The 55856-nt window shown below is 70.4% G+C and carries 56 protein-coding genes and 1 riboswitch (1 of these 57 running past the window's edge); of the genes, 21 read left to right on the top strand and 35 right to left on the bottom strand.

Features of this window, described 5'->3' with window-relative positions; genetic code table 11:
* Window positions 1-652: the 5' portion of an apolipoprotein N-acyltransferase gene (lnt, locus tag ACLZOT_RS33185; RefSeq protein ID WP_416972829.1), read on the bottom strand. The gene continues 920 nt to the left of window position 1, outside the view; the window shows 652 of its 1572 coding nt (coding positions 1-652); the start codon lies at window positions 650-652; the stop codon falls past the left edge of the window.
* Window positions 653-700: 48 nt separating this feature from the next.
* Window positions 701-1174 carry a nuclear transport factor 2 family protein gene (locus ACLZOT_RS33180; RefSeq protein ID WP_416972828.1) on the bottom strand — a complete coding sequence of 158 codons (474 nt, stop codon included), beginning with the start codon at window positions 1172-1174 and terminating at the stop codon, window positions 701-703.
* Window positions 1175-1282: 108 nt separating this feature from the next.
* On the opposite strand from ACLZOT_RS33180, the gene ACLZOT_RS33175 reads away from it, so the two are divergent.
* On the top strand, window positions 1283-1879 hold the full coding sequence (locus ACLZOT_RS33175; RefSeq protein WP_416972827.1) for a DUF4291 domain-containing protein: 597 nt from the start codon (window positions 1283-1285) through the stop codon (window positions 1877-1879).
* Between the two features lie 125 nt (window positions 1880-2004).
* Window positions 2005-2742 carry an SDR family oxidoreductase gene (locus ACLZOT_RS33170; RefSeq protein WP_416972826.1) on the top strand — a complete coding sequence of 246 codons (738 nt, stop codon included), beginning with the start codon at window positions 2005-2007 and terminating at the stop codon, window positions 2740-2742.
* Between the two features lie 108 nt (window positions 2743-2850).
* Here the strand turns inward: ACLZOT_RS33170 and ACLZOT_RS33165 are convergent, their stop codons facing one another.
* From ACLZOT_RS33165 to ACLZOT_RS33130, 8 genes are all read right to left on the bottom strand, one after another.
* Window positions 2851-3030, bottom strand: coding sequence for a hypothetical protein (locus ACLZOT_RS33165; RefSeq protein WP_416972825.1), 180 nt, complete (start codon window positions 3028-3030; stop codon window positions 2851-2853).
* Between the two features lie 226 nt (window positions 3031-3256).
* On the bottom strand, window positions 3257-3742 hold the full coding sequence (locus ACLZOT_RS33160; RefSeq protein ID WP_416972824.1) for a hypothetical protein: 486 nt from the start codon (window positions 3740-3742) through the stop codon (window positions 3257-3259).
* A 310-nt stretch (window positions 3743-4052) separates the two neighbouring features.
* Window positions 4053-4739 (bottom strand): uracil-DNA glycosylase, encoded by a 687-nt coding sequence (gene ung / locus ACLZOT_RS33155; RefSeq protein ID WP_416972823.1) that lies wholly within the window; start codon window positions 4737-4739, stop codon window positions 4053-4055.
* Window positions 4740-4820: 81 nt separating this feature from the next.
* Entirely contained in the window at window positions 4821-6347 is a 1527-nt protein-coding gene (locus ACLZOT_RS33150; RefSeq protein ID WP_416972964.1) for an ABC transporter substrate-binding protein, read from the bottom strand.
* A 229-nt stretch (window positions 6348-6576) separates the two neighbouring features.
* Window positions 6577-7332, bottom strand: a complete 756-nt coding sequence (locus ACLZOT_RS33145; protein ID WP_416972822.1) for an SDR family oxidoreductase — start codon at window positions 7330-7332, stop codon at window positions 6577-6579.
* Between the two features lie 13 nt (window positions 7333-7345).
* On the bottom strand, window positions 7346-8107 hold the full coding sequence (gene fabG, locus ACLZOT_RS33140; RefSeq protein WP_416972821.1) for a 3-oxoacyl-ACP reductase FabG: 762 nt from the start codon (window positions 8105-8107) through the stop codon (window positions 7346-7348).
* 148 nt (window positions 8108-8255) lie between these two features.
* On the bottom strand, window positions 8256-8696 hold the full coding sequence (locus tag ACLZOT_RS33135) for a DUF3037 domain-containing protein (protein ID WP_416972820.1): 441 nt from the start codon (window positions 8694-8696) through the stop codon (window positions 8256-8258).
* Complete coding sequence (locus tag ACLZOT_RS33130) at window positions 8693-9451, bottom strand: HipA family kinase (RefSeq protein WP_416972819.1); 759 nt, start codon at window positions 9449-9451, stop codon at window positions 8693-8695. The genes ACLZOT_RS33135 and ACLZOT_RS33130 overlap by 4 nt, the downstream gene beginning before the upstream one ends.
* A 182-nt stretch (window positions 9452-9633) precedes the next feature.
* Between ACLZOT_RS33130 and ACLZOT_RS33125 the strand changes: the two genes are divergently transcribed.
* Window positions 9634-10137 (top strand): Rieske (2Fe-2S) protein, encoded by a 504-nt coding sequence (locus ACLZOT_RS33125; RefSeq protein ID WP_416972818.1) that lies wholly within the window; start codon window positions 9634-9636, stop codon window positions 10135-10137.
* Here the strand turns inward: ACLZOT_RS33125 and ACLZOT_RS33120 are convergent.
* The gene (locus ACLZOT_RS33120; RefSeq protein ID WP_416972817.1) at window positions 10124-10744 is read right to left on the bottom strand and encodes a cysteine hydrolase; all 621 of its coding nucleotides are present in this window, start codon (window positions 10742-10744) and stop codon (window positions 10124-10126) included. The genes ACLZOT_RS33125 and ACLZOT_RS33120 overlap by 14 nt on opposite strands.
* A gap of 173 nt (window positions 10745-10917) precedes the next feature.
* On the opposite strand from ACLZOT_RS33120, the gene ACLZOT_RS33115 reads away from it, so the two are divergent.
* On the top strand, window positions 10918-11382 hold the full coding sequence (locus tag ACLZOT_RS33115) for a pyridoxamine 5'-phosphate oxidase family protein (protein ID WP_416972816.1): 465 nt from the start codon (window positions 10918-10920) through the stop codon (window positions 11380-11382).
* A 36-nt stretch (window positions 11383-11418) separates the two neighbouring features.
* Here the strand turns inward: ACLZOT_RS33115 and ACLZOT_RS33110 are convergent, their stop codons facing one another.
* Window positions 11419-12321: a LysR family transcriptional regulator gene (locus tag ACLZOT_RS33110; protein WP_416972815.1), complete on the bottom strand. Its 903-nt coding sequence runs from the start codon at window positions 12319-12321 to the stop codon at window positions 11419-11421.
* Window positions 12322-12395: 74 nt separating this feature from the next.
* Between ACLZOT_RS33110 and ACLZOT_RS33105 the strand changes: the two genes are divergently transcribed.
* Window positions 12396-13319 (top strand): DMT family transporter, encoded by a 924-nt coding sequence (locus ACLZOT_RS33105; RefSeq protein ID WP_416972814.1) that lies wholly within the window; start codon window positions 12396-12398, stop codon window positions 13317-13319.
* Here the strand turns inward: ACLZOT_RS33105 and ACLZOT_RS33100 are convergent.
* Window positions 13264-14589 (bottom strand): aminotransferase class I/II-fold pyridoxal phosphate-dependent enzyme, encoded by a 1326-nt coding sequence (locus ACLZOT_RS33100; protein WP_416972813.1) that lies wholly within the window; start codon window positions 14587-14589, stop codon window positions 13264-13266. The genes ACLZOT_RS33105 and ACLZOT_RS33100 overlap by 56 nt on opposite strands.
* Before the next feature lie 35 nt (window positions 14590-14624).
* Here ACLZOT_RS33100 and ACLZOT_RS33095 point away from each other — a divergent pair, with 35 nt between their 5' ends.
* Complete coding sequence (locus ACLZOT_RS33095) at window positions 14625-15305, top strand: pyridoxamine 5'-phosphate oxidase family protein (RefSeq protein WP_416972812.1); 681 nt, start codon at window positions 14625-14627, stop codon at window positions 15303-15305.
* Window positions 15306-15425: 120 nt separating this feature from the next.
* Here the strand turns inward: ACLZOT_RS33095 and ACLZOT_RS33090 are convergent, their stop codons facing one another.
* The 3 genes from ACLZOT_RS33090 to ACLZOT_RS33080 all read right to left on the bottom strand — a co-directional run bounded on the left by ACLZOT_RS33090 (window position 15426) and on the right by ACLZOT_RS33080 (window position 18777).
* Window positions 15426-16322 (bottom strand): DMT family transporter, encoded by an 897-nt coding sequence (locus ACLZOT_RS33090; protein WP_416972963.1) that lies wholly within the window; start codon window positions 16320-16322, stop codon window positions 15426-15428.
* Between the two features lie 193 nt (window positions 16323-16515).
* A complete protein-coding gene (locus ACLZOT_RS33085; RefSeq protein WP_416972811.1) occupies window positions 16516-17487 on the bottom strand; it encodes an EamA family transporter in 972 nt (323 codons plus the stop codon).
* Between the two features lie 750 nt (window positions 17488-18237).
* A complete protein-coding gene (locus tag ACLZOT_RS33080; protein WP_416972810.1) occupies window positions 18238-18777 on the bottom strand; it encodes a Clp protease N-terminal domain-containing protein in 540 nt (179 codons plus the stop codon).
* Window positions 18778-19003: 226 nt separating this feature from the next.
* Here ACLZOT_RS33080 and ACLZOT_RS33075 point away from each other — a divergent pair, with 226 nt between their 5' ends.
* Together ACLZOT_RS33075 and ACLZOT_RS33070 are read left to right on the top strand one after the other, a co-directional pair.
* Entirely contained in the window at window positions 19004-19183 is a 180-nt protein-coding gene (locus ACLZOT_RS33075; protein ID WP_416972962.1) for a hypothetical protein, read from the top strand.
* Between the two features lie 78 nt (window positions 19184-19261).
* Window positions 19262-19693 carry an SRPBCC family protein gene (locus tag ACLZOT_RS33070; RefSeq protein WP_416972809.1) on the top strand — a complete coding sequence of 144 codons (432 nt, stop codon included), beginning with the start codon at window positions 19262-19264 and terminating at the stop codon, window positions 19691-19693.
* Between the two features lie 169 nt (window positions 19694-19862).
* Here ACLZOT_RS33070 and ACLZOT_RS33065 read toward each other — a convergent pair whose 3' ends face one another.
* A complete protein-coding gene (locus ACLZOT_RS33065) occupies window positions 19863-20477 on the bottom strand; it encodes a PadR family transcriptional regulator (RefSeq protein WP_416972808.1) in 615 nt (204 codons plus the stop codon).
* A 159-nt stretch (window positions 20478-20636) separates the two neighbouring features.
* Here ACLZOT_RS33065 and ACLZOT_RS33060 point away from each other — a divergent pair, with 159 nt between their 5' ends.
* The 3 genes from ACLZOT_RS33060 to ACLZOT_RS33050 all read left to right on the top strand — a co-directional run bounded on the left by ACLZOT_RS33060 (window position 20637) and on the right by ACLZOT_RS33050 (window position 24350).
* Entirely contained in the window at window positions 20637-21587 is a 951-nt protein-coding gene (locus ACLZOT_RS33060; protein ID WP_416972807.1) for a class I SAM-dependent methyltransferase, read from the top strand.
* Window positions 21554-21883: a hypothetical protein gene (locus tag ACLZOT_RS33055; RefSeq protein ID WP_416972806.1), complete on the top strand. Its 330-nt coding sequence runs from the start codon at window positions 21554-21556 to the stop codon at window positions 21881-21883. The genes ACLZOT_RS33060 and ACLZOT_RS33055 overlap by 34 nt, the downstream gene beginning before the upstream one ends.
* A 106-nt stretch (window positions 21884-21989) precedes the next feature.
* Entirely contained in the window at window positions 21990-24350 is a 2361-nt protein-coding gene (locus ACLZOT_RS33050; protein ID WP_416972805.1) for an ATP-binding cassette domain-containing protein, read from the top strand.
* A gap of 52 nt (window positions 24351-24402) precedes the next feature.
* Here ACLZOT_RS33050 and ACLZOT_RS33045 read toward each other — a convergent pair whose 3' ends face one another.
* Entirely contained in the window at window positions 24403-25272 is an 870-nt protein-coding gene (locus ACLZOT_RS33045; protein ID WP_416972804.1) for an NAD-dependent epimerase/dehydratase family protein, read from the bottom strand.
* Between the two features lie 98 nt (window positions 25273-25370).
* Here ACLZOT_RS33045 and ACLZOT_RS33040 point away from each other — a divergent pair, with 98 nt between their 5' ends.
* Window positions 25371-26180: a PhzF family phenazine biosynthesis protein gene (locus ACLZOT_RS33040; RefSeq protein WP_416972803.1), complete on the top strand. Its 810-nt coding sequence runs from the start codon at window positions 25371-25373 to the stop codon at window positions 26178-26180.
* A gap of 1 nt (window position 26181) precedes the next feature.
* Here ACLZOT_RS33040 and ACLZOT_RS33035 read toward each other — a convergent pair whose 3' ends face one another.
* Window positions 26182-26949, bottom strand: a complete 768-nt coding sequence (locus ACLZOT_RS33035) for a CPBP family intramembrane glutamic endopeptidase (protein ID WP_416972802.1) — start codon at window positions 26947-26949, stop codon at window positions 26182-26184.
* Window positions 26950-27173: 224 nt separating this feature from the next.
* The gene (locus ACLZOT_RS33030; protein ID WP_416972801.1) at window positions 27174-28691 is read right to left on the bottom strand and encodes a glutamate--cysteine ligase; all 1518 of its coding nucleotides are present in this window, start codon (window positions 28689-28691) and stop codon (window positions 27174-27176) included.
* Window positions 28692-29280: 589 nt separating this feature from the next.
* On the opposite strand from ACLZOT_RS33030, the gene ACLZOT_RS33025 reads away from it, so the two are divergent.
* From ACLZOT_RS33025 to ACLZOT_RS33015, 3 genes are all read left to right on the top strand, one after another.
* A complete protein-coding gene (locus tag ACLZOT_RS33025) occupies window positions 29281-29865 on the top strand; it encodes a hypothetical protein (protein ID WP_416972800.1) in 585 nt (194 codons plus the stop codon).
* A gap of 291 nt (window positions 29866-30156) precedes the next feature.
* Window positions 30157-30363, top strand: coding sequence for a DUF5999 family protein (locus ACLZOT_RS33020; RefSeq protein ID WP_416972799.1), 207 nt, complete (start codon window positions 30157-30159; stop codon window positions 30361-30363).
* Window positions 30364-30553: 190 nt separating this feature from the next.
* Window positions 30554-31633 carry a LacI family DNA-binding transcriptional regulator gene (locus tag ACLZOT_RS33015; RefSeq protein WP_416972798.1) on the top strand — a complete coding sequence of 360 codons (1080 nt, stop codon included), beginning with the start codon at window positions 30554-30556 and terminating at the stop codon, window positions 31631-31633.
* Window positions 31634-31640: 7 nt separating this feature from the next.
* Here the strand turns inward: ACLZOT_RS33015 and ACLZOT_RS33010 are convergent, their stop codons facing one another.
* Genes ACLZOT_RS33010 through ACLZOT_RS32995 form a run of 4 tightly spaced genes read right to left on the bottom strand, consistent with a single transcriptional unit; the run spans window position 31641 to window position 35834 of the window.
* Window positions 31641-32693, bottom strand: a complete 1053-nt coding sequence (locus tag ACLZOT_RS33010) for an endo-1,4-beta-xylanase (RefSeq protein WP_416972797.1) — start codon at window positions 32691-32693, stop codon at window positions 31641-31643.
* 44 nt (window positions 32694-32737) lie between these two features.
* Entirely contained in the window at window positions 32738-33505 is a 768-nt protein-coding gene (locus tag ACLZOT_RS33005) for a carbohydrate ABC transporter permease (RefSeq protein WP_416972961.1), read from the bottom strand.
* Window positions 33506-33558: 53 nt separating this feature from the next.
* The gene (locus tag ACLZOT_RS33000) at window positions 33559-34545 is read right to left on the bottom strand and encodes a carbohydrate ABC transporter permease (RefSeq protein WP_416972796.1); all 987 of its coding nucleotides are present in this window, start codon (window positions 34543-34545) and stop codon (window positions 33559-33561) included.
* Window positions 34542-35834, bottom strand: coding sequence for an extracellular solute-binding protein (locus ACLZOT_RS32995; protein ID WP_416972795.1), 1293 nt, complete (start codon window positions 35832-35834; stop codon window positions 34542-34544). Before ACLZOT_RS32995 ends, ACLZOT_RS33000 begins: the two co-directional genes overlap by 4 nt.
* Window positions 35835-36270: 436 nt before the next feature.
* On the opposite strand from ACLZOT_RS32995, the gene ACLZOT_RS32990 reads away from it, so the two are divergent.
* The 5 genes from ACLZOT_RS32990 (at window position 36271) to ACLZOT_RS32970 (ending at window position 41988) form a co-directional block, all read left to right on the top strand.
* A complete protein-coding gene (locus ACLZOT_RS32990) occupies window positions 36271-38226 on the top strand; it encodes an amino acid transporter (RefSeq protein WP_416972794.1) in 1956 nt (651 codons plus the stop codon).
* 36 nt (window positions 38227-38262) lie between these two features.
* The gene (locus ACLZOT_RS32985) at window positions 38263-38655 is read left to right on the top strand and encodes a TOBE domain-containing protein (protein ID WP_059048226.1); all 393 of its coding nucleotides are present in this window, start codon (window positions 38263-38265) and stop codon (window positions 38653-38655) included.
* 139 nt (window positions 38656-38794) lie between these two features.
* Window positions 38795-39616, top strand: a complete 822-nt coding sequence (gene modA, locus ACLZOT_RS32980; RefSeq protein ID WP_416972793.1) for a molybdate ABC transporter substrate-binding protein — start codon at window positions 38795-38797, stop codon at window positions 39614-39616.
* Between the two features lie 32 nt (window positions 39617-39648).
* Window positions 39649-40461, top strand: a complete 813-nt coding sequence (modB, locus tag ACLZOT_RS32975; protein WP_416972960.1) for a molybdate ABC transporter permease subunit — start codon at window positions 39649-39651, stop codon at window positions 40459-40461.
* Window positions 40462-40938: 477 nt separating this feature from the next.
* Window positions 40939-41988, top strand: coding sequence for an ABC transporter ATP-binding protein (locus tag ACLZOT_RS32970; protein ID WP_416972792.1), 1050 nt, complete (start codon window positions 40939-40941; stop codon window positions 41986-41988).
* 9 nt (window positions 41989-41997) lie between these two features.
* Here ACLZOT_RS32970 and gcvP read toward each other — a convergent pair whose 3' ends face one another.
* A complete protein-coding gene (gene gcvP / locus ACLZOT_RS32965) occupies window positions 41998-44883 on the bottom strand; it encodes an aminomethyl-transferring glycine dehydrogenase (protein WP_416972791.1) in 2886 nt (961 codons plus the stop codon).
* A gap of 174 nt (window positions 44884-45057) precedes the next feature.
* Window positions 45058-45152, bottom strand: a riboswitch (glycine riboswitch).
* A gap of 187 nt (window positions 45153-45339) precedes the next feature.
* Here gcvP and ACLZOT_RS32960 point away from each other — a divergent pair.
* Window positions 45340-45714, top strand: coding sequence for a PRC-barrel domain-containing protein (locus tag ACLZOT_RS32960; RefSeq protein WP_416972790.1), 375 nt, complete (start codon window positions 45340-45342; stop codon window positions 45712-45714).
* Here ACLZOT_RS32960 and ACLZOT_RS32955 read toward each other — a convergent pair.
* The 10 genes from ACLZOT_RS32955 to ACLZOT_RS32910 all read right to left on the bottom strand — a co-directional run bounded on the left by ACLZOT_RS32955 (window position 45711) and on the right by ACLZOT_RS32910 (window position 55681).
* Window positions 45711-47048, bottom strand: a complete 1338-nt coding sequence (locus tag ACLZOT_RS32955) for a DNA polymerase IV (RefSeq protein ID WP_416972789.1) — start codon at window positions 47046-47048, stop codon at window positions 45711-45713. The genes ACLZOT_RS32960 and ACLZOT_RS32955 overlap by 4 nt on opposite strands.
* Before the next feature lie 58 nt (window positions 47049-47106).
* On the bottom strand, window positions 47107-47754 hold the full coding sequence (locus ACLZOT_RS32950; protein WP_416972788.1) for a MerR family transcriptional regulator: 648 nt from the start codon (window positions 47752-47754) through the stop codon (window positions 47107-47109).
* A 234-nt stretch (window positions 47755-47988) separates the two neighbouring features.
* Window positions 47989-48462, bottom strand: a complete 474-nt coding sequence (locus ACLZOT_RS32945) for a bifunctional nuclease family protein (RefSeq protein ID WP_004934251.1) — start codon at window positions 48460-48462, stop codon at window positions 47989-47991.
* Window positions 48463-48545: 83 nt separating this feature from the next.
* Complete coding sequence (locus ACLZOT_RS32940; protein ID WP_416972787.1) at window positions 48546-49289, bottom strand: MerR family transcriptional regulator; 744 nt, start codon at window positions 49287-49289, stop codon at window positions 48546-48548.
* Between the two features lie 40 nt (window positions 49290-49329).
* Complete coding sequence (locus ACLZOT_RS32935) at window positions 49330-50211, bottom strand: FHA domain-containing protein (protein WP_416972959.1); 882 nt, start codon at window positions 50209-50211, stop codon at window positions 49330-49332.
* 82 nt (window positions 50212-50293) lie between these two features.
* Window positions 50294-51124 carry a DUF881 domain-containing protein gene (locus tag ACLZOT_RS32930; RefSeq protein WP_416972786.1) on the bottom strand — a complete coding sequence of 277 codons (831 nt, stop codon included), beginning with the start codon at window positions 51122-51124 and terminating at the stop codon, window positions 50294-50296.
* Window positions 51125-51129: 5 nt separating this feature from the next.
* Window positions 51130-51462 (bottom strand): small basic family protein, encoded by a 333-nt coding sequence (locus tag ACLZOT_RS32925; RefSeq protein WP_003977440.1) that lies wholly within the window; start codon window positions 51460-51462, stop codon window positions 51130-51132.
* Window positions 51459-52295 carry a DUF881 domain-containing protein gene (locus tag ACLZOT_RS32920; protein WP_416972958.1) on the bottom strand — a complete coding sequence of 279 codons (837 nt, stop codon included), beginning with the start codon at window positions 52293-52295 and terminating at the stop codon, window positions 51459-51461. Before ACLZOT_RS32920 ends, ACLZOT_RS32925 begins: the two co-directional genes overlap by 4 nt.
* A gap of 168 nt (window positions 52296-52463) precedes the next feature.
* Window positions 52464-54959 carry a sugar phosphate nucleotidyltransferase gene (locus ACLZOT_RS32915; RefSeq protein WP_416972785.1) on the bottom strand — a complete coding sequence of 832 codons (2496 nt, stop codon included), beginning with the start codon at window positions 54957-54959 and terminating at the stop codon, window positions 52464-52466.
* 113 nt (window positions 54960-55072) lie between these two features.
* The gene (locus ACLZOT_RS32910; RefSeq protein ID WP_416972784.1) at window positions 55073-55681 is read right to left on the bottom strand and encodes a CDP-alcohol phosphatidyltransferase family protein; all 609 of its coding nucleotides are present in this window, start codon (window positions 55679-55681) and stop codon (window positions 55073-55075) included.
* Between the last annotated feature and the right edge of the window lie 175 nt (window positions 55682-55856).

Raw genomic sequence — 55856 nt, 5'->3', positions numbered from 1 at the left:
CGGCGGAGGCCGTCGCGGTGGCGGCGAGCAGCGCGGCGAGGGCGGGCGTACGGGCCGCGGGTACGGCGATCAGGATCGCGAGGGCCGTGTTCACGGCGACGACGAGGAAGCTGACCAGCCAGACGCCGCCGACGGACGCGAGCCGCAACGCCGGTTCGACCTGCCACTGGCTGGCGCCCAGCATGCCCCAGGGGCCGCCGAGTCCCTGCCAGGAACGGACGAGTTCGACGAGGAGCCAGGCGGAGGGGAGGACGAGGAGGGCGGTGGCGGTCTGTTTCCGGGTGGGCCGGTTCCCATCGGTACGATCATCCGACTCGGCGCTTTCGGGGCCCGCCCCCAGCAGCCTCCGTACGAGCCACCCCCACGGCCCCCACAACGCCCCCAGCAGCCCGGCGATCACGAACGTGAACACGTTCAGGCTCGGCAGCAGCCAGTGGTGCATCGCCAGCATGAAGCCGAAGCCCCCGGCCCACCCCTCGTACACCGCCCGCCGCCCCGTCGGCGCGGTCCGCACGAGCAGCAGCCACGGCACGAGCGCCGCCCACGCCCACCACCACAGCCCCGGCGCGGGGAACGCGAGCACCGGCAGGGCGCCGGCGAGCGCGGCGAGCGCCGTACGGGCACGGGAGGAGGCCAACCAGCGGCTTGTCATACGGCGCCTCCCTGTCGATGTGCGTCCAGTGTGCGCGGGCCCGGCGATCTACGACAGGGGAGGCTCGGCCAGTCGGCGCCATTTCTCCTCGACGACGACCTCCGCGAACCGCCACCCCTCGTACGTCCGCACCAGCGCGAACGCGTACCGCCCCCCGGCGACGAAGTCCGGCACCGTCCCGGGCGCGTCACCGTTCGCGAACCGCATCGGGTTGACGAAGTCGGCCTGCACCCGGGCCGTGTCGCCCACGTCCTGCTCCAACTGCCCGAACCGCACCCGCCGGTTGACGATCAGATGCTGGCGCATCGCGAACAGCGGCATGCTCCGCGCCAGCCACCCCACGACCTCCCCCACACCCCCCTCGATCCCCCCGGCCGACCGGTAGTCGGCCCGCCCCTCCCCCGCGAACAACGCCTCGTACGCCGCCCAATCGGCGTCGTCGACGGCCCTCGCGTAGTCTGTGATCAGCTCGTCGACGGCCAACCGGTCCATCACGGTGGCAAGCTCCACACGCTGGGTCATACGACCGAGTGTTGGGGATCACCCCGACCCAGCCAAGGGCCCGTGTCAAACCGTCCTTGAGTTGATATTCGGTGGCCCCGCCCGCGCCCGAGCGGCGACGCTGGTGGCGTGAACCATCCGAAGTACCAGATCCGCGCCCGCCACACCGACACCACCCTCACCGTCTACCAGGCGTACCGCCCCGAGATCGGCGTCCCGGCGGCCCGCGACGGCCGGTTCCCGGCGGCGTGGAGCCGACAGCGGATGACATGGATCAAGCCCAGTTTCCTGTGGATGATGTACCGCTGCGGGTGGGCCGAGAAGGAGGGCCAGGAGACCGTTCTCGCCGTCGAGATCCGGCGGGAGGGGTTCGAGTGGGCGCTGCGCAACGCCTGTCTCTCGCATCACGTGCCGGAACTGCACGGTGAACTGGCCGACTGGAAGCGGCAGTTGAAGCGGGCTCCGGCGCGGGTGCAGTGGGATCCGGAGCGGAGTCTGCGGCTGGGGGCGCTGCCGCATCGGTCACTGCAACTGGGGCTGGCCCGGGAGGCGACGGAGCGGTACGCGGACGACTGGATCGTGGGGATCGAGGACGTCACGGGGCTCGCGCAGGAGGTCCACGCGCGGGTGCGGGCGGGCCAACTCGACGCGGCGAACGCGCTGTTGCCGCAGGAGCGGCCGTACGAGGTGGACGAGGCGTCGCTCGCGCATCTGCGCAGGGGGTGAGCCGCCCGAACAGCCCCCGTCCGCCTCGCCGTTGCCGAACGAACGACCGTATGCCGCGAGCGGCACGGCGCTCACGGCCCGGGATCTATCGTGAAGTTCGCCGTCGCACACCCCGGAGGTCCCCCATGTCCCCTGTCACTGTGGTCACCGGCGGGAGCCGGGGTATCGGCGCGGCGATCTCCCGGCGGCTGGCGGCCGACGGCCACGACGTGGCGATCGGGTACGTCCGGGATGCCAGCGCCGCCGAGGCCGTGGCCGGCGCGGTCCGGGACGCCGGTGCGCGTGCCGTCGCCGTACGCGTCGACACGTCCGTCGAGGCGGACGTGGAGCGGCTGTTCGAGGTCGCCGAGGGGGAACTCGGGGCGGTGACGGGGCTCGTGAACAACGCGGGGGTGACCGGGCCGCCGGGGCGCCTCGCGGACGCCGACCCCGCGGACCTGCGGCGCGTCGTGGACGTCAACTTCCTCGGTGTGCTGCTGTGTTCACGCCGGGCCGCGCGGCTGATGGCCTCTCGGGGCGCCGGGTCGATCGTCAACATCTCGTCCGCCGCGGCGACGCTGGGGAGCCCCGGGGACTATGTGCACTACGCCGCGAGCAAGGCGGCCGTCGACGCGCTGACCGTCGGCCTGTCGAAGGAGCTCGGCACCGACGGGATCCGTGTCAACGCGGTCGCGCCCGGGATGATCGACACGGAGATGCACGCGGCGATGGGGGACCCGGACCGGGCACACCGGGCGGCGTCGGCGATCCCGCTGGGGAGACCCGGGCGGGCCGAGGAGATCGCGGGGGCGGTGGCGTGGCTGCTGTCGGGGGAGGCGGCGTACACGACGGGGGCGGTGCTGCGGGTGGCGGGCGGGAGGTGAGGGGCCGGGCGGATCCGGGGTGCGTCGGAGTGCCGTAGCACCTCAAAGGCGCCGGGGGGCCTCGACTCAAGGTGCCTCGCAGCGTCGGCGCGTCCTGACAGCGAAGCCCTACGCCGCCTCGACGACCCCGCCCCTGATCGCCTCGGCCCACTCCACGACCAGCGCCTCGTACTCCGCGCGCTCGTGCGCCGACAGCGACCCTCCCGCGCGCAGCCACAACGACCTGATCCGCTCGTTCAATTCGGCAGCGGACCGCGCGGAACCAGGGGCATGAGGATGGGGGGACATGCGGACAAGCGTAGGGGCAAGCGCTGACAGTCCGCTACCGCCCGGCTACCCGAACCGTATGGGGTTGGTCACGGCCTTGTGGATCAACACCCGTACGGCTCCGCCGGGTTGACGCCACACGCCCTACGCCACACACCACGCGCCCTACGCCGCATGCCCCACGCACACCCCGCACACCAGGCCCCGTACACGTACGCCGGACGCCGGGCACCACCCGTACGCCCCCTCACCGCACAGCCGGCCCCCAGAACCCCCACCCTTCCCCGTCCCCCTCCCCCAACCGCCCCGCAAGCCGCTCGATCGCCTCCCGCACCCCCGAGCTGTACCCGTCCTCCCCCAGCCCCCGCGCCGCCACCCGAGCCGCCCGCAGATGGGTGCGTGCCGCGTCGGGCCGCCCGAGCTTCTCGTAGTCGGCGGCGAGGTTGAGGTGGAGGGAGGGATAGAGCGAGCGGACGGCGGACGGCGTCTCCTCGGCGGCGGTCAGCGCCCGCAGGTCCCAGGCCAGCTCGTCGGAGGGGTCGTCCTGCGTGTCGGCGAGGTAGTGGGCGAGGGTGCACCGGTGGACCGCCGCCCCGTCCTCCCCCACCTCGCCCCACATCTCCAGGAGCCGGTCGCGCGCCTCTTCCCGGTCGCCCCCGTGATGCAACATCACGACCTGCCCGATCCGCGTCAACAACGCGTCCACGGCCTCCTGCTCCCGCTGCTCCGCCACCGCGTCCTCCGTGCCAGATCGTTCCTGCGTCCCCCCGACGCTAACCGCACGGACCGACGATCCCGGTCGGCGACACCAGACACCAGGCACCGGACACCGGCACCCGGCACCCGGCACCCGGCACCCGGCACCCGGCACCCGGCACCCGGCACCCGGCACCCGGCACCCGGCAGCGGACACCAGCCCCGGACACCACACCCGACAGCCCCCGCCCTCCTGGCCACCCCCGGCGCGGCCGGCCGACGCGTGCCCCCACACAACGCCGGCCGACCAAAGCCAAAGCCGCAGCCGAACCCGAAGCCCCCCGGCCTCACTTCAGATTCGGCACCGTCCAGTCGATCGCCTCGTGCCCCTGCGCAGCCACCGCGTCATTGATCTGCGTGAACGGCCGGGACCCGAAGAACCCCCCCTTCGCGGACAGCGGCGAGGGATGCACCCCCTGCACCACCACGTGCCGCGACTCGTCGATGAGCCGGGCCTTCTTCTGCGCGTAGGCCCCCCACAGCACGAACACGGCGGGATCCGGCCGCGAGGCCACCGCCTTGATGACCGCGTCCGTGAACTTCTCCCACCCCTTGTTCTTGTGGGAGTTGGCCTCACCGCCGCGGACGGTCAGCACGGCGTTGAGCAGCAGCACCCCCTGCTGGGCCCACGGCATCAGGTAGCCGTTGTCCGGGATCGGCGCCCCCAGCTCGGAGTTCATCTCCTTGTAGATGTTCCGCAGGGACGGCGGGATCCGCACCCCGGGCCGGACGGAGAAGCACAGCCCGTGCCCCTGCCCCTCCCCGTGGTACGGGTCCTGACCGAGGATCAGCACCTTCACCTGCTCGTACGGCGTGGCCTCCAGCGCGGCGAAGACCTCCTCGCGCGGCGGATAGACGGGACCCTTCGCCCGCTCCTCCTCCACGAACTCGGTCAGCTCCTTGAAGTAGGGCTGCTGAAGTTCGTCCCCCAGGACCCCGCGCCAGGACTCGGGCAGCATGGCGGTGTCGGTCACGTCATCGTCCTTCGGTCGTGCGATGTCTTCCAGTCCTCAGAACTTACCGCCGCCCACTGACAATCGGCCCCGGAACCCCTCTCACCAGCTCGTCTTCCGGGACAGCTCCCACACCATCATGATGGTCGCCGGGTCCAGCGAGCGTTCCCCGCCCGCGATGTCCTCGTCCGCGGCGAGGTACTGCTTGCCCTGCCACAGCGGCAGCAGCCGTACGTCGTCGACGAGGAGCCGTTGGGCCTCCTGGAAGTCCTTGACGACGTCGGCCCGGTCGCTCTGCTGGCGTGAGCGCGGCAGCAGCACGTCGGTGATCTTTCTGGCGTCGTACGGCGTCCCGAGCGCGTTCTGCTGCCCCACGAACGGCGCGATGAAGTTGTCGGGGTCGGGGAAGTCGGGTTGCCACCCACGCCCGAACACCGGGTACTCGCCCTTCTGGTAGCCGAGGACGTACGCGTTCCACGGCCGGCTCTTGAGCGTGACCGTGAACAGCCCGGAGGCGTCCAACTGGGCCTTGATCTCCTTGAATTCGAGCCCGGTGTCGGAGCCGTACCGGTCGGTGGTGTACCAGAGGGTGAGCGGTACGGGCGTGCTGACGTCGGCCTCGGCGAGGATCTTGCGCGCCTTGCCGACGTCGGGTTCGCCGAAGACGTCGAAGTAGGGCGTCGTGTGTCCGGTGAGGCCCTGCGGGACCATGGAGTACAGCGGTTCGACGGTGTCCTGGTAGACCTTGTGGGCGATGGCGGCCCGGTCGACGGTCTGGGCGACGGCCTTGCGGACGGCGACGTTGTTCGCGGCCGGGTCCTTGGGGTTGAAGACGAGGTAGTTGATGGCGCTCCCGGCGCCCTCGTGCAGTTCGAGCCCCTTGTTGTCGTCGGTCTTGTTCTCCAGGGCGACGACGTCGTCGGCGGCGAGCCCCTGGTAGGTGATGTCGATCCGGCCGTCGCGCAGGGCCTTGACCATGGTGGCCGAGTCCTGGAAGTAGCGGATGGTGACGGCGTCGTTCTTGCGCTTGGCGAGCCCCTTGTACGACGGGTTGCGCACCAGGACGGCTTCGCCGCCCTGGTCGTAGGCGTCGAGCCGGTAGGGGCCGGAGCCGATGATCCGGGAGTCCTTGCGCAGCGAGTTGTCGGGGTAGGAGACGGCCGGTACGAGGGAGAGCGCGGGGGTGGCGAGGACGAACGGGAAGGTCGCGTCGGGCTTGTTGAGCCGGAAGACGACCTCGCGCTCGCCCCGGGTCTCGACCTTGTCGAGGGAGCCGAGGAGACCCGCGGGGCCGGTCTGCGCGTTGATCGCGCGGATGCGGTCGACGGAGTGCTTGACGGCGGCGGCGTCGAGCTTGTCGCCGTTGGAGAACTTCAGGCCCTGTCTCAACTCGCAGGTGTAGGTGCGGTGATCGGTGCTGAAGGCGCAGCTCTGGGCGGCGTCGGGCTCGGGCGCGGTCGCCCCGTTCGGGTAGGCGAGCAGCGTCTGGTAGACGTTGCGGAACAGCTCCCAGGAGCCGTCCCAGGCGCCGGCCGGGTCGAGGGTGCTGGGCGCGCTGGTGGTGCCCACGACGATGGGCCCCTTCTCCCCGGAGCCGCTGTCGGAGAGGTACCCGCAGCTCACCACCATCCCGAGCGAGGCGAACGCCGCCGCACCCCGCAGGCTTCGCTTCTTGAACACGCGCACGCTCCTCGATCAGCCGTACCAAGGGGGGTTGGCGCGAGACCCTACCGCAGTGCGGGGCGGCGTGAACCGGTTCCTCGTACACGTATTCGTACGGCGGCTACGTACGCCGAAGGCGCCGCCCCAGGTCAGGAGCGACGCCTTCACAAAGAGGCCCGGAGAGGCCCGACTGGGCTTATCCCACAGCGGCGTTGAGGAAGATCCCGCCGTCGACCACGAGCGTCTGGCCGGTGATCCAGTCGGACTGGTCGGACGTCAGGAACGCGGCCGTGCCCCCGATGTCGGAGGGGACGCCGAGCCGGCCGAGGGGGTAGGCGGCAGCGGCCTCCGCCTCGCGGCCCTCGTACAGCGCCTCGGCGAACTTGGTCTTGACGACGGCCGGGGCGATGGCGTTGACCCGGACCTTCGGCGCGAACTCGTGCGCGAGCTGCTGGGTGAGGTTGATCATCGCGGCCTTGCTCATGCCGTAGGCGGCGATGAACGGCGAGGGCGCGATGCCGGACACGGAGGCGATGTTGACGATCGCGCCGCCGTTGTCCTTCTGCCAGGCGTGCCAGGTCTTCTGGGCGAAGCCGAGCGCGGAGATGACGTTGGTCTCGTAGACCTTGCGGGCGACGTTCAGGTCGAGGTCGGCGAGCGGCCCGAACACCGGGTTGGTACCGGCGTTGTTGACCAGGAAGTCGACGCGTCCGAAGGCTTCCATCACGCGGTCGACGGCCTCGGCCTGGTGGTCGAGGTCGTGCGCCTTGCCGGCGACGCCGATGACCCGGTCGGCGCCGAGCTTCTCGACGGCTTCCTTGAGGGCGTCCTCGTTGCGGCCGGTGATGCACACGCGGTCGCCGCGGGCGACGAGGGCCTCGGCGACGCCGTACCCGATGCCTCGGCTGGCGCCGGTGACCAGCGCGACCTTGCCGGAGAGTTCCACAGTCATGGCTTCGTGCTTCCTAGTTGAGCGGGCCGCCGGCGACGTACAGGACCTGGCCGGAGACGAATCCGGCCGCCTCGCCGGTGAAGAAGGCGATGGCGTTCGCGATGTCCTCGGGCTCGCCGACGCGCTGGACGGGGATCTGGGTGGCGGCGGCCTTCTTGAAGTCCTCGAAGTCCATGCTGACCCGGTCGGCGGTGGCCTTGGTCATCTCGGTGGCGATGAAGCCGGGCGCGACGGAGTTGGCGGTGATGCCGAACTTGCCGAGTTCGATGGCGAGGGTCTTGGTGAAGCCCTGCAACCCGGCCTTGGCGGCGGAGTAGTTGACCTGGCCGCGGTTGCCGAGCGCCGAGGAGGAGGAGAGGTTGACGACCCGGCCGAACCCGGCGTCGACCATGTGCTTCTGCACGGCGCGGGTCATCAGGAACGAGCCGCGCAGGTGGACGTTGAGGACGGTGTCCCAGTCGGAGGCGCTCATCTTGAACAGCAGGTTGTCGCGCAGGACGCCCGCGTTGTTGACGAGGATCGTCGGGGCGCCCAGCTCGGCGGCGACCCGTGCGACGGCGGCCTCGACCTGCGCCTCGTCGGAGACGTCCGCGCCGACGGCGATGGCCTTGCCGCCGGCCGCGGTGATCTTCTCGACGGTGTCCTTGCAGGCGGCCTCGTCCAGGTCGATCACGGCGACCGCGCGGCCCTCGGCGGCCAGCCGTACGGCGGTGGCGGCGCCGATGCCGCGTGCCGCGCCGGTGACGATCGCGACGCGCTGTTCTGTGGTGGACATGTGCTGCTTCTCCTCGCCCTTGAGAAAACCATCTGGAGAAAATCCGCGGCCCCGAAACTCGGTGAGCAACCGCTTAGTACCTTCGCCACCCGTGACGCTAGAAGCCCCGGCACTCCGTGTCAACGGGCCACCCGGCCACTGTGATCCATTACCTCACCAGCAGATCCAGCAGCCGCTCGGCCTCCGCCTCCGGGTCCCCGGTCAGCCCCGTGTGCACGGGCCCCGGCTGCACGACGGCCGACCTCGGCGCCACGAGCCACCGGAACCGCTTCCCCGGATCGTCCCCGGCGCTCTGCCCGCCGGCCCCGCAGACCCGCTCCACGGCCCCCAGAGCCGCCCGCACGCCCTCGACGTCCGCCCGGGGGTCGAGAGCCAGCAACCGCGCCTCGTCGAGGTGCGTACGGGCCCCCACGTACCCCTTGGCGCGGCAGTACACCAGCACGCCCGCGTTGACGCACTCGCCGCGCTCCACGCGCGGGACGATGCGCAGCAGCGCGTACTCGTAGACGTCCCCGGCGGTGCCGCGCCCGTCGCGGGTGATGTGCCGCTCGGTGAGCTGGCCGGCCATGTGGGTGAGGTGCTCGGTCATGCGCTGATCCCCTTCACGCGGGTGTGGATGTCGGCCGCCCGCGCCAGCAGCGGTGCCGCGTACGCCCGCCGCAGCGCGTCGGGGTCGTCGAAGCCGGCCTCGCCGGTCAGCCACTCGTCCGGGATCTCGGCGGTGACCTCGGCGAGGAGGTCCTCGGTGACCTGGGGGGCGAGGTCGGCGGCGGCGCCCGCCACATCGGGGCCGAAGGAGATCAGCGCGTGGTCGGCGGCGTCGTAGGGACGCGCGGCGGAGGCTTCGGCGGCGGGCCAGTTGTGGTGCCAGATCATCGTCGCGCCGTGGTCGATGAGCCAGAGTTCGTCGCGGTGCATGAGCAGGTTGGGGTTGCGCCAGGACCGGTCGACGTTGTTGACCAGCGCGTCGAACCAGACGATCCGCCCGGCGTCCTCGGCGCTCACCTCGAAGGCGAGCGGGTCGAAGCCGAGCGCCCCGGAGAGGAAGTCCATGCCGAGGTTGGTGCCGCCGCTGGAGCGGATCAGGTCCTGCACCTGCTGGTCGGGTTCGGCGAGTCCGAGGACCGGGTCGAGCTGGACGGTGACCAGGCGCGGCATGCGGAATCCGAGCCGCCGGGCGAGTTCCCCGCAGACGACCTCGGCGACCAGTGTCTTGCGGCCCTGGCCCGCGCCGGTGAACTTCAGGACGTAGGTCCCGAAGTCGTCGGCCTCGACAAGACCCGGCAGCGAACCGCCCTCCCGCAGGGGCGTGATGTAGCGGGTGGCGGTGACGTCCTTGAGCATTCGCCCAGGTTACCGAGGGCGCGTCGACAGCTCGACGACAGCTCTGGCTTACGCCCGCCCGACCGCGGACCCGCGAGTATCGCGGCACGTCCGGATCGGGGCCGCGCTGAACGGCTCGCGGCCAGGACCCGTACCCCTGTACGTATCCCGAGAATCCCACCCCCACGAAGGGAATCGTCAGCATGACCAGCGGACCGCTCAAACCCCTCGCAGGACCCGCCCGTCGTACCGTCGTGACGGCGGCCGGAGCGGCGGGGCTCGCCGTGGCGCTGACCGCGTGCGGAAGTTCCGACGACGACTCGTCGGCGGCGACCGGTTCGAACGACAACGGCACCACCGGCTCGACCGGTTCGACGGGCACGTCCGAGTCCCCGGCGGCCACCGGCGGCGCGGCGGGCGGCACCGCCCTGACCACGACCGCCGACATCCCCGAGGGCGGCGGCAAGGTCTTCGCCTCGGAGAAGGTCGTCGTCACCCAGCCGACGGCCGGCACCTTCAAGGCGTTCTCGGCCGTCTGCACCCACCAGGGCTGTGCGGTCAAGAGCGTGGCGGACGGCGTCATCAACTGCCCCTGCCACCAGAGCAACTTCTCCATCGAGGACGGCAGCGTGAAGAGCGGCCCGGCCCAGAAGCCGCTTCCCTCGGTGAACATCGCGGTCAGCGGCACCGACATCACCCTGGCGTAGCCCGGGAGTTCAGCCCTGCCACCACCTCGTCCGTGGTCGCGACCGTAGCGACCAATCCGAGGGTGTGGCGGACCATCGCGGGGGTGTACTCCGACGGCACCCCCGCGACGGCGTCCGACGCGACGACGACCGTGTAGCCCAAGTTCACCGCGTCGAAAACGGAGTTGGGGATCGCGACATTCGCCGACACCCCGACGACGATCAGCGTCCGGCACCCCAGGTTCCGCAGCAGCGCGTCCACTTCGGTCCCGTGCAGCGGAGACAGCCCGTGCAGTCTCCGTACGACGATGTCGCGCCCGTCCACCTCGATCGGCGCCGCGACCCGCACCGCGCGCGAACCGGCGAGCTGCTGGACGGGCAGCCGCTCGGCGGCCCGGAAGAGCCGCGCGTTACGGCTGGCGCCCTTCCCGTCGGCCCGGCGTTCCGCGACCGCGTGGACGACCTGTACGCCCGCCCCGTGCGCGGCGGCGACCAGTCGGGCGACGTTGTCGAGGGCGCCCGACTTCCTTGCCTCGGCGGCGAGTTGAGGCAGGGCGGCGTCCTCGCCGACGACCCCTTCCTGGCACTCCACCGTGAGCAGAACCGTATTCTCGGTGTCGAGAATCACATCTCCCCCTGGCTTCCGGGACGCCCGAGAGGGTAGCCACCATTGCGTCGGCCCGGAAGGGCACCCATCCTGTTTCCTGACGGGCCGTCAGAGGATCTTTCGGTGTCCTGTGAGGAAACCGGGCGGGGCCGGACGCAAGGAAAGACGAAAGAACCAACAGAAAAGGGGGCCGCATGACTGTCACTCAGCGTCGGGGCCGCAAGATCATGATGACGCCGGGGGAGCTGGACGAGTTCCTCGACACCCAGCGCACCTGCCGGGTGGCCACGGTGTCGACGGACGGCACTCCGCACGTCAGCGCCCTGTGGTTCCTGTGGGACGGCAGCTCACTGTGGCTGTACTCGGTCGTGCGCAGCAAGCGCTGGACCCATCTGCGCCGCGACCCGCGCGTCGCGGTCGTCGTCGACACCGGCGAGGAGTACGACCAGCTCCGGGGCGTCGAGCTGTCCGGGACCGTCGAGTTCGTCGGCGAGATCCCGCGCACGGGCGAGCTGTGCGCCGAACTCGACGCCGTGGAGACCCGGTTCGCCCGCAAGAACTTCCGGGTGGACGCGATGCCGCACGACGGACGGCACGCGTGGATCCGGCTGACGCCTCAGAAGGTGGTGTCGTGGGACTTCCGGAAGCTGGGGGCGTGAGCGGGGAGTTGGCGAGGCCCGGAACCTGACGTCCAGTCACCGCACCTTCTCCGACGCCGACTTGAGCGCCTCCACCGCCGCCCTGATCGACGGGCGGCGGTCGGCGTCGGCCCGCCAGACGACGTACACATGACGGCGCACGTCCTGCTTCAGCGGTACGGTCACCACGCCCTCCGGCACCGGGTTGCGGCCCAGCAGGGGCGCGATGCAGACGCCCAACCCGGCCTGGACGAGCCCGAGTTGGGTGTGCGTCTCGTTGGCCTGGTGGGCCATCAGCGGTTCGACGCCCCGCGCCCGCAGCGTGAACTTGAGCCACTCGTGGCAGAACTCGCCCTCCGCCCACATCACCCAGCCGTCCTCGGCGAACTCCCCGAGGTCGGCCTCCGCGCGTCCGGCGAGCGGATGGTCCGCCGGCAGCGCGACGGCGACCGGGTCGTCGAGGAGGTGCGCCTTGGCGAGCCCGTCCGGCAGCGGCATCGGCTTGTTGTACCAGTCGAGGACGACGGCCAGGTCCAGGTCCCCGCTCACCACCCCGGCGACCCCGCGCTCGGGCTCCAGCTCCCGCGAGCGCACCCGCAGCGCCGGATAGTCCCGCCGCAGGGCGCCGAGCGCGGCCGGGAACAGCCCCCGCGCGGCCGTCGGGAACGCCGAGATCCGCAGCTCCCCGGCGACCTCGCCGCGCTGCGCCTCAAGGTCGGCCTCGGCGATCTCGACCTGCGACAGGATGCGCCGCGCGTGCTCGGCGAGCAGCACCCCGGCGTCCGTCAGCCGCACCCCGCGCCCGTGCTTGGCGAGCAGCTGCCGCCCGGTCTCGCGCTCCAGCTTGGCCAGCTGCTGGGAGACCGCCGAGGTCGTGATGTGCAGGGCCAGGGCCGCGGCGCTCACGGAGCCGTGCCGGGCGAGGGCGTCGAGGGTGCGCAGGCGCTCCAGGTTCAACATATAAGCAATGCTACGAGATACCTCGCTCGAATTCTCGATTGTGCTACGAGATCGGCTCCCCCAGAGTGGACCCCATGAGTCACCTGGACTGGCGCCTTCGCTTCGCCGCCCTCTCCCTGATCTGGGGTTTCAGCTTCCTGTTCATCAAGGTCGGCACAGACGGCTTCGCCCCGCTCCAGGTCACCCTGGGCCGCCTGCTCTTCGGTACGGCGGTCCTGGCGGTCGCCCTCGCGGTGAAGCGGGAACGCCTCCCCCGGGGCGCCCGCGTCTGGGCCCATCTGACGGTCGCCGCGTTCCTCCTCAACGCCCTGCCGTTCTCCCTCTTCGCCTACGCCGAGCTGACCATCCCCTCCAGCCTCGCCGGGATCTGCAACGCGACGACCCCGCTGTGGGGCATGGCCCTCTCCCTGGTCGCCCTCTCCGAGGACCGCCCCACCCGCGTCCGCTTCGCGGGCCTCGCGCTCGGCTTCCTCGGCGTCCTCACGGTCCTCGGCGCCTGGCAGGGCTTCACCGGCCTGGAGCCCCGGGGCACCGCCCTCGCCCTCGCGGCCTCCTTCAGCTACGCCGTCGGCTGGATCTACGTACGCCGCACGCTGTCCACCCGGACGGAGTCGGCACTCTCCCTGACCGGCGGGCAACTCCTCGTCGCAACCGTCCAGTTGGCGGTGATCACCCCGTTCCCGCACAGCTTCCCGACGCCGTCGCTCCTGTCGGTGGCGGCGCTGGGAGCGCTGGGCACGGGGCTGGCGTTCCTGATGCAGTACGGGCTGGTGGCGGAGGTGGGTCCGACGACCGCGCAGATGGTCACGTACTTCACGCCGGTGATCGCGACGGTGGCGGGGACGGCGTTCCTGGGGGAAACGCTGACGTGGTCGACGCCGGTGGGGGCGGTGATCGTGCTGGCGGGGGCGGCCCTGACCCAGGTCAGATCCTCCAGCTCGGCTACACCACCCCCCAGGCGGAAGAGCCCTTCACAGCCTCAGCCACAGCATCGGTGAATTCCTCCACCTCCTCCTCCCGCACAGTGGAGACCGTCACCCGGATTCCCGGCCCGGAATTCACCCGGAACCGCCCGCCGGCGGCCACCGCCCACCCCTCTCTCAACAGTCGGGCCACCACCCCCGTCTCGTCCTGAACGGGAATCCACACCGCCAGTCCGCTCCTTCCCCGAGCCTCGATCCCCCGTTCCCGCAAGGCGTCGATCAGCATTTCCCGCCGTGCCCGATAAACCCCGCCCACGACCGCCGGATCCACTCCTCCCTGCTCCCACAGCCACACCACGGCCCGCTGCACCAGCAGACTCACCCACCCCGCCCCCAGCCGCTGCCGCCCCCGGACCCGGTCCACGGTCACCGCGTCCCCGGTCATCACGGCGACCCTGAGATCGGGCCCATAAGCCTTGGCGACCGACCGCACAAAAGCCCAGTGGCGGGTGACCCCGGCCAGGGAATGAAGCGGCAGATCCACGATCCCGTGCCCGTGGTCGTCCTCGATCACCAGAATTTCGGGAAACTCCTTCAGAAGCCTGCGCATTTCCCGGGCACGCTCAAAACTCACGGCGGCCCCCGTAGGGTTCTGCGCCCGGTCGGTGACCACGACGGCCCGCACCCCGGATTCCAGGGCGGCCTTCACCGACGGGACGACAGGCCCTTCGTCATCGACGGCGAAGGGCACCACCCGGAGCCCGAGCGCCGGCACGAGATCGAGCATCCGGTTCCACCCGGGATCCTCGACGGCGACAGCGTCCCCGGGCTTCAGATGCACCCCCAGCACCCGCTCGACCGCGTCCAACGCCCCTGACGCGACGACCAGTTCCCCCGCCGGCACCCCGTCCGCGTCGAACGCGGCCCGCGCCAGCCTCCCCAACTCCGCGTCGACGGGCGCCTGCCCGTACAGCACCGGCGCCCGGGCGGCCGTCGCCGCCGCGAACGCGGGCCCGAGCGGCGGCAGCAGCACCGGATCAGGGTTCCCGTCGGCAAGGTTGCGCACCCCCGCCGGCACGGAGACGACCGGCCGCTCCCTCCCGGTCGTAGCGGGCCGCGCCCGCACCCGGGAGCCCCGCCGTCCCTGCGTCTCGATGACCCCGCGCTCCCGCAGGAGGCGGTACGCGGCGGCGACGGTGTTGGGATTCACGCCGAGCGACACGGCCAACTCCCGCATGGGCGGCAGCAGTTGACCGGGCTCCAGCGCCCCCGTCCCCACCGCGCGCTCGATGCTCGCGGAAATGTCGGCCGCACGCCGACCTTCGATCGGATATTCTCCTAGCACAAACACAATTATGCACTAGTGCAATGGAGAACGCCATGCAGGAAACCGCCGTCGGCACCACCCCCCTGCCCTACCCCCGCACCGACCTCACGACCCCCACCCGCTCCCCCCACCGGGCCTCGTACGACCAGGACGTGGTCCACGCGATACTCGACGAGGCGTACGTCTGCCACCTCGGCTTCGTGCGCGACGGCGCCCCCGTGGTCCTCCCCACCCTCTTCGGCCGCGTCGGCGACCGCCTCTACGTCCACGGCTCCACCGGCTCCCGCCCCCTGCGCATGACGGGCCAGGCCCCCGAGGGCCTCCCGGTCTGCGTGACCGTGACCCACGTCGACGGCCTGGTCCTCGCCCGCTCCGCGTTCCACCACTCGATCAACTACCGCTCGGTGGTGATCCACGGCCTCGCGTACGACGTCACCGACCCGGCCGAGAAGCGCGCGGCCCTCGACGCCCTGGTCGACCACGTCGTCCCCGGCCGCGCCGCCGACTCCCGCCCCGCGAACAAGAAGGAACTGGCGGCGACGGCCGTGATCCGCCTCGACCTCACCCAGGTCTCCGCGAAGATGCGCACGGGCGGCGTGAACGACGAGCCCGAGGACCTGACACTCCCGCACTGGGCGGGTGTACTCCCCGTCCACCGCACCTACGGCACGCCGATCCCGGACCCGGCCCTCGCACCCGGGACCGAAATCCCGGCCTATCTCGGGGAGTTGTGAGGCCGGGGCACGGCCCGCGCACGATGCCAGGGCGCGGCCCCCACGCGAGAGACGCGATCCGTACGCGATGCCGGGGCGCCGGCCCCTGACGCCCCGGTCCCGGATCCGCCCGGCCCAGCCCTACGCGCCCCCTCCCCGCGCCTCCGCCACGGCCAGCCCCGCCACCGACCCCAGCATCAGGACCGTACCGAGCACCGTCGCCGTCGTGACCCGCTCCCCCAGCACCGCCACCGCCAGCACGGCAGCGCTCACCGGTTCGAGGAGCATCACCACGGACACGGTCGCCGCGCGGACGACGGCCGCGCCCGCGAAGTACAGGGCGTAGGCGAGAGCCGTGGGGACGGCGGCGATGTACAGGACGAGCCACACCACCTGCCCCAGGTCGGCGGTGTGCGGCAGCAGCCCCTCGCGCACCGCGAACGGCAGCAGGCACAGCGCGGTCACCGCGAACGCCCCGACGGTCGTGCCGGAGGCGTCCCCGGCACTCCCCCACCGCCGGGTGACCAGCGTCATCGCGCAGTACCCGGCGGCGGAGACCAGCCCGAGCAGCACACCCCAGGGCCGTACGGCCCCGCCCCCGCCGCCCGCGAACAGCACCGCGAGCCCGGCGAGCGCCCCGGCGACGGCGAGCACCCCGGCCCGCCCGAGCCGCTCGCCCAGCGTGAGCCGCGCGCCGAGGGCGATGAACACGGGCCCGGCGCCGAGCGTGACGACGGTCCCGACGGCGAGGCCGGTCGCGGAGACCGCCGCGAAGTACGCCGTCTGGAACACGGCCAGCGCGACGCCGCTCGCCAGCGTCAGCGCCCACCACCGGGCACCGCGCACACGCCGGGCGGGCCGGCGCCGTACCGTACGCACCGCCAGCAGCAGCGCGAGTCCGACGGCACAGCGCCAGAAGGACAGGGACACCGCGCCCAGGTCACTGACCTCGAAGACCAGCGAGGCGGCGGCCCCGGCGGTGCCCCAGGCGACCCCGGCGACGATCAGGTAGAAGAGCCCACGGCCGACCGGCGACATGGGCAGGGAAGAAGAAGACACGCGTTCTCTCCGCAGAAGCGCACGAGGCGCAAGAGTTCCGAAGCAGGGACTTCGTCTGCGGGCAGCACCACGGCACCCGGTGGCGTCACAGCCACGCCGGGCGGATCACTCCGGAGGCCCGCCTCAGGCGGCCGGAGGCGGAAGAACGAGCGTCGACGGCATGGTCCGGACCCTATACGGCGCTCTCGCGCGCGGCCAGACCGGGCTCCGGCTGCCCGCCCGCCACCGGCTCCCCGGGCGCCTTCGCGGGCGTCGCCGACTGCGCGACGAACGCGCCCAGCAGCACGGCCACACCACCCGCCAGCTGCGCCGCGCCCAGGTGCTCCCCGAGCAGCACCCACGCGAGCACCGTCGCGACGACCGCCTCCGAACACGCCACGACCGTCGCGACCTGCGGCGACAGCCGCCGCACCGAGACGACGCCGGTCGTGTACGCGAGGACGGTCGCCACCAGCACGACCCACCCGAGCAGCAGCCAGGCGGGTACGTCCGTGCCGTTCAGGTCGGCGGCGTTCCCCAGCACCGCCCAGTCGAGTTCCCAGGGCCGGGCGACGACGGTGAGGACGGCGGCGGCGACCAGGAGCCCGTACGCGATCACCCCGAACGGGTCGGGCGCGTCCGTGCCGGAGCCCCCTCGGTCCGACAGCACGAAGTAGGCGACCTGGCAGCAGGCGGCGCCCAGCGCCAGCAGCACCCCGATCGCGTCGAACCGCATCCCGGCCCACACCTCGACCACGCAGGCCAGCCCGCCGACGGCCAGCACGACCCCGACCACGGCCCGCCTGCTCACCGGCCGCCGCTGCACGAACCGCACCCAGCCCAGCACCAGCGCGGGCGCCAGGTACTCAAGGAGCAGCGCGACGCCGACGGGCAGGCGGGAGATCGACCCGAAGTAGAACGCCTGCACACCGGCGACCCCGAGCAGCCCGAACCCGGCGAGCAGCCCGGGCCGCCGCCGCACGAGATCCCGATGCCGCCAGGCCACCGGCACCATCACCAGCGCGGCGAACCCCACCCTCAGCCACACCACGTGCAGCGGATCGAGCCCCGCCTCGATCAACGGCTTCGCCGCGACCCCCGACCCACCGAACGCCACGGCCGACACCATCGCCAGCCCGAGCCCTACGCCATTCGCCTTAGCCACGCGGCCATGATGACAGCGAAAGACAGCACCGTCACCCCACCAAGCTCCTGTCTCGCCCTGCGAACAGGAACGGGGCTTCCAGGGAGGGCACCCCGGGGGCCTTCCAGGGAGATACGGCAGCGACTCCTCAGCGAGATACGGCCAGCGGCTCTTCAAGGAAGCAGCTCAGCGGGCACGGGCGGGGCACCTCAGCGATGTACCGGCGGGGTGTCCCCGGCAGAACATCTCGACGATCCCACCGGCGAGGCACCCCAACGGTCCTCGGCAAGCCATCCCGGCAACCGGCCGGCGAGGCGCCCCAACGGCCTGCCGACAGAACACCCGGCAGCCTTGAGGCCGGACGCTCAACGATCTACCAGCAGGATGCCCCGGCGGTTCCCGGCAAGGCGTCCCAACGGCCTGCCGGCAGCACATCCGGCAGCCTTGAGGCCGGACGCTCAACGATCTACCAGCAGGATGCCCCGGCGGTTCCCGGCAAGGCATCCCGGCGACCGGCCGACGAGGCGTCCCAGCGGCCTGCCGGCAGAACACCCGGCAGCCTTGAGGCCGGGCGCTCAACGATCCACCGGCAGGATGCCCCGGCGGTTCCCGGCAAGGCATCCCGGCGACCGGCCGACGAGGCGCCCCAGCGGCCTGCCGGCAGAACACCCGGCAGCCTTGGGGCAAGATACCCGGCAGCCCCGCACCGTCCTCGCCTCCACCCCATAGCACGGCCGCCATGCGCAAGCCCCCGCCAGGGCCCGCCCGCCCTCACCCCCACCCCGCCTCCCCGGTCTCCCCCTTCTCCACCCGTGTCAGCACCTCCACCGCATCGACCCCCGCCCGCGCCAGCACCTCCACCGCCCGGGAACGCGGATCCTCCAGCACCGCCACCAGCAGGTCGACCCCCTCGGCCAGGGCGGCGCCCCGCCGCTCCGCGCGTGTCCGGGCCGCCTCCATCGCGACAGCGGCGAGCGGTGAGAAGCCCTCCGCGACGGCGACGACGGGCAGCGCGCCCGAGTCCTCCACGCCGCCCTGCCACCGCAGCCCGTACCCGATGCTGCGCTGGACGAGATACCCGAGGACCCGCGCGACCCGCCCGCCCTCGCCGAAGGCACCCCGCACCTCGGGGTCGGACTCCAGCAGCGAGTGCAGCAGATGCGCGCTGTCGATCTGCCGGTCCGCACCCCGCACGGCCCTGCGGCGCGCACCGGCGACCGCCGCCACGAGCTCCGCGCTGAACCCGGCGACGTCGTCCACGGTGGGCGGTACGGGTTCATGGACCGTTTGCCGGGGAATACGGGGCTGCACCCCCTCACCCCATCAGTCCCGGCCACCCCCGGTCATCCTCGGCACGGAGCATTTCCGCCTCCCACGCAAAGGGGACGAGGGCAGCCGGAATCTCCTCCTTACGGATGAGATCAGGCGACCTCCGGCCCAAAAGGGCGCGCACCGGCCCCCTTCGCGCCCCGCACGCAACCACGAGGTGAACAGTCACGTCACAGTAGTGAGAGAGGGGGTTCCGCTTTTGGTGACCGTGAGCTGGCTGGTCGCGCTCCCGTCGATCGACGGCCAGAGCTACGTGTACCGCGTCTACGCCCCGGAGGACGCCCTGCCCGCCGACCTGTTCTGGGCGGCCTGGCACTGCCACGACGAGGGCCCGCACCCGCGCGCGTGGGACATCTTCGACGCGGCGGTCATACGACGCCTGCGCTGAACGGCGGCCTGTGTCTTGCAAGTTGAGGGCCCCGGGGCTACGTTCCGCGCACCCTGGCCGATTCGAAGAGGTGGTCGCATGGCCGAAGTGAGCGCCGAGGCCCGCATAGAGGCACCGGCGGAGAAGATCTGGACCCGGCTGACGGACTGGCCGGCGTACGGCGAATGGAACGCGACGCACACGAACTTCCCCCAGGGCGGGCCGACTTCACTGGAACCGGGCGCGACCTTCCAGGAGAACATGAAGCTCATGGGCTTCCCCGCGGAGGTCGAGTGGACGATCGACGAGTTGACGCCCGCCCGCTCGTTCACGATCACCGGCAAGGGCCCGATGGCGGTCGCCCTCCTCACCCGCTACACCCTCACCCCGGACGGCCCCTCCGCGGCGACGCTCCGCATCGACGGCGAGTTCACGGGCGCGGCGGTGTCCCTGATGGCCGGCAAGCTGAAGGACTCGGCGACGGCGGCCCTGAACGAGTCGCTGCGGAAGCTGTCGACGCTGGTGGCCTGAAGGGGCTCCGGACACGGACAGGCGCCCCACGGAATCCCGCAGGGCGCCCACCCGCCGTACGACAACCGCCCGCACCGGCGAGACGGTCACCGACTCCGCACCGGCCGGCTCAGCGGCACCGGCCGCCCCGGTCCCGCCGGCTCAGCCCCACCGGCTCAGCCCCGCCGGCTCAGTCCTCGTCCGCGAGGATCAGATACAGCTTCTTACGAGCATCGTTGACAACAGCCAGAGCCTTCTCACGCTGCTCCTTGTTCCCGGTTCGCCAGACCTGCCCGAACGCCTCGAAGAGCCCGGACCCGGCCTGCCTGATCTCGTGCAGTGACTCCCAGTCGACCCCGCGCGTGGCCTCCTCCCAGGGCGTCTCGGCCACGTCCTCGGCAGCCGCGCGCCCGGCCTCGGTGAGGGAGAACAGCTTCTTGCCGCCCTCGCTCTCACTGCTGATGAGCCCTTCGTCCTCCAGCAGCTGAAGCGTCGGGTAGACGGACCCGGGACTCGGCTTCCAGGCCCCGCCACTGCGCTCGGCGATCTCCTGGATCATCTCGTACCCGTGCATCCCCCGTTCCTTCAGCAGGGCGAGGATCGAGGCCCGCACATCCCCCCGCCGAGCCCTCCCCCGAGGCCCGCCACGCCCACGCCCGCCCCAGGGCCCGCCGCCGAACCCAGGCCCGGGCCCGAACCCCGGCCCTCCCGGCCCGAAGGGCCCGAAGGCGGCCCGCCGCCCCTCGAACCCACCACGCTCGCGCGGGCCCTGACCGTGCCCGCGCTCGAATCCATGCATACGCATACCACTCACTCCACTCATTCCAGACCGGCAACCCTTCGTCAACCGATCGCGATACGCCAACGATATATCGGAACCGATCGCCTGACAACCCACCGCTCGAAGACCGGCTGCCGAAAACCCGCTGGAGCCCCCGGACCGCCCGCCCGTACCGTCCCGGAGGTGACCTACCTCAGCCCCCTGGCCTACCTGCTGGGCATAGAAGGCGCAGCCCTCCTGCGCGCCCTCCGTGAGGGAACCGCCGACCGGCGATTCGTCGAGGCCCGCATCGCCGAGATCCGCACCCTGCTGGACACACCCGCCCTGGCCGAGGGCGTGACAGCGACCGACGACGCGATCAGCACGGCCGACGTCTACCGCGCCTGGGCACCGCACTACGACGCCCCCGGCAACCAGATGATCGAGGTCGAACAGCCCGTCGTCCGGCGCCTCCTGGACGCCCTCCCCGTAGGCACGGCCCTGGACGCGGCCTGCGGCACCGGCCGCCACACCGCCTACCTCCACCAGCTCGGCCACCGGGTGACAGGCGTCGACGCCTCACCGGAGATGCTCGCCCACGCCCGCGAACGCCTCCCGGACGTCACCTTCCACCAGGCGGACCTGCACCGGCTCCCGATCGCCGACAACACCATCGACACGGTCGTCTGCGCCCTGGCCCTGACCCACGTCCCCGACCTGACCCCGGCCCTGACGGAATTCGCCCGAGTCCTCCGCCCAGGCGGCCACCTGATCCTCTCGGACGCCCACCCCTTGGTCCCCTACCTCAGCCCCACCCTCCCCCGCCACAACGCCTCTCTCCTCAAGGAACACCACCGCCCCCTGAGCACCTACCTCACGGCAGCCCTCCCCCTCGGCTTCCACCCCCACCACTGCGAAGAACCCACCCGCCCCCACCGCCCCCTCCCGCCCTCACCCCCGCCTCTCCCCACCCACATGACCTGGGACCTCCTTCACTGGTCCCCAGAAGCGGCGACCACAGCCCTGAACGGCTCCCCACTGGCGATCGTGTGGCACTTCCACCTCGAAGGCGCCCAACCTGAACCCCCCTCTCCCCGAACCACCCCTGCGACCATGCCCCCATGCACTTCGAACTCGTCCCACCCACAGGCATAGGCCCCCTGCGGATCGGCATGCCCCGCCACGAAGCGAACACAGCCCTCCTGTCACTCCGCGCCCCATCGACGACGTCTCCCTCCGACCGGCCCGGTCGGCACGTCTTCCGCCCGAGCGGCCTGATGATCAGCATCAGTTGCGTCCGCGACCGCCTGGAATCAGTCGAACTGGGGCGCCCGTCGTCCACGGACGACACCCCCGAGGACGAACAGGGCCACTACTTCAACTCGGTCCTTGTGGCCCGCCCCGGGTACTACGACGGCCCTACGACACCCCAGGGCCGAACAGCCCCGTGAACACCCGGCCTCGCCGCCCTCTCCCTCAACCCGTCAGGAATCGAGAAGCGCACACCCCCACCCCCCGCCTAGCCTGACCCCACACCCACCCGTACAAGGAGCCGTGATGACGAAGCCGCACGCCGCTGACAGCCATGATCTGATCCGGGTGCACGGTGCGCGGGTGAACAACTTGAAGGACGTCAGCGTGGAGATCCCGAAGCGGAGGCTGACGGTGTTCACCGGCGTCTCGGGGTCGGGGAAGAGTTCGCTGGTGTTCGGCACGGTCGCGGCGGAGTCGCAGCGGCTGATCAACGAGACGTACAGCGCGTTCGTCCAGGGCTTCATGCCGACCCACGCCCGCCCGGACGTGGACGTCCTGGAGGGTCTGACGACAGCGATCATCGTGGACCAGCAGCGCCTGGGCGCGGACCCGAGATCGACGGTCGGCACGGTCACGGACGTCAACGCGATGCTGAGGATCCTCTTCAGCCGCCTCGGCACCCCGCACATCGGCCCGGCGAAGGCGTTCTCGTTCAACGTCGCCTCGATCAGCGGAGCCGGCGCGGTGACGATCGAGCGCGCGGGCCAGACCGTGAAGGAGCGCCGCTCGTTCAGCATCCAGGGCGGCATGTGCCCCCGCTGCGAGGGCCGGGGCGCGGTGACGGACTTCGACCTGACGCAGCTGTTCGACGGGGAGCGCTCCCTGAACGACGGCGCGCTCCTGGTCCCCGGCTACAGGACGGGCGGCTGGAGCTACCGCATGTACTCGGAGTCGGGCCTGTACGACGCGGACAAACCGGTCAAGCGCTTCACGAAGAAGGAACTGCACGCGTTCCTGTACCTGGAGCCGACCCGCATGAAGATCGCGGGCATCAACATGACGTACGAGGGCCTGATCCCCCGGATCCAGAAGTCGATGCTCGCGAAGGACCGCGAGGCGATGCAGCCGCACATCAGGGAGTTCGTGGACCGCGCGATCACGTTCACGACCTGCCCGGACTGCGACGGCACCCGCCTGACGGAGGCGGCCCGCTCCTCGAAGATCAAGGGCGTCAGCATCGCGGACGCCTGCGCGATGCAGATCAGCGACCTGGCGGAGTGGGTCCGCGCACTGGACGACCCCTCGGTCGCCCCGCTCCTGACCGCGCTCGGCGCGACCCTGGACTCGTTCAACGAGATCGGCCTCGGCTACCTCTCCCTGGACCGCCCCTCGGGCACCCTCTCGGGCGGCGAGGCCCAGCGCGTGAAGATGATCCGCCACCTGGGCTCGTCGCTCACGGACGTGACGTACGTCTTCGACGAGCCGACGACCGGCCTGCACCCGCACGACATCCGCCGTATGAACGACCTCCTGCTGCGCCTGCGCGACAAGGGCAACACCGTGCTGGTGGTCGAGCACAAGCCGGAGGTCATCGCGATCGCCGATCACGTCGTGGACCTGGGTCCGGGCGCCGGCACGGCGGGCGGCACGGTCTGTTACGAGGGCACGGTGAAGGGCCTGCGCGGGACGGACACCCTCACGGGCCGCCACCTGGACGACCGAGCGAAGCTGAAGGACGAGGTCCGCAAGCCGGCCGGCGCCCTGGAGATCAGGGGCGCGAGCACCCACAACCTGCGCGACGTGGACGTGGACGTCCCCCTCGGCGTCCTGACGGTCGTCACCGGCGTCGCGGGCTCCGGCAAGAGTTCCCTGATCCACGGCTCGGTCCCGCGCACGGCCGGCGTCGTCTCGGTGGACCAGACCCCGATCAAGGGTTCGCGCCGCAGCAACCCGGCGACGTACACGGGCCTCCTGGAGCCGGTCCGCAAGGCGTTCGCGAAGGCCAACGGCGTCAAACCGGCCCTGTTCAGCGCCAATTCGGAGGGCGCCTGCCCGACCTGCAACGGCGCGGGCGTCGTCTACACGGACCTCGCGATGATGGCGGGCGTCGCCACGACCTGCGACGACTGCGAGGGCAAACGCTTCCAGGCGGCCGTCCTCGACTACCACCTCGGCGGCAAGGACATCAGCGAGGTCCTTGCGATGCCGGTCGCGCAGGCGGCGGAGTTCTTCGCGACGGGCGAGGCGAAGACCCCCGCCGCGAGCCGCATCCTCGGCCACCTCACGGACGTCGGCCTCGGCTACCTCACCCTCGGCCAGCCCCTGACCACCCTCTCGGGCGGCGAACGCCAACGCCTCAAGCTGGCCACCCACATGTCCGACAAGGGCGGCGTCTACGTCCTGGACGAACCGACGGCCGGCCTCCACCTGGCCGACGTGGAACAGTTCCTCGCCCTCCTGGACCGCCTGGTCGACTCCGGCAAGTCGGTGATCGTCATCGAGCACCACCAGGCCGTCATGGCCCACGCCGACTGGATCATCGACCTGGGCCCCGGCGCCGGCCACGACGGCGGCACGATCGTCTTCGAGGGCACCCCCGCCACCCTCATCGACTCCCGCTCCACCCTGACGGCCGAACACCTCGCGGAGTACGTGAACGCCTGACCGACGGCCCCTGCGCACCGTACGAAGCCGTACGACGTACAGGGGCCCCACGTCACCACCCCCGCCCGCCCGGCTCGCACCCGGCGACCCGCCACACCTCCTCGCTCACGTACCAGTGATCCCGCCCCACCAGCGCGAACTGCCGCTCGACGGCCCGCCCTTCGCTCGCCCGGAACCGCTCCAGGCACTCTTCCCAGGTCCACTCCACCTCGGGCACCGGCGGCAGCTCCCCCCGCGCCACGAGCCCGGCGATCAGCTCCCCGATCCGCACCGGCACCGGATGGCTCGCGTGATAGACCCCACCGGGCACCGGAGTCTCCGCCAGGGCCAGCGACGCGATCAGCCGCCCCAGATCGCCGACGTCGACGACGGACAGCAGGGCCCGGCCCCCGTCCCACCGGCCCGGCACCCGCGCCACCAGTTCCCGCAGCCCCGGCACCACCCACCGGTCCCCCTCCCCCAGCACCAGCCCCGGCCGCAACACCACACCCCCCGCCTCCAGCGCGAACCCCTCCCCGGCCAGCCGGCTCCGGCTCACCGCGGACACCGGCTCGGCGTCGATCTCACCGACCTCGATCCCGCTGTGCGGCCCGGCCCCGTACACGGCGGCGGTCGACAGATGCACCACCCGCCGCACCCCGCCCCGCCGGGCCTCGGCCATCACGGCGCGGGTCCCGCCGACGTTGACGGCGTCGCACCTCGCCTCGTCGCCCCCGATGTAGGAGGCGAGATGGACGACGGCCCGCGCGCCCTCGCACACTCCCGACACCGCACCGGGCTCGGTCACATCACCGGTCACCCATTCGACGCCCTCCACCACCTCCTCCGGAACCCGTCTCACCACCGCCCGGACCCGCGCTCCCCGGGCCAGGACCTCCCGCACAGCCGCCGCCCCGACGAACCCGGTGGCCCCTGTGATCACGACAACGTCCGACGCTCCACGCCAGTTCCCTCGCACCCGTCCAGTTTTCCCCGATTGGCCTTGGCCTCCCACCTCCGCCACCCCCTACTGTCCCGTCCATGCAGATCAGAATCGTGGACGCCTTCACCGACCGCCCCTTCTCCGGCAACCCGGCCGGGGTCCTCCTCCTGGACGCCTTCCCGGGTGACGACCGCCTCCAGGACATCGCCCTGGAGGTCAACCACGCGGAGACCGCGTTCACCCACCCGACGCCGGACGACCCCGACGCGGACTGGGCGCTGCGCTGGTTCACCCCCGTCACGGAGGTCGCGATGTGCGGCCACGCCACCCTGGCGACCGCCCACGTCCTGCACACGACCGGCGCCCACGAGGGCCCCGTACGCTTCCGGACCCTCAGCGGTGTCCTCACCGCCACCCCCGCCGGGGACGGTTCGATCACCCTGGACTTCCCGACGGCCCCGCTGACGGAGGTGGACCTCCCCGAGGGCGTCACCGAGGCGCTCGGTGCGCGGCCCCTGTCGGCGTACGACACCGGCCCGAACGTCGGCGACCTGGTCGTGGAACTCCCCGACGAGCGGACCGTGCACGCCCTGCGCCCCGACCACAAGGCGCTCGCCGGGTACTCCAAGCGCGGCATCATCGCCACCGCCCGCGCCGAGAACCCCGCGCTGGGCTACGACTTCGTCTCCCGCTGCTTCTTCCCCAACGTCGGCATCGACGAGGACCCCGTCACCGGCAGCGCCCACACCGCGCTGGCCCCCTTCTGGTCCCCGCGCCTGGGCAGCCCCGACCTCACCGGCCTCCAGGCGTCCCCCCGCTCGGGCCGGGTCCGCACCTCCCTGCGCGGCGACCGCACCCTCCTGACCGGCCACGCGGTCACGGTCATCGAGGGCGAACTCCTCGCCTGACTCAGCCGGTGGGCAGCCAGTCGACTTTCCCGGCGAGCAGGGCGTACCCCACGAAAGCCCCGATATCGAGCAGCGAATGCGCGACGACAAGCGGCCCCACACGCCCCCACCGCCGATACAGGTAGACAAAGACAACCCCCATCACCATGTTCCCGATGAACCCACCGATCCCCTGATAAAGGTGATAGGACCCCCGCAACACGGAACTGGCCACCAGCGCGGCCCCCGCCCCCCACCCCAACTGCCCCAACCGCCGCAGCAGATACCCCACGACGATGACCTCTTCGAGGATCGCGTTCTGCAGAGCGGACAGCACCAGCACCGGATACTTCCACCACACCTCGGGCAACGCCTCAGGCACAACGGTCAGATTGAACCCAAGCCCCCTCGCAGCCAGATAGAACGCGATCCCACTGCTCCCGATCACAGCGGCAATGCCGGCCCCCCGCCCCAGATCGGTCCAAGGCCGAGTCCGGTCAAACCCGAGCACCCTCAGCGAGACCTGCTCCCGCACAAGAAAATGCGCCACCAGCAGAACCGGCACCAACGAACTACTGATCCCGAACAACTGCCAAGCAAGATCCAGCCAAGGCCGCCCAGGAGCAGCGGACCCGTTAAGCGTGGCGGTCTGATCCTTGAGCCCTCCCGGCTTGGTAACAGACCCAACAAAACTGATCAGCGCAGAAACCCCACTGGCCCCCAGGGAAACCCCCAGCACCAACAAGGTCTCATCCCGCAACGCCCGCCGAGACGGCACCACCACGTACACCCACCCACTTCCTGTCCGGCCCCATCCTCCCCCAGGGGTTATAACGCACGGCTCCACCGGGTTGCTTTTAGGGGCGCGGGGAACTGCGCGACCAGCCACAACGGCGCCGCACCCGACAACGAACCCCGGGGTCGAAGGGGCGGAGCCCCTTCAGGATGTGGGGGTCCCCCCTGCTCGAAGAGCTTGGGGGAGGGTAGGGGCGGCGGGGGCGAGAAAACCCCACGTCACCCCAACGCCGCAACCTCCCCCACCCCCACCGGCCACAAATGCACCGGCTCCCCCGCCCGCATCAACTCCCCATACCGCCGAGTGGTAGCGGCCAACGCCTCCTCCCGCCCCACCCCCGCCTCCAACGCCCGATGAAACGTCCCCACCTGCCAGGTAGCCCCATTCACCCGCAACCGACACCGCTCCTCGATCACCCCGAGATAGAAGTCCCGATCCACGGCCTCCACCCCCCACGCATCAAGCCCAGCAGCGGCCAACGGCAACAACTCGTCCCGCACCAGAGTCACCACGTCCACTTCCCCCACACCCCCCAGCCGCCCCCGCCGAGGCCACAACAACCGAGCCTCGATCCCGTACCGACAGGCGGTGTCGAAGTTGGCGGCAGCGGCCTCGAAGGGCAACCGGGCCCACACGGGCCGGGACTCCTCGGCAAGAGCCCGCACGACGCCGTAGTAGAACGCGGCGTTGGCCAGCACATCGGTGATGGTGGGCCCAGCGGGAAGCACCCGATTCTCGACCCGCAGATGAGGAACCCCGTCGGCGACCCCGTAGACGGGCCGGTTCCACCGGTACACGGTCCCGTTGTGAAGCACGAGCTCGGCCAGCTTGGGCGTCCCCCCGGCGTCGATCACCCCGAGCGGATCCTCCTCGTCGCAGATGGGCAGCAGCGCGGGAAAGAACCGCAGATTCTCCTCGAACAACTCGTACGCGGAACTGACCCACCGCTCCCCGAACCAGGTCCGCGGCCGCACCCCTTGGGCCTGAAGCTCGGGCGGCCGCGTATCGGTGGCCTGGAGGAAGAGGGGAGGCCGCGACTCCCGCCACAACTCCCGCCCGAAGAGGAAGGGGGAGTTGGCGCCCACGGCGACCTGAACGGCGGCAACGGCCTGAGCGGCGTTCCAGACATCGGCGAACCGCCCGGGCGTGACCTGGAGATGGAGCTGTACGGAGGTACAGGCGGCCTCGGGCGTGATGGACTCGGCGGTGACGGACAGCCGCTCGACCCCGTCGATGTCGAGCGTGAAGTCCTCCCCGCGAGCGGCGACGATCTGGTCGTTGAGGAGGGCGTACCGGTCGACCTCGGAGAGGTTCGCGGAGACGAGGTCCTCGGCCCCGAGCGTGGGCAGAATCCCGATCATCACGATTCCGGCGTCGACTTCCCGCGCCTTCCGGTGTGCATATGCCAGGGACGTACGGAGTTCCTCGGCGAGCTGGTCGAATACCCGTCCGCCCAACCGGTGTGGAGCTATGTTCACTTCCAGATTGAACCTGGCGAGTTCTGTTTGGAAATCACGGCTCGCGATCCGTTCGAGAACCTGCCCGTTCAACATTCTCGGCGCACCGTCGGCACCCGCGAGATTCAGCTCGATCTCCAGCCCCATGAGGTTCTTGGGACGGTCGAAGCGCTGCTCGGCCAGCAGCCGCTCCAGCCCCGCGAGGCACTGCCGGAGCTTGTCGCGGTAGTGCTGCCGATCGGACAGGTCGAACGCGCCCGCCACGACCTTCTCGCCCATACGAAGCGTCCCTCCTCGGCTGGGCAGACCGATGTGACGGCCCGCCGGGCGTCCTGGGTCAGGGGGGATGATGCCCACCGGAACGATCGATAACGCCCCCGGCGCCGCCCGGGGCCCGCTAGGCTGGTCCCAGCTCCCCGTAAGTACCCCATAAGTGACCGGCGACACATTCGACCAAGCCGGGCGCGGAACTCTTTTTCCGGAACTCGGTTACTCGTGAAAAACACCGACGGGAATACGCCGACCGCACGGCGGAGAGTTTCCCAGGTGGCCGCCGGTGAGGGTGCTCTGAATCGGGAGGATTCAGTCGTATCGCCGACCGAATAGATACTTGCGAGAGGGAAAGGGACCGGGTAGCCGAAACCCACTCCGAACACGCGTCGTATAAACTCCGCGACAGGCGGAGAAGGCGGTGACCCGGTCGAAGGAGCTGCCGTTCAGGCCGCGGACGGCAGTCCGCCCACACACCCCGGTACACCGGCCACGGCACTGCCTCTCCGACCGCACCGCCCCGTTCACCCGAGAGCTGACAGCGCCGTCCGCCCCCGCCCTCGCGCCCCCTTGCCTGTCGAATGAGAGGCGACCCACCATGCCGCTGCATGTCCCCCCGGCACCCGCGCCCGCCCTGCGCTCGGTCCTCACCGCACTCGGTTCCCCGACCGCCGTCCGCGAGGCCCGTACCCCTTCCCTGCGGACCGCCGAGGGTCCGACGGTCCCCGAACTCCCGCTCCCGCTGCACGTGCTGGAGCGGATCACCCCCACGGGCGTACCCCGGACCCGGCTGGCCGGCTGGCGTTTCCTGATCCGCTGCCAGGACCGCGCCGTGGCCGCGGCGGAGACCCGGCTGACGGCGGACGGCTGGGTGTTCTCGCACTTCTTCGAGGGCCCGTACATCGACTCCACGGAACGCGCCCTGCGCCAGGCCGAGTCCACCGAACTCCCGGTCCAGGCCCGCCTGTTGTCCGTCCCCGGCCTGTACATGCTGACGCTCTGGCTGCACGGCGACCCCGAGTCCGACGGCACGGGCGGCCACCCCGCCCCCACTGACGTGCTGATCCCGCTGGCACCGGCGCCGCCCGGGATCGCGGCCCACCGCCCGCACAGCGTCGCGGAGTTGCTCCCGGCGCTCACCCACCGGGTCACCCCGGCGCCGCTGTTGGGCTCGCCCGCGTGACGCGAACCCGGTCATCCTGTCGGACTAGCCCGTTGTGACCAGCCAGAACCATCCGAAGTGACCGTGCGGTACGGCTGAACCGCCCGTGCGAGTGACGCGTCATGAACCTGTGAGCAGCGGTACCGCGAAATGCCTGCGGATCCACGCCCGTAGAGCAACACTGGTTCCGACCGACTTATCACAACGGGGGCGGCCATGAACGACGCTTCGCGCCGCGAGAACGACACGACACACGATCCACACATCGCACCGGTCACTTCATCCGTCACGACAGAGCGAAAGATCCCTTCCATGTGCCAGCACCAGCCACCGTGTCCGCCAGCCGACTCCACCGCCCGGGACTGCGCCCGGCTCGTGGCGCACCACCCGGAGCAGGGCTGGAGCCTGCTGTGCAACGGCGTCCTGCTGTTCGAGGACACCGGTGAGCTGCTGCCGGACGGCCGCGTCATCGACCCGCACCGCCCGCTGGGCCCGGGCCGGGTCGTGGCGGTGGCCTGAGAACAGACCGGGCGAGAACAGGAACAGAGCCTCCCCAGGGCCGGAGACACTCCCATGTCCCGGCCCTGACGCACGCCCGCCCCCACCACCGCCTCCCCTACGTCCGTGTCCAGAACCCCTCCCCTCCCCGCCGTTTTTCCGGAAGACTCCTGGAAGTTTCGGCTCGGGTACCGGAAGCGAAGGCGGGCACATGGCACCACAGGACACCGAGGCGCACGACGTCGAGGCGCACCCCGTCGACACACCCCCCGCCGATCCCCCCGGCAGAATCACGATCACCGAGATCGCCCGCCGCGCCGGCGTCTCCGTCCCCACCGTCTCCCGCGTCGTCAACGGCCGCTCGGACGTCTCCCCGGCCACCCGCGCCCGCGTGGAGGAACTCCTGCGCCTGCACGGCTACCGCAAGCGCCCCCCGACGGCCCCCGCCCGCAGCCCCGCCCTCCTGGACCTGGTCTTCAACGACCTCGGCAGCCCCTGGGCGGTGGAGATCATCCGCGGCGTCGAGGAGGTCGCGCACGCGGCCGGCGTCGGTACGGTCGTCTCCGCGATCCACGGCCGCTCCGGCGACGCCCGCGAGTGGATGCGCAACCTCCGCGCCCGCGCCTCGGGCGGCGTCATCCTCGTCACCTCGGACCTGGAGCCCACGCTGCACGAGGAGTTGAGGATCCTCGGCGTCCCCCTGGTGGTCGTCGACCCGACGGGCACGTACGCGGACGGCGTCCCGGTGATCGGCGCCGCCAACTGGGCGGGCGGCCTCGCCGCGACGGAACACCTGCTGGCCCTGGGCCACCGCAGGATCGGCCTGATCGCGGGCCCGCCGAGACTCCTGTGCTCCCGCGCCCGCTACGACGGCTACCGCGCGGCGCTGGAGGCGGCGGGCGTCCCGGTGGACGACTGTCTGGTCGTCCCCGGCGACTTCCAGTCCGAGTCGGGCTTCCGGGGCGCGGGCGCCCTCCTGGACCTGCCCGAGCCGCCGACCGCGCTGTTCGCGGCCAGCGACCGGATGGCGCTCGGCGCGGTCGAGGCGCTGCGGCAGCGGGGCCTGCGGGTCCCGGAGGACATGAGCGTGGTCGGCTTCGACGACCTCCCCGAAGTCCGCTGGTCCGCCCCGCCGTTGACGACGGTCCGCCAACCCCTCGCGGACATGGGCAAGTTGGCGGTGCGTACCGTCCTGCGGCTGGCGCACGACGAGCGTCCCGACGCGCCGCGCGTCGAGTTGGGCACGGAACTGGTGGTGCGGTCCAGCACCGCACCACCAGCCCGCCCCTGAAACCCTCCTACTTCAGCGCGTTCCGGAGCGCGAAGTAGGCGGGTTTCGGCTGGAGTTGCTCGTCCCAGGGGAGAGCGGCCCCCTCACCGGGGAAGAACGGCGGGATCCACGAGTATTTGTCCGTGTAATCCCAGATCGTGATGCCCGTGCACCGCCGCACGGACAGGCACGCGTCGGTCATGTCGGCGTACCAGTCGGCCTGTTGGGCCAGCTTCTCCTCGGTCGCGGGCAGCAGCATCCGGACGTCGACCTCGGTGAGCGCGGTGTCGAGGCCGAGCCGGGAGAAGCGGCGGAGGTTGTCCTCCAGGGTCGTCGGATAGCCGTACTGGAGGGCCAGGTGCGCCTGGAGGCCGATCCCGTCGAGCGGGACGCCCTGGGCCTTCAGCTCCTTGGCGAGCTTGTAGTAGGCGTCGCTCTTGGGGCCGACGGCCTCGATGTTGTAGTCGTTGAGGTACAGCTTCACGCGCGGGTCGGCCTGCCGGGCCCAGCGCAGCGCGTCGGCGATGTAGCCGGGGCCGAGGGTCTTGTAGAAGACGGTCTCGCGGTAGGTGCCGTCCTCGTTGAACGCCTCGTTGACGACGTCCCAGGCGTACAACTTGCCCCGGTAGTGCCGGACTTCGGTCTGGATGTGGTTCTTGAGGACGGCCCGCAGCTCGTCGGGCGTCCACTCCTTGCCGGTGAGCCAGCCGGGGAGCTGGCTGTGCCAGACCAGCGTATGGCCGCGCACCTTCTGGCGGTTGGCGCGGGCGAGGTTCACGATCTCGTCGCCGGCGGTGAAGTCGAAGACGCCCTGCTGGGGTTCGGTGGCGTACCACTTCATGCCGTTGCCCGGCGTGATCATGTCGAACTCGCGGCCCAGGATCTTCGTGTAGGGCGCGTCGGTGAGTTCGGGGTTGTCGGTGGCGCTGCCGAAGTAACGCCCGTGGCGCTGGGCCAGGTCGGCGAGTGTCGCCTTGTGGTGCTGTTCCCCGGCCTGGGCGGCGGGGCCGCTCGCGATGCCGGTGGCGACGAGGGCGGCGGCAAGTGCCCCCGCGAGTCTGAGACGGGTGCGGACAAGCATGGTGCGACTCCTCAAGGGGGGTGAGCCGTACATGAGTTGGCCGGTCAGCCTTTCGACGCTCCGGCGGTGAGCCCGCCGACGAGCTGCCGCTCGGCGACGGAGTAGAAGGCCAGGGCGGGCACCATGGCGAGGACGAGGTAGGCGAAGACCCGGGCGTACTCGGCGGAGTACTGCCCCTGGAACTGCTGGACGCCGATCGGGATCGTCCACCAGCTGGGGTCGGTGAAGACGAGCAGCGGCAGCAGGAAGTTGTTCCAGCTGCCCACCACGGCGAGGACGGAGACGGTCCCGAGGGCGGGCCGGGCCATCGGCAGCAGCACCCGCCAGAAGAAGCCGAGCGGCCCGCAGCCGTCGAGGGTGGCCGCCTCCTCCAGCTCGGCCGGGATCTCCCGGAAGAAGCCGCGCAGGATGACGATGGTCACCGGTATCCCGAACGCGGCCTGCGGCAGGATCACCCCGAGCGGGTTGTCCAGCAGGTCCAGCGAGCGCAGCAGCAGGAACAGCGGCAGCGCGACGACCGCGAAGGGGAACATCAGCCCCATCGTGAACAGGGTGAACAGCGCCTCCCGCCCGCGGAAGGAGAACCGGGCGAAGGAGAACGCGGCGAGCGCCGACACCCCGACCACCGCGACGGTCGTCGCGACGGCGATGAAGGTGCTGGAGCCGACCATCCGCCAGAAGGTGCCGGAGCCCAGGATGTCGGTGTAGTTGGAGGTGATCCACTTCTCGGGCAGCCCCACGGGGTTGCGGGAGAGCTCGTCGGTGGTCTTGAACCCGGACAGCACCGCGTACAGCAGCGGTACGGCCATCATCGCGCCGACCACGACGAGGACGACGTGCAACGGCAGACTGCGCCAGCGCCTCTTCACGCGCCGCCTCCTCGCATGGTCGTGGTGGCGCCCTCCAGGTCCCGGCGCAGGACGTAGCGCTGGTAGACGAGGGCGAAGACGAGACTGATGACGAACATCGCAACGCTGATCGCGCTGGCGTAGCCGACCTGGTAGCGCTTGAAGCCGTACTGGAAGAGCGTCACGGCCATGGTCTCGGAGTGGTGGTCGGGCCCGCCGGCGGTGGTGACCCAGACCAGGTCGAAGAGCTGGATCGCGCCGATCACGGAGAGGAACACGCTGATCCTCAGGGTCGGCGCGAGCAGCGGCAGCGTGATGGAGCGGAACCGCTGCCAGGGCCCGGCGCCGTCGATGAGCGCGGCTTCCTTCAACTCGGCCGGGATGGACTGGAGTCCGGCGAGGTAGAGCATCATGTGAAAGCCGAAGTACTTCCACGTCATGACGATGAAGAGCGTCGCGAGGACGGTCGAGGGGTCGGAGAACCACTTCCCGCCGAGGCTCTCCAGCCCGATGCGGCCGAGGAGTTGGTCCGCGAACCCGGCCTCGGGCGCGAACAGCATGCTGAACAGGATGCCGGTGATCGCCTCGGAGAGGATGTACGGCGCGAAGAACAGCATGCGGTAGACGGCCCGCCCGCGCAGCTTCTGGTTCAGCGCGACGGCGAGGGCCAGCGCGAACGGCAGCTGGACGACGATGGACAGCCCGATGATCACGCCGCCGCGCCACAGGTCCCCGAGGAACACGGAGTCCTGGAGCAGCCGCGTGTAGTTGTCGAACCCGATGGCCTCGGAGGGCCAGCCGAACCCGCCCCAGCGGAAGAAGGAGGCGTACACGGCGAAGAGCATCGGCAGCAGCACCAGCACGCCGAACAGCACGAGCGCCGGCACCTGGAACGCGAAGGCGGTGAACCAGTGCGCGATCCGCCGCCGGGACCGCGCCTTCCCGGAGACCGGCGGCTCCTTCACCGCGGCGTCCCGCTCGTCCTCGACGAACGTCGAAGTCACTGCTCTTCCTTGGCGGTCTTCGTGATCGCCTCGGTGACCTGCTTCGGCGACTTGGACCCGGCGATGAGCCCGGCCACGCTGTCGTTGACCTGCTGCCCGACGGCGGGCGCGTACGCCTGGTCCAGGTAGAGCTGGAACCCGGTGGCCGCCTTCAACTGGGTCTGTACGGCGGTCAGGTTGGGGTCCTTGAGCCCGGACTCGGCGCCGGGCACGATGGGCAGCACGCCGGTCCTGGTGACGAGTTCGAGGTCGGTGGCCTGCGAGGCGAAGAACTTGAGGAAGTCGACGGCGGCCTGCGGGGCGCCCTTGCGCAGCGCGTGTCCGCCGCCCCCGCCGAACACCTCGGTGATCGCGCCCTTGCCGCCCTCGACGGCCGGGAAGGGGAAGAATCCGAGGTCGGCGCCGATACCCTTGCCGGCGTCCGCCTCGACGGTGGGCGCCCACTGGCCCATCAGCTCCATCGCCGCCTTGGCGTTGCCGACGGCGGCGGCCTGCCCGGTCGGGCTGGAGTAGGCGGCCCCGAGGAACCCCTTCTGGAACGGCTGGAGATCGACGAGTTCCTGGAGGTGCTGCCCGGCCTGCACGAACCCGTCGCCGCTGAAGTCCTTGTCGGCGTCGGCCTTCTGGAGCGCGTCGAGCCCGGCCGTACGCATCGCGAGGTAGGCCCAGTAGTACATCCCGGTCCAGCTCTCCTTGCCGGCGAGCGCGAGCGGGGTGATCTTGGCGGCCTTCAGCTTCCGTACGGCGTCGAGGAACGCGGACCAGGTGGCGGGCGGGGCCGCGATGCCGGCCTTCTTGAACAGCGCCTTGTTGTACCAGAACCCGATCATGCCGATGTCGAAGGGGATGCCGTAGACCTTCTCGTCGAGGAGGTACGGCGCCTTGGCGACCGGCAGCAGGCCGTCGGACCAGGGTTTGGTGCGCTCGGTGAGGTCCTCGACGAGTCCGGCGTCGACCTGCTGCTTGAGGACGCCGCCGCCCCAGGTGTGGAAGATGTCGGGGAGCTTGCCGGAGGCGGTCTGCGCCGTCATCTTGGATTTGTAGGCGTCGTTCTCCAGCTGGACGATCTTGATCTTGACGCCTGGGTTCTGGCTCTCGAACTTCTTCGCCAGGGCCGCCCAGACGTCCTTGGCGGGCTGGGTCGTGGAGATGTTCCACCACTCGATGGTGGTCGTCCCGGACGATCCCCCGTCCGAGTCACCGCCGCAGCCGCTCAACGCCGTCATGCCCAGACCGGCTGCGGCGGAGGCTCCCAGGAAGCCGCGGCGGGAGAAAGCCGGGTCGCCCATCATGCTCTCCTCGGTAGATCGAAAGTTTCGGAGCTGATCCAGAAAGGTTCGCTGCTGCCGCACCCTAGAGACAGCCTCCAAGGGGAGGCAACCCCTTGAACACGGTCAATTCGAGGGCCAGTTGGAGAACGCCCCCCAGCCCGTAACACGGAGGGCACCCCGATCCGGTTCGAAACATTCGACTCAATCAACGAACATTACGAAACGGCGAACATCCCCCGGCCACCCCCGTCATGACACTGGGTGTCCACTCCCCCGTACGGCCCAGTCCACGCCCACGCCTTCACACCCGCCCCGACCAGGCCAGTCTTAACGCAAGCTTGACGCCGCCCGCCCCCCGAACCCCAGGCCCGCGTGTCACTCTCTGCTTACGCTGTAGCCGCCGTCCGCGTGATGGCCGCACCCGCGACCGAGCCGCACCCCTGGAGCACCGCCGATGGCCACGACCGAACGACCAGCGCCCAGCCGCCTCAGAGCCTGGATGCTGGAGGGCCTGTCCGACATGGGCAGGAACCGGACGGCCGAGGGCGAGAGCGAGCCCAAGCCCCAGGCCCACCCCGGCCAGCCCTGGTACCGCGTCATGTGCCTGACCGGCGTCGACTACTTCTCCACCCTCGGCTACCAGCCCGGCATCGCCGCCCTCGCCGCAGGTCTCCTCTCCCCGGTCGCGACGATCGTCCTGGTCGTCGTCACCCTCGCGGGCGCGCTGCCCGTCTACCGCAGGGTCGCCGAGGAGAGCCCGCACGGCGAGGGCTCGATCGCGATGCTGGAGCGCCTGCTCTCCTTCTGGAAGGGCAAGCTCTTCGTCCTCACCCTGCTGGGCTTCGCCGCGACCGACTTCCTCATCACGATCACCCTCTCCGCCGCCGACGCCTCCACCCACCTCGTGGAGAACCCGCACCTCACCGACGCCCTGCACGGCAAGCAGATGCTGATCACCCTGGTCCTGGTGGCGCTGCTCGGCGCGGTCTTCCTCAAGGGGTTCCTGGAGGCGATCGGGGTCGCGGTCGTCCTGGTCGGCGTCTACCTCACGCTGAACGTCGTGGTGGTCGCCGTCGGCCTGTGGCACGTCATCACCGCAGGACATGTGGTCACCGACTGGTCCAGCGCGCTGACCACCGAGCACGGAAACGTTTTTGCCATGGTCGGCGTCGCCCTGATCGTCTTCCCCAAGCTCGCCCTCGGCCTCTCCGGCTTCGAGACCGGCGTCGCCGTCATGCCGAACGTCAAGGGCGACCCGGACGACACCGAGGAACGCCCCACGGGCCGCATCCGCGACACCAAGAAGCTGCTCACCACCGCCGCCCTGATCATGAGCTGCTTCCTCATCGCGACCAGCTTCATCACCACCCTCCTCATTCCCGAGGACGAGTTCAAGACCGGCGGCCAGGCCAACGGCCGCGCGCTCGCCTTCCTCGCCCACGACTACCTCGGAGGCGTCTTCGGCACGGTCTACGACGTCTCGACCATCGCCATCCTCTGGTTCGCCGGCGCCTCCGCGATGGCCGGTCTGCTCAACCTGATGCCGCGCTACCTCCCCCGCTACGGCATGGCCCCGCACTGGGCACGCGCGGTACGCCCCATGGTCATCGTCTTCACCCTGATCGCCTTCCTGGTGACCTGGATCTTCGACGCGAACGTCGACAAGCAGGGCGGCGCGTACGCCACCGGCGTGCTCGTCCTCATCAGCTCCGCGGCGATCGCCGTGACCATCGCCGCGCACAAGGCCGGCCAGCGGAACTGGACGATCGGCTTCGGCGTGATCTCCGCCGTGTTCCTCTACACGACCGTCGCGAACGTCATCGAACGCCCCGACGGCGTCAAGATCGGCGCCTGCTTCATCGCCGGCATCATCCTGGTCTCCCTCCTCTCCCGCCTCGCCCGCGCCTTCGAGCTGCGCGTCACGAGCGTGACCCTCGACCCGATGGCGGAACGTTTCGTACGGGACATGGCGAGCCGCAAGATCCGCCTCATCGCCAACGAGCCCGACCGCCGCGACATCGCCGAGTACCGCGAGAAGATCGAGCAGATCCGCGAGGACAACGACATCCCCGGCCAGGAGGACTACGTCTTCGTCGAGGTCACCGTCACCGACCCCTCCGAGTTCGAGGCGAGCCTCACCGTCCGCGGCGAGGTCCTGCACGGCCGCTACCGGGTCCTGACCCTGGAACACTCCTCGATCCCCAACGCCCTCGCCGCCCTCCTCCTGCACATCCGCGACTCCACGAACTGCACCCCGCACATCTACTTCGAGTGGACCGAGGGCGGCCCCTTCACCAACTTCCTGCGCTTCTTCCTCTTCGGCCAGGGCGAGGTCGCCCCCGTCACCCGAGAGGTCCTCCGCGAGGCCGAACCCGACCGCGACCGCCGCCCCCGGGTCCACACGGGCTGAGCCGAGGGGGTGCACGGCGACACCTATCGTGACCGCATGCACTCCTACACCATCGGCCAGGCCGCCCGTCTTCTGGGCGTCAGCCCCGACACCGCACGCCGCTGGGCCGACGCGGGCCGCTTCACCACCCACCGCGACGACGCGGGCCGGCGCCTCGTCGACGGCACCGACCTGGCCGCGTTCTCCGTCGAGCTGGCCCGCGCCGACGGCGACGAGACCCCGTCCCACACGTCCGTCCGCAACGCCTTCCCCGGCATCGTCACGGCCGTGAAACTCGGCGACGTCGCCGCCCAGGTCGAGATCCAGGCGGGCCCGCACCGACTGGTCTCCCTGCTCACCCGGGAAGCCGTGGAGGAACTGGGCCTCGAAGTGGGCATGGAGGCGACGGCCCGGGTGAAGTCGACGAACGTCCACATCGACCGGACCTGACCATCCGGGACGACCGCACATGCCAGCCGAATCTTGCATCTCCCCAGCTCATGCAATGAGACAAGATACTTATGGCTCGCATATGCGGCAGTATCATCATCACGGCCGTCAGCCGAACCGCCCCCGAGGAGTACCCGTGATGACCCGCCCCGCGCCCCGCCCCCGCCGCCGGCTGCTCCAGGTGACCGGCGTAGGGGTCGCCGCGCTGCTGACACTGAGCGCGTGCTCATCGGACTCGGACCCGGCACCGTCGGCCAAGTCGTCCCCGTCCTCCTCCGGCCAGGTGTCCGGCACCGTCACCGTCTTCGCCGCCGCCTCCCTCAAGGAGACGTTCACCGCGCTCGGCGAACAGTTCGAGAAGGCCCATCCCGGCACCAAGGTCACCTTCAACTTCGCCGGCAGCGACAGCCTCGCCGCGAGCATCACGGGCGGCGCCCCCGCCGACGTGTTCGCCGCGGCCAGCGCCAAGACCATGGCCATCGTGACCGCCGAGAAGGACAACGCCACGGCGCCGGTCACCTTCGTCCGCAACCAGCTGGAGATCGCCACCCTGCCGGGCAACCCCGACAAGGTCACCGGCCTCAAGGACCTCACCAAGTCCGGCCTCAAGGTCGTCCTGTGCGACAAGACGGTCCCCTGCGGCGCCGCCGCCGACAAGATCCTCACGGCGACGGGCGTCAAGGTCACCCCCGTGTCGTACGAGCAGGACGTCAAGTCCGCGCTCACGAAGGTCGAGCTCAAGGAAGCGGACGCGGCCCTCGTCTACAGGACCGACGTGCACGCCGCGGGCACCAAGGTCCAGGGCGTCGACTTCCCGGAGTCCTCCCAGGCGGTGAACGACTACCCCATCGCCCTCCTCAAGAACGCCCCCAACGCGGCGGCCGCCGCGGAGTTCATCGCCCTGGTGCGGTCGGCGGAGGGCCAGAAGATACTGACGGAGGCGGGCTTCCTCCAGCCGTGACCCCGCCCGAGACCCTCCAGGGAGACGACAAGGTGCCCCTCCGCGGAAAACCCCCCAGGCCCCTCCGCGGCACCGCCCCCCTCCCCCTCCTGCTCCCCGCCCTCCTGGGCGTCACCTTCCTCCTGCTCCCCCTCCTCGCCCTCCTGATCCGCACCCCCTGGAGCAACCTCCCCGCCCTCCTCACCACCCCCGAGGTCTGGGAGGCCCTCCGCCTCTCCCTGATCTGCGCCACAGCCGCCACAGCCGTGAGCCTGATCCTGGGCGTCCCCTTGGCCTGGCTCCTGGCAAGAACGGACTTCCGGGGCAGATCCCTCCTGAGAGCCCTGGTCACCCTCCCCTTGGTCCTCCCCCCGGTGGTAGGCGGCGTAGCACTCCTCATGGCCCTGGGCCGCAACGGCATAGCGGGCCAATGGCTGGACCGCTGGTTCGGCATCACCCTCCCCTTCACCACGACAGGCGTAATAATCGCCGAAGCATTCGTAGCCATGCCCTTCCTGATCATCAGCGTAGAAGGCACCCTAAGAGCAGCGGACCCCCGCTACGAAGAAGCAGCAGCCACCCTGGGAGCAACCCGCTTCACAGCCTTCCGCCGAGTAACCCTCCCCCTGATAGCCCCCGGCATAGCAGCAGGAGCAGTCCTGGCCTGGGCCAGAGCCCTGGGCGAATTCGGCGCCACCATCACTTTCGCAGGAAACTTCCCAGGCAAAACCCAAACAATGCCGCTGTCGGTGTACTTGGCCCTACAAAGCAACCCGGAGTCAGCGTTGGCCTTGAGCCTGGTCCTCTTGGCAGTCTCGATAACGGTCCTGGCGGCACTAAGAGAAAACTGGCTGACGAGAACATAAAGCGCGCAAAACACAGCCACCGAAAAACTCCACCGCACAACCAACCTCCCCGCCCCACCACCCAAGAGGCGCGGATCTGTATCTGATCCACGGCTACCGCCACATGAGCGCACCCAACCACAAAACACCCACACCCAACACCGCACAGCCCCCACCCCCACCCAAGGCACGCGGGACTGTATCTGATCTACGGCTACCGCCGCGTGGGCGCGCTCAGCCACAAAACACCCGCACCCAACACCCCACAGCCCCCACCTACCTAAGGGGCGCGGGACTGTATCTGATCTGCGGCTACCGTCGCGTGAGCGCGACAAGCCACAACGCACCCGCACCCAGCCCACAACAGCCCCACCCCCCCACATCCCGAACCCCCCACCCCCGAAAGCCGCCACTCAACGGATCCCCCCACAAGAAACCCGCACCCGACCAATCAACCCGCACGGGTGGGCGGGTGGGAAACCCAACCAAGGAACCCCCATGACCACCCCCCAGGGCCTCAACACCCACCTACAAGTAACCCGCCCCCCAACCTTCCACCTCAACATCACCCTCACCGCCACCCCCGGCGAAGTCCTGGCCCTCCTGGGCCCCAACGGCGCCGGAAAAACCACCGCCCTCCGAGCAATGGCCGGCCTCCTCCCCCTCACCTCCGGCCACCTCCACCTGGACGGCCACCCTCTGGAGAACACACCCCCCGAATCCCGCCCGGTGGGCGTCGTCTTCCAGGACTACCTCCTGTTCCCCCACCTGACGGCCATGGACAACATCGCATTCGGCCCCAGATGCCAGGGCGCGACAAAACCGGAGTCCAGAGCCCAGGCAAAACAGTGGCTGTCCCGCATGAACCTGACGGCACACGCGACCAAGAAACCCCGCCACCTCTCGGGCGGCCAGGCCCAGCGAGTAGCCCTGGCCAGAGCATTGGCGACGAACCCTCGCCTCCTCCTGGACGAACCCCTGGCGGCCCTGGACGCCAGAACCCGCCTGGAGGTGAGGGCCCAACTCCGCCACCACCTCGCGGACTTCGAAGCGGTGGCCGTCATCGTCACCCACGACCCCCTGGACGCGATGGTCCTGGCCGACCGCCTGGTGGTCATAGAACACGGAACGATCGTCCAGGAGGGCACCCCCGCGGACATAGCCCGCCACCCCCGCACGGACTACATCGCCCAACTCGTGGGCCTGAACCTCTACAGGGGCACGGCGACAGGCACCACCGTCACCCTCCCGTCGGGCCACCGCATCACCACGTCGGAACACCTGACAGGCCCGGCGTTCGTGGCGTTCCCCCCGTCCGCGGTGACCCTCCACCGAACCCGCCCGGAAAACACCAGCGCCCGCAACCTCTGGCACTGCGAGGTCGCGGGCCTGGAGTCCCACGGCGATCAGATCCGCGCCGACCTGACGGGCGACGTCCCCTTGACGGCGGACCTCACCACGGCCGCGGCGGCGGACCTGAACCTCCACCCGGGCGCCGGCCTCTGGGCCTCCGTGAAGGCGGTCCAGACCCACGCGTACCCGGCGTAAAAGCGCCCCTCACCCCTCGTAGGCGTCGAGCGGCGGGCAGGAGCACACCAGATTCCGGTCCCCGAAAGCCTGGTCGATGCGCCGGACGGGCGGCCAGTACTTCTCGGAAACACTCCCACCACCGGGGAAGACGGCCTCTTCCCGCGTATAGGAATGCCCCCATTCCCCAGTCAACGCGGCAGCGGTGTGCGGAGCATTCCGCAGGGGATTGTCGTCCGCCCCCCATTCCCCCGCCCGGACCTTCTCGATCTCCCCCCGAATGGCGATCATCGCCGCACAGAAGCGATCCAGCTCCGCCAGATCCTCCGACTCGGTGGGCTCGATCATCAGCGTCCCGGCCACGGGGAACGACATGGTCGGCGCATGGAACCCATAATCGATGAGCCGCTTGGCGACATCGTCGACACTGACCCCGGTCGCCTTGGTCAGAGGCCGCAGATCGATGATGCACTCGTGCGCGACCAGCCCACCCGGCCCGGTGTAGAGCACGGGATAGTGAGGCTCAAGCCGCTTGGCGATGTAATTCGCGGACAGCACGGCAACCTGGGTGGCCCGCTTCAGCCCTTCCCCGCCCATCAGCCGCACATAGGCCCAGGAAATGGGCAGAATCCCGGCGGACCCCCAGGGCGCGGCGGAAATGGGCCCGACCCCGGTCTCAGGACCGGCCTCGCTCTGCAAGGGATGGTTGGGCAGATAAGGCGCGAGATGGGCCCGAACAGCCACCGGCCCCACCCCCGGCCCACCCCCACCGTGCGGAATGCAGAACGTCTTGTGCAGATTCAGATGGGAGACATCCCCCCCGAAATGCCCGGGCTTGGCCAGCCCCACAAGAGCATTCAGATTGGCCCCGTCGACATAGACCTGCCCCCCGGCCTCGTGCACGAGCCCGCAGATCTCCCCGACATGCTCCTCGAACACCCCATGGGTGGACGGATAAGTAATCATCAGCACCGCGAGCTCGTCCCGGTACTGCCCGATCTTCCCCCGCAGATCCTCGACGTCGACCTCCCCGTCCCCGGAGGTCTTCACGACGACGACCTTCATCCCGGCCATCACCGCACTCGCCGCGTTGGTCCCGTGCGCGGACGACGGAATGAGACACACGGTCCGCTGAACATCCCCGTTGGCCCGGTGATAGGCCCGTACGGCGAGCAGCCCCGCCAACTCCCCCTGGGACCCGGCGTTGGGCTGGAGGGACACCTTGTCGTACCCGGTGACCTCGGCGAGCCGCTCCTCCAGCTCCCGGATGAGCGTGAGGTACCCCCCAGCCTGCTCGACCGGCGCGAAGGGATGCATCTGCCCGAACTCGGGCCAGGTCACCGGCTCCATCTCGGTCGTCGCGTTGAGCTTCATCGTGCACGACCCGAGCGGGATCATCCCCCGGTCGAGCGCGTAGTCGCGATCGGCGAGCTTGCGCAGGTACCGCAGCATGGCGGTCTCGGACCGGTGCTGGTGGAACACGGGGTGGGCGAGGATCTCGTCCCGCCGCAACACCCCGTCGCTCAGCCCCTCTTCGGCGACGGCGTCGAGCGCCTCCACATCCCCGGAGACCCCGAACGCCCCCCACACGACGGCGAGTTGTTCCCGCGTGGTGGTCTCGTCGCAGGCGACGGACACATGGTCGGCGTCGACGAGCCGCAGGTTCACCCCACCGTCCCGCGCGGCCTCCACGACCCGAGCCGCACCCCCGGGCACCCGGACCAACACCGTGTCGAAATAGGCCCGGTGGACGACCTCGACGCCCCCGCCCCGCAGCCCTTCGGCCAGGACGGTGGCGTACCGATGCGTCTTCCAGGCGATCTGCCGCAGCCCGTCCGGCCCGTGGTAGACGGCGTACATCCCGGCCATGACGGCGAGCAGCACCTGCGCCGTACAGATGTTGCTGGTCGCCTTCTCGCGGCGGATGTGCTGCTCACGCGTCTGGAGCGCGAGCCGGTAGGCCCGGTTGCCGTCCGCGTCGACGGACACGCCGACGAGCCGCCCGGGCAGGCTCCGCGCGAACTTCTCGTGCACGGCCATGTATCCGGCGTGCGGCCCCCCGAACCCCATCGGCACCCCGAACCGCTGCGTGGTCCCGACGGCGATGTCCGCCCCCAGCTCCCCGGGCGACGTCAGCAGGGTCAGCGCCAGCAGATCGGCGGCGACGGTGACGAGCGCCCCCACGGCGTGCGCCTGCTCGACGAGCGGCTTGATGTCGCGGACGACGCCGGAGGCGCCCGGGTACTGGACCAGCACCCCGTTGATCTCCCGCCCGGCGAGGTCGGCCGGGATCCCGTCGCCGAGGTCGGCGACGACGACCTCGACCCCGGTCGGCTCGGCCCGTGTCCGGATCACGGCGATGGTCTGCGGGAGGGCGTCCGCGTCGACGAGGAAGAGGCCCTTCTTGTTCTTGCCCATCCGCAGCGACAGCGCCATCGCCTCGGCGGCGGCCGTCCCCTCGTCGAGCAGCGAGGCCCCGGAGGTCGGCAGCCCGGTCAGCTCGGCCACCATGGTCTGGAAGTTGAGGAGCGCTTCGAGGCGCCCTTGGGAGATCTCCGGCTGGTAGGGCGTGTACGCCGTGTACCAGGCGGGGTTCTCCATCACGTTCCGCAGGATGACGGGCGGCGTGAACGTCCCGTGGTACCCGAGCCCGATCATCGACCCGAGCACCTGGTTGCGGCCGGCCAGCTCCCGCAGCTCCGAAAGCACCTCGGCCTCGGTCCGCGCACCCGGCAGGTCCAGCGCGGCGACGTTCTTGATCGCGTCCGGTACGGCGGCGGCGGTCAGCTCGTCCAGCGAGCCGTATCCGACCTGCGCGAGCATCTTGTCCTGGGCCTCGCGGTCGGGCCCGATATGGCGCTGTTCGAAGGGGATGCCCTGTTCGAGGACGCGGAGCGGGGTGCGGGGAGCGGTCATGAGGGGGCCTCCTGGCCGAAGCGACCTTCGGGGGCACCACGGCAACGGGGTGCCCGAACGGCCTCCCCCTCTGTCATCTCGACCTGAGAGCTTCACCGGCCGCCCGAGGGCACCCGGCTTTCACCGTCGGTGAGAGCGGACGCCGTCGACACCCGCCCTGCTTTCCAGAGTGACCTCGCCCGTGCGGTACGTGAGCCTGAGAGATTCCGGGGAGGAGTTGCTCCTTCGGCGCCTCCGAACGCTCCGGAGGACTCTCCCGCACAGGGTCGACAGCCACTTTCACCCTACCAGCGAGGTCAACGCCCCAACCCTCGAGTGGCCCCCGGCCGAGAAGTGCTCTTTCGTAGTCCTTACGACGACACGACGACTTACACCGACACGACGGCTTCCGACGCCCTTGCGACGATTCATCACACCTACGGCGGCTTCGGCCGGCCCGCGACCAGTGGAGGGCCCGTGCAGACCGACATCGATCCGCGCAACCTGATCGGCCGCAAGGCGTACGACCGCAACGGCGCGAAGATCGGCACGATCGACGAGGTCTACCTCGACGACGCGACCGGCGTCCCGGAGTGGGCGGCGATAAGGACGGGCCTGTTCACCCGCGACGCCTTCGTCCCCCTGGAGACCAGCGAACTCGTCGAGGGCACCCTCCAGGTCCCCTACGACCGCGCCCTGATCAAGGACGCCCCCGACTTCGGCGTGGGCCGCCACCTCTCCCCCGCCCAGGAGCTCCAGCTCTACCACCACTACGGCATGGACACGGTCGCCCCCACCCCACCGGAGGACCGCGACTTCGGAAAGATCGCCGGCGACGACACCACCCCCTAGCCCCCGGGCACCAGCGGCAACGCCTCCGCCTCCTCCAGCTCGGGATCGTCGACCCGGAACGTCCGCACCCGCCCCGGCACCGCGTCCCTGGGCGTCTCGAACCGCACGGTCACCCGCCCCACCCCGCTCCCCTGCACCCACCCCTGCCCGAACCCGGCGTGCCGCACGTCCTGCCCCGGCCGCCACCGGTGCTCGACGGGCACCGCCTCGGCCACCGCCACCACGGGCGCCTGCGGCACCTCCTCCTCGTCCCGGACCTCCTCCGCTGCCTGCGCAAACAGGTCCTCCTGGGTGAAGTCGGCGAGCCCCGACACCCCGACCCCGAGCAGCCGCACCCCGCCGGTGGTGTCCACGGACTCCAGCAGCCGCGCGGCTGCCTCCCGGACGACCGCCGGATCGTCGGTGGGCCCGCGCAGCGTCTCGGACCGGGTCAGCGTCGAGAAGTCGTACCGCCGCACCTTCAGCACGATGGTCCGCCCCGACAGCCGGGCCTCCCGCAGCCGCTGCACGCAGCGGTCCGCGAGCCGCCGCACCTCGAAGCCGACCCGCAGCCGGTCGTGGATGTCGACGTCGTACGTGTCCTCCACGGACACCGACTTGGTCTCCCGCTCGGCGACCACGGGCCGGTCGTCGCGCGCGAGCGCCATCGCGTACAGCCCCTGGCCGTGCGCCTTGCCGAGCAGCCGGACGAGTTCGTCCTCGCCGGCCTCGGCGATCTCGTCGACGGTGGTGATCCCGGCCCGGCGCAGATGGTCGCCGGTGGCCGGCCCGACCCCGGGCAGCGTCCGCACCGGCATCGGCCCGAGCAGCGCCCGCTCGGTGCCCGGCTCGATCAGTACGAGGCCGTCCGGCTTGGCCCGCTCGGAGGCGATCTTCGCGAGCATCTTCGACGCGGCGAGCCCCACCGACCCCGTGAGGCCCGTGACGGCCCGTATGTCCGCCCGCAGCCTGCTGCCCGTCTCCCGGGCCGACGCGCTGTCCCAGGCCGCCCCCTCGGCCTCCAGGTCCACGAACGCCTCATCCAGGCTGAGCGGCTCCACCAGCGGCGACAGCGCCCGCAGCAGCCCCATCACCTGCTCGCTGACCGCCCGGTACACCCCGAACCGCGGAACCAGATACGCCGCGTTGGGCGCGAGCCTGCGCGCCTGCGCCATCGGCATCGCCGAGTGCACCCCGAACACCCGGGCCTCGTACGACGCGGTCGCCACCACCCCGCGCGGCCCGAGCCCGCCGACGACGACCGCCTTCCCGCGCAGGCTCGGCTTGGCCGCCTGCTCCACCGAGGCGTAGAAGGCGTCCATGTCGAGGTGCAGGACCGTCGGCGCGTCTCTCACGTCTCCGATGCTGCACCACGCCACTGACATCGCCCCGAACACACGCCCGAGAGCGCCGTCAGACCGCCTTGTGCCGCCGCCGCGCCAGCTCGTCCGAGGGGTTGTGCCCGACCAGGGTCTCGCCGGTGTCGACCCGCTCGCCGTGCAGCTCGGACAGCGCGCCCTCCACGTCCCGCCAGACCACGCCGACGGCGATCCCGAAGACGCCCTGACCGCCCTGGAGCAGCGCGTGGACCTCGTCCGGCGAGGTGCACTCGTACACCGTCGCGCCGTCGCTCATGAGGGTCATGCGCTCCAGGTCGTGGAAGCCCTGTTCCCTCAGATGCAGCACCGCGCCGCGGATGTTCTGGAGGGACACGCCGGTGTCGAGGAAACGCTTCACGATCTTCAGGACGACGACGTCCCGGAAGCTGTAGAGGCGCTGGGTCCCCGACCCGTAGGCGGGGCGCACGCTGGGCTCGACGAGTCCGGTGCGCGCCCAGTAGTCCAGTTGCCGGTAGGTGATGCCGGCGGCCGCACAGGCCGTCGGCCCCCGGTAGCCGATCTCCTCGGACGCCATCGCCGCCGCCCCCTTGCTGCTGCTCGGCACGGCCGCCGGGCGCTGAGGAGCGTGATCGGCCGCGCTGCCGTGAAGCCGGTACGGGCCGCTTCCCCCGAACCCTCGTCCGGGGGCACCCCCAGCCGTACCGTCGCCGCTGCTTCTCACGCCGACCTCCGTCCTTGACCTGCCTTCTCGACGGTAGGCAGTCACCAGGGGTGCGTCAACGATCGCCACACTCGGCACGCCGAGTGATAATCACCCTGGGAGTGGTTTCCCGTACCCCACCGCGGGGAAAGGCTAGCCGAATGCGCCGAGGCGATGCCGTAGGACGCTCTCACTGGCCGCTGGCAATTGCCGAACCGAGACGCCATCGCGACCTGCGGGTGTCCGGCGGACGGGTCACTGGTTGCTGGTGCCGAAGTCCTCGGGCGAGATCTGGTCGAGGAACTCGCGGAACTTCTCCACCTCGTCCTCCTGCTCGTCCGGGATGGCGATGCCCGCGTCGTCGAGCACCGTGTCGCTGCCGTAGATCGGCGTGCCGGTGCGCAGGGCCAGCGCTATGGCGTCGGACGGGCGGGCGCTGACCTCGACACCGCTGGCGAAGACCAGCTCGGCGTAGAAGACGCCTTCCCTGAGGTCCGTGATGCGCACCTCGGTCAGCTCCTGGCCGACGGCCTCCAGCACGTCCTTGAACAGGTCGTGGGTGAGCGGCCGGGCGGGTGCCATGCCCTGCTGGGCGAAGGCGATCGCGGTCGCCTCCCCCGGCCCGATCCAGATGGGGAGGTAACGGTCGCCTCCCACTTCACGCAGGAGCACGATCGGTTGGTTGGAGGGCATTTCGACCCGGACACCTACGACATCGAGCTCGTTCACACAGCAACCCTAGGCCGTGCCCGGGACGTTTGGGTAGTCGGGCCCCTGCCGGACGGCCGATCCGCCGAGGGCGAACGCCCGTGTCAGGGCAGCCGCACCCCGAGAGCGGTCTGCACCAGCGCGGAGTGCAGCCGGACCGTGAGCGAGGCGAGTTCCTTCGTACGCGCCTGGGCGTGGGCCCGCGTCTGCGGGTTGCGGTGGAGCCGCAGCGGGGCGACCACCTGGTCGACGAGGCCGGCCTCGCGGTCGGCCGCCGCCTTCATCACCCGAAGGTGGCGCGGCTCGATCCCGAAGCGCCCGAGTTCGACGACGAGCGCGGCGACGGTGGCCGTCTCGGCGTCGTACACGCCGTCCTCCAGGGGGGCGACGAGGCCGTAGGACTCCCACTCGGCGAGTTCGCGCTCGTCGATGCCGGCGGCCGCCAGCAGCTCGGCGCGGCCGATGCGGGCAACAGTGGGACCGACGGTGTCACCGGGGTCGGGGACCGGTTCGCCGTCCCGCTGCCTGCCCACGGTCGGCAGGGGGACGGCCTCGCCGCGCTCCAGGGCCTCCAGGTGCTCCCGGATGACCTTCAGCGGCAGGTAGTGGTCGCGTTGCAGGCGCAGGATGCGAGCGAGCCGCTCGACGTCCCGCGGGCTGAACTTGCGGTACCCGGAGGGGGTCCGCTCGGGCTCGACGAGCCCTTCCGACTCCAGGAAGCGGATCTTGGAGACGGTGACTTCGGGGAATTCGTCCCGCAGCACGTTCAGCACGGCGCCGATGCTCATCGGCCCGGCCTCCGTGGCGGCGGTGCCGTCTCCGGCACCGCCCCTCGGTGTTCTCAGCATGGACCTTCCCTGGGACAACCCCGGACGAGTCCGGGGCGGGTCAGTAGCCGCGCTGGCTCGCGTAGAAGACCAGCCGGTACTTGCCGATCTGCACCTCGTCGCCGTTGTTCAGCGCGACCTCGTCGATCCGCTCGCGGTTGACGTAGGTGCCGTTGAGACTGCCGACGTCCGCGACCTTGAACGCGCCGTCCGGGCCGCGCCGGAACTCCACGTGGCGGCGCGAGACCGTCACGTCGTCCAGGAAGATGTCGCTCTGCGGGTGACGGCCGGCCGTCGTCAGGTCGCCGTCCAGCAGGAAACGGCTGCCCGAGTTGGGGCCCCGGCGGACCACCAGCAGGGCCGACCCCAGCGGCAGCGCCTCGACGGCGGCCTGCGCCTCGGGCGACAGCGCCGGGAGCGCGGTCTGACCGGTGACCTCGGAGTCGTACGCCTCCAGGCCGGAGATGGAGATGGTGGAGGTGGTCTCCGAGGCACGCTCGGGCGTCACGCCCGGACGCAGCGGAGCACCGCAGTTGGAGCAGAAGCGGCTGTTCTCCGCGTTGCGGTTACCGCACCTCGAACACACCAGGGCCGACATAGGGGAAAACCCTCCACCCGCACTTGAGGCTGACGGTTGGCCGAAACCTATGTCGCCGGACTGCGCAGGGTCAACAGACGCCGCGCCCTGACCTCCGGAAATGTCACCCCCCGCCACCTGGTCCCGAAACAGCGGACGCTGACCTTCGTCGCCTGGCTGTGCGCGATGGCGGGCGGTGGCGTTCTCGCCGCCCTCTCCTCGCGCGCTCTTGCCGAACAACTTCGCAAACAACTTCACGGGCGATTCCCCTTGACCGAAACAGACCCGCCCGTGGGGCAGGACGAACCCTGACTCAATACACCGGCCGACCCGGACACCTTCACAACGTCCGTATCCACCAGACAGTTTCCACCACCGACCACCCGATCGGTGCGCCGACCCCCCGCAACCTCATGCCCCTGCCGGACGGCCCCCATGCACCCCCGGTTCACCGGGCCGACGACCGAGCGTAGTCAGGCTGCTTCGCCGCCCGCAAGGCGTCCACGACGATCTTGTCGGATCGCTCCACCGTGACGGTGGCCTGCTCCTTCTCCAGGGTCTGCACCACACCTCCCGGGATGTTGAGCGCCGGTTCCAGATCCTCGGGCTTGCCGATGACCTGGAAACGATACGGAGTACGGATCTGGTTCCCGTCCACGCTCACTCCGTTGTCGCCGTCCGTGAAGTACGTCCCGGCGACGACGCGCACGCCGTTCACCTGGATCGCCTCCGCGCCGGCCGCGCGCAGCTCCTGGATCGCGTCGAGCAGCATGTCCGCCTCGACCGTCCCCTTCGTGTCGTCGATGGTCATCGTGATACCCGGCCCCTGGGCCGCCACCGTGCCCGCGAGGATGCCGAGTTGCCTCTCCTTCTCGATCGTCTGCTTCCGGGCCTCCTCGGCCTGGTCGGAGCTGTTCTCCAGCTCCTGACGCTGCTTGTCGAGCCCGGTCTTCTCGTCCTCAAGACGCTGACTGCGGTCGTCCAGTTCATCGAGGATCCGTACGAGGTCCTCCTGGCGCGCGCCGCGCAGCGCGTTGTCGCTGTCGCTGTTGGAGGCGACCTGGACGGCGAGCCCGAAGCCGAGGCCGAACAGCAGCAGCGCGACGATCAGCTGAGCGCGCGTCACCCGCGGCGGCCACAGCCCCTGCACGAGGCGCTGACGGCCGGTCACCCCGGGCCCGGCGGACGGCTCGTCGGCCTCGCGCGCGGGCGCCGCCTCGATCTCCTGCGGCAGTTCCCTGCGCAGCCGGTGGCCGGGTTCCTGGTCTTCCTGGCTCATCGGCGTCACGCCCTGAAGACGTGCCGGCGGATCGCCGCGGCGTTCGAGAAGATCCGGATGCCGAGGACCACCACGACACCCGTCGACAACTGGGCGCCCACACCCAGCTTGTCGCCCAGGAACACGATCAGCGCGGCGACGACCACGTTCGACAGGAACGACACCACGAAGACCTTGTCGTCGAAGATGCCGTCGAGCATGGCCCGCAGCCCGCCGAAGACGGCGTCCAGCGCCGCCACCACGGCGATCGGCAGATACGGCTCGACGGCCGCCGGAACCTCGGGCCGGACCAACAGGCCGGCCACGACTCCCACGACGAGGCCCAGTACGGCGATCACGATGTGCCTTTCTCACTTCTCGGCTGTGCGGTTCGGACGATCACACTCGGCGCGGCGGGCAACCGAAGGTCCTTCTCCGTGGAGATGGCCGTCCGAATGCCGTAGTTCTCCTGGAGAGCGTTCAGATACAGGCCGTCCGCGCTGTTCTGGAACCGGGTGCTCAGCTTGTCCCCGTCCCCCACGGCGAGCACCGTGTACGGCGGCACCAGCGGCTTGTTGTCGACCAGTATCGCCTCCCCGGCGGCCCTGATCGCCGACAGCGCCGTCAGCCGCTGCCCGTTGACGGAGACGGCCTCCGCACCGGACTCCCACATCCCGTTGACGACCCGCTGGAGGTCCCGGTCGCGCACCCGCCCGGTGTCCGAGAAACCGGACGTCTCGCGCGGGTCGGCACCGCCCCCGGTGGTCGCCTCCTTGGCGTCGTCCACGACGAGCTTGACGCCCGGCCCGTGGACGGCGACGGCCCCCGACAGGATGCCTACCAGGTCCGCCCGGCCGCTGCCGCCGCTGTTCTCCAGGGCCTCGCGCTGACGGGCGCTCACCTCGTCGCGGAGCGTGTCCACGGCCTTCTCCAGCTTGTCAGCGGCCTCGGACTCCCGGTCGATCCTGTCGATCAGCTCCTGGCGCTCCTTGGCCACCACCGGGGCCGACACGCGCGCCTGCGCGGCGCCCACGGTCACGACGAGCGCCGCGAGCACCAGTCCCCCGGCGAGGCCGAGTCTGGCCTTCAGCGTCTTGGGGAGGCCGCCCGTCCCCTCGGCCCGCCTGCGCGCGGCGGCTTCGGCGTAGCCCTCGTCGAGGCTGTGGTCCATGACGTTGGTGAGCAGCGACATGGAGGCGTCCGGACGCGACGCGCGCGCGGGTGTGCTCCGAACGGGGGGCTGCTGCGGCATGCCGCACATCGTCGCACGTCGCGGGGGCTGCTTCCGAACGGCCCCACCGGCGTGCCGGACAGGCCCCCTTGGGGACACTTGTCCGGCACGCGCGCGTGCGCCCGGCTTCTAGCGCCCGGCTCCGTCCACCACCGACGACCACTCGTCCAGCAGGGCCTGCGCGGAGGCGTCGTCCGGTCCCTCGGCCCACAGATGGGTGACCGCCTCGGCCGGATCGGGCAGCACCATCACCCAGCGGCCGTCCGTCTCCACCACCCGCACCCCGTCCGTGGTGTCCACGAAGCGTTCTCCGGCCTCTTCGACGACCCGCCGCATCACGAGCCCCTTGACGGCCCACGGGGTCGCCACATCGCGCCTGAGGACGTGCGCCCTCGGGATCCGCGCATCGATCTGACTCAACGTCAACTGCGTCCGCGCGACCAGCCCGATCAGCCGTACGAACGCGGCGGTCCCGTCGAACACCCCGCTGAACTCCGGGACGATGAACCCGCCCTTCCCGTCCCCGCCGAAGATGGTCGCCTCGTCCCGCCCGACCCGCGTCAGATCGTCCGGCGACGTCGTCGTCCACTCGACCTGCGTGCCGTGGTACGCCGCCACCTGCTCGGCGATCCGCGTCGTCGTCACCGGCAGCGCCACCCGCCCGCTGCGCCGCTCGGCGGCCACCAGGTCAAGCATCACCAGCAGCGCCCGGTCGTCCTCGATGATCCGCCCCTTCTCGTCGACGAGCGACAGCCGCTCACCGACCGGGTCGAACCGCACCCCGAACGCGGCCCGCGACGACGCCACGATCTCCCCGAGCCGCACCAGCCCGCCCCGCCGCATCTCTCCCGTCTCGGTCGGCCGCGCCTCGTCGAGCCCCGGATTGACGGTCAGCGAGTCCACCCCGAGCTTCCCCAGCAGACTGGGCAGCACAAGCCCGGCGCTCCCGTTCGAAGCGTCCACGACGACCTTCAGCCCGGACTCGGCAATCCCGGACGTGTCGACGTTCCGCAGCAACGACCCCGTGTACGAGTCGAACACGCTCGCCGGAAAATGCAGATCCCCGATCTCCCCGGGAAACGCCCGCCGGTACTCCTGCCGCGCGAACACCCGGTCCAGCTTCCGCTGACTGGCCTGCGAGAGATCGGCCCCCTGCCCGTCGAAGAACATGATGTCCACGGAATCCGGCACCCCGGGCGACGTCCGGATCATGATCCCGCCCGCACTCCCCCGCGCGGTCTGCTGCCGCGCCACGGGCAGCGGTACGTTCTCCAGGTCCCGTACGTCGATGGCGCTCGCCTGCAGCGCGGAGATCACCGCCCGCTTCAGCGCCCGCGCACCACGCGAGTGATCGCGGGCCGTCGTGACGGTCGCCCCCTTCTTCAGGGTCGTCGCATAGGCGCCCGCCAGCCGTACGGCCAGCTCCGGGGTGATCTCGACGTTCAGGATCCCCGACACCCCACGGGCACCGAAGAGATGCGCCTGACTGCGCGACTCCCAGATCACCGACGTGTTGACGAAGGCGCCGGCCTCGATCGTCTTGAACGGGTAGACCCGTACGTTCCCCTGGACGATCGACTCCTCGCCGATCAGACACTCGTCCCCGATGACCGCGCCGTCCTCGATCCGCGCCGCCCGCATGATGTCGGTGTTCTTCCCGACGACACACCCGCGCAGATTGCTCTGCTGCCCGACGTACACGTTGTCGTGCACGACCGCCTTGTGCAGAAAGGCCCCGCTCTTGACGACGACGTTCGACCCGACGACCGTATGCTCCCGGATCTCCGCCCCGGCCTCGACCTTGGCGTAGTCCCCGATGTACAGCGGCCCTCGCAGTACGGCGTCGGCGTGCACCTCGGCGCCTTCGGCGACCCAGACGCCCGGCGAGATCTCGAACCCGTCGATCTCGACGTCGACCTTGCCTTCGAGGACGTCCGCCTGGGCCTTCACATAGCTCTCGTGCGTCCCTACGTCCTCCCAGTAGCCCTCGGCGACATAGCCGTAGACTGGCTTGCCCTCCTTCATCAGCTGCGGGAAGACGTCACCGGACCAGTCCACCGGCACATCGGCCTCGACGTAGTCGAAGACCTCGGGCTCCATGACATAGATCCCGGTGTTCACGGTGTCGGAGAAGACCTGGCCCCAGGTCGGCTTCTCCAGGAACCGCTCGACCTTGCCCTCCTCGTCGACGATCGTGATGCCGAATTCCAGCGGGTTGGGAACCCTGGTCAGACAGACCGTGACCAGCGCCCCCTTCTCCTTGTGGAAAGTGATGAGGTCGGTGAGGTCGAAGTCGGTCAGCGCATCGCCGGAGATGACGAGGAAAGCATCGTCCTTCAACGCCTCTTCGGCGTTCTTGACGCTTCCGGCGGTACCGAGTGGCTTCTCCTCGTTGGCATAGCTGAGCTCCATTCCGAGCTCTTCGCCGTCACCGAAGTAGTTCTTGACCAGCGATGCCAGGAACTGGACAGTAACGACGGTCTCGTTGAGACCATGCCTTTTGAGCAGCCGCAGAACGTGCTCCATGATCGGCCTGTTGGCCACCGGCAGGAGCGGTTTGGGCATGCTTGAGGTCATGGGGCGAAGGCGTGTGCCCTCGCCTCCGGCCATCACGACGGCCTTCATGTCGGAAGCGTCCTCCTTGAAGAGACGACGGTCTAGCCGACTTCACCCGTCCAGATTGTCCCGCACTTCTCCGCCGCGGGCCATCGAGGCACTGCTGACGCCGATCGGCGAGCTCAGTCGGCCATGGCGTCCGCACGGATCAGGCGGCGGACCTGTACCACGTAGAGGACTCCTGCCCACCAATACAGCGTTGTACCCCACCCTGTGAACGCCCAGCCGAAAATCGCGGCGAGTGACGAGAGCCAGCCACTTCCGTCACTGAGCAGCAGCAACGGGAAGGCGTACATCAGGTTGAAGGTCGCCGCCTTGCCCAGGAAGTTCACCTGCGGCGGCGGATAGCCGTGGCGCCTGAGGATGCCCACCATCACCAGGAGAACCAGTTCTCGCGCGAGAAGTAGAGCCGTCAACCAGAGCGGCAGAATCTCGCGCCAGGTGAGGCCGACGAGCGTCGAGAGAATGTACAGCCGGTCGGCCGCCGGATCGAGCAGCCGGCCGAGACTGCTGATCTGGTTCCACTTCCGGGCGAGCTTGCCGTCCAGGTAGTCGCTGACACCGCTCAGCGCGAGCACCAGAAACGCCCAGCCGTCGCTCTTCGGCCCTCCGAACTCGGGCCTGAGAATCAGCCACAGAAAGATCGGCACGCCGACGAGGCGAGCCATGCTGAGGATGTTCGGGATGGTGAGGACCCGGTCAGTCTGGACACGGGTCTCCTGGACCTCCACCCGGGGGCCTCCGTAGAAAACGAGCCAACGATGCCCCCTGACCCTACCTCAACGCAAAAAAGCTCTGGCTCCTGGGCTTGTGTGCCCAAGAGCCAGAGCTCTAAAAGGAGTTCGGCGGCGTCCTACTCTCCCACAGGGTCCCCCCTGCAGTACCATCGGCGCTGTAAGGCTTAGC

It is taken from the genome of Streptomyces sp. 4F14, from assembly GCF_048159485.1.
In the GTDB taxonomy this organism is placed as follows: Bacteria; Actinomycetota; Actinomycetes; order Streptomycetales; family Streptomycetaceae; genus Streptomyces.
The sequence above is the reverse complement of the archived record's forward strand: the minus strand, read 5'-3'. Positions and strand labels throughout refer to the sequence as shown.

Excerpts from the sequence above, each read along its gene's own strand:
- ACLZOT_RS33180 (WP_416972828.1), bottom strand. The coding sequence starts at position 1,174 with ATGACCCAGCGTGTGGAGCTTGCCACCGTGATGGACCGGTTGGCCGTC.
- ACLZOT_RS33170 (WP_416972826.1), top strand. The coding sequence starts at position 2,005 with ATGTCCCCTGTCACTGTGGTCACCGGCGGGAGCCGGGGTATCGGCGCG.
- ACLZOT_RS33165 (WP_416972825.1), bottom strand. The coding sequence starts at position 3,030 with ATGTCCCCCCATCCTCATGCCCCTGGTTCCGCGCGGTCCGCTGCCGAA.
- ACLZOT_RS33150 (WP_416972964.1), bottom strand. The coding sequence starts at position 6,347 with ATGGTGGTGAGCTGCGGGTACCTCTCCGACAGCGGCTCCGGGGAGAAG.
- ACLZOT_RS33145 (WP_416972822.1), bottom strand. The coding sequence starts at position 7,332 with ATGACTGTGGAACTCTCCGGCAAGGTCGCGCTGGTCACCGGCGCCAGC.
- fabG (WP_416972821.1), bottom strand. The coding sequence starts at position 8,107 with ATGTCCACCACAGAACAGCGCGTCGCGATCGTCACCGGCGCGGCACGC.
- ACLZOT_RS33135 (WP_416972820.1), bottom strand. The coding sequence starts at position 8,696 with ATGACCGAGCACCTCACCCACATGGCCGGCCAGCTCACCGAGCGGCAC.
- ACLZOT_RS33130 (WP_416972819.1), bottom strand. The coding sequence starts at position 9,451 with ATGCTCAAGGACGTCACCGCCACCCGCTACATCACGCCCCTGCGGGAG.
- ACLZOT_RS33125 (WP_416972818.1), top strand. The coding sequence starts at position 9,634 with ATGACCAGCGGACCGCTCAAACCCCTCGCAGGACCCGCCCGTCGTACC.
- ACLZOT_RS33115 (WP_416972816.1), top strand. The coding sequence starts at position 10,918 with ATGACTGTCACTCAGCGTCGGGGCCGCAAGATCATGATGACGCCGGGG.
- ACLZOT_RS33110 (WP_416972815.1), bottom strand. The coding sequence starts at position 12,321 with ATGTTGAACCTGGAGCGCCTGCGCACCCTCGACGCCCTCGCCCGGCAC.
- ACLZOT_RS33105 (WP_416972814.1), top strand. The coding sequence starts at position 12,396 with ATGAGTCACCTGGACTGGCGCCTTCGCTTCGCCGCCCTCTCCCTGATC.
- ACLZOT_RS33095 (WP_416972812.1), top strand. The coding sequence starts at position 14,625 with ATGCAGGAAACCGCCGTCGGCACCACCCCCCTGCCCTACCCCCGCACC.
- ACLZOT_RS33090 (WP_416972963.1), bottom strand. The coding sequence starts at position 16,322 with ATGTCGCCGGTCGGCCGTGGGCTCTTCTACCTGATCGTCGCCGGGGTC.
- ACLZOT_RS33070 (WP_416972809.1), top strand. The coding sequence starts at position 19,262 with ATGGCCGAAGTGAGCGCCGAGGCCCGCATAGAGGCACCGGCGGAGAAG.
- ACLZOT_RS33065 (WP_416972808.1), bottom strand. The coding sequence starts at position 20,477 with ATGCGTATGCATGGATTCGAGCGCGGGCACGGTCAGGGCCCGCGCGAG.
- ACLZOT_RS33055 (WP_416972806.1), top strand. The coding sequence starts at position 21,554 with ATGCACTTCGAACTCGTCCCACCCACAGGCATAGGCCCCCTGCGGATC.
- ACLZOT_RS33050 (WP_416972805.1), top strand. The coding sequence starts at position 21,990 with ATGACGAAGCCGCACGCCGCTGACAGCCATGATCTGATCCGGGTGCAC.
- ACLZOT_RS33040 (WP_416972803.1), top strand. The coding sequence starts at position 25,371 with ATGCAGATCAGAATCGTGGACGCCTTCACCGACCGCCCCTTCTCCGGC.
- ACLZOT_RS33030 (WP_416972801.1), bottom strand. The coding sequence starts at position 28,691 with ATGGGCGAGAAGGTCGTGGCGGGCGCGTTCGACCTGTCCGATCGGCAG.
- ACLZOT_RS33025 (WP_416972800.1), top strand. The coding sequence starts at position 29,281 with ATGCCGCTGCATGTCCCCCCGGCACCCGCGCCCGCCCTGCGCTCGGTC.
- ACLZOT_RS33020 (WP_416972799.1), top strand. The coding sequence starts at position 30,157 with ATGTGCCAGCACCAGCCACCGTGTCCGCCAGCCGACTCCACCGCCCGG.
- ACLZOT_RS33015 (WP_416972798.1), top strand. The coding sequence starts at position 30,554 with ATGGCACCACAGGACACCGAGGCGCACGACGTCGAGGCGCACCCCGTC.
- ACLZOT_RS33010 (WP_416972797.1), bottom strand. The coding sequence starts at position 32,693 with ATGCTTGTCCGCACCCGTCTCAGACTCGCGGGGGCACTTGCCGCCGCC.
- ACLZOT_RS33005 (WP_416972961.1), bottom strand. The coding sequence starts at position 33,505 with ATGATGGCCGTACCGCTGCTGTACGCGGTGCTGTCCGGGTTCAAGACC.
- ACLZOT_RS32995 (WP_416972795.1), bottom strand. The coding sequence starts at position 35,834 with ATGGGCGACCCGGCTTTCTCCCGCCGCGGCTTCCTGGGAGCCTCCGCC.
- ACLZOT_RS32990 (WP_416972794.1), top strand. The coding sequence starts at position 36,271 with ATGGCCACGACCGAACGACCAGCGCCCAGCCGCCTCAGAGCCTGGATG.
- ACLZOT_RS32985 (WP_059048226.1), top strand. The coding sequence starts at position 38,263 with ATGCACTCCTACACCATCGGCCAGGCCGCCCGTCTTCTGGGCGTCAGC.
- modA (WP_416972793.1), top strand. The coding sequence starts at position 38,795 with ATGACCCGCCCCGCGCCCCGCCCCCGCCGCCGGCTGCTCCAGGTGACC.
- ACLZOT_RS32970 (WP_416972792.1), top strand. The coding sequence starts at position 40,939 with ATGACCACCCCCCAGGGCCTCAACACCCACCTACAAGTAACCCGCCCC.
- gcvP (WP_416972791.1), bottom strand. The coding sequence starts at position 44,883 with ATGACCGCTCCCCGCACCCCGCTCCGCGTCCTCGAACAGGGCATCCCC.
- ACLZOT_RS32940 (WP_416972787.1), bottom strand. The coding sequence starts at position 49,289 with ATGCTGAGAACACCGAGGGGCGGTGCCGGAGACGGCACCGCCGCCACG.
- ACLZOT_RS32930 (WP_416972786.1), bottom strand. The coding sequence starts at position 51,124 with ATGAGCCAGGAAGACCAGGAACCCGGCCACCGGCTGCGCAGGGAACTG.
- ACLZOT_RS32920 (WP_416972958.1), bottom strand. The coding sequence starts at position 52,295 with ATGTCGCTGCTCACCAACGTCATGGACCACAGCCTCGACGAGGGCTAC.
- ACLZOT_RS32915 (WP_416972785.1), bottom strand. The coding sequence starts at position 54,959 with ATGAAGGCCGTCGTGATGGCCGGAGGCGAGGGCACACGCCTTCGCCCC.